Here is a 56,599-nt window from a genome sequence, read left to right on the forward strand (position 1 = left end):
TGCCGCAAGGCCTACATCGATCCCAGCGTCTTCGACGGCTGGCGGGCCGGCGCATTGACCCGCCTTGCCGGACTGCGCGGCGACCGGCAATGGGAGCAGGCCACCCTGAAGTTCCTGCGCAGTGCCCGGCGGGTACCGCGCGCGAAGGCCGCGCGCTGAGGCGCGGCCTGGCCGTCAGCCGCAGTAGATCGCAGTGATGTTGTTGGTACGGCCGGTCTCGATGGTCAGGCGCTCGCCACCGCTCTCCGCACCCGGGCTCGGATTGGCGGCGCCGCTGGCGGTGGGGCCGCTTTCCTCGCGCTGGCCGCGCAGTACCACCACCTGCAGGCTGTCGCTGTCCACGCGGGCGCGTTCAACGGTGGCGGCCGATGCGGCCAGGCCGACCGCGCCGATCACCTTGTCCACGTGGCACTGGCCGGAGATGACGCCGTCGATGGGCTGCACCTGCGCCATCGGCGTGCTGCTGCAGGCGGTGAGGGCAGTCAGTGCGGCAAGCGCGAGCAAGGGACGAAACATGGGGTCACTCCAGCAGGATTCTGGTGCCCACGATGCCGCTGGGGGCGTATGCGGCGGATGAAGCCGTACACGGCATGGCGACATGGCATTCACCGCGTGCGAAAGACGCAGCGGCCACACTGCCCTTGCCTCGCCCTTTCATTCGCACCGAGGCAGACGCAACGAAGGAGTTGACCATGGCCACGGCCAAGAAGACCCGTAAACGCACCCCATCCGCCGCGACGCCCGCCGAACCGAAGGTGCCGCGTACCCGCGCCCCGGTAGTGAAGACTGCCACCCGCAAGGCCGCCGCCACCGATCCACGCGCTGCGCGCGTGGCGGCCCGCCAACGCCGCCTGCAGGACCAGGAGAAGGCCAAGGACGCGCGCGTTGCCGCGAAGAAGAAGGCCGCGAAGAAGGCGACGAAAAAGGCCACCCAGGCCGGCAGCCGCACGCAGCCGGAAACCATGCCGGCCCAGCACATCGCCAAGCCCGGCAACGAACACGAACTCACGTTGGCGCCGCGTTTCCTTGCGCCGGACCATGTGGGAAGCGGCAAGCTGCAGGGCAAGCGCGCCATCATCACCGGCGCCGATTCGGGCATCGGCCGTGCCGTCGCCGTGTTGTTCGCACGCGAGGGCGCCGACGTGGCGGTGCTGCACTTGGATGAAGCCAAGGATGCGGACGTCACCCGCCAGCACGTGGAAGCCGAAGGCACCCGCTGCGTTGTGATCGCCGGCGACGTGCGCGATCCGAAATTCTGCAACAAGGCGGTCAAGCAGGTGGCCAAGGCCTTCGGTGGCATCGACATCCTGGTCAACAACGCGGCGTTCCAGCTGCACTGCGAGCGCCTGGAAGACCTGGAAGACGCGCACCTGCAGGAGACGCTGCAGACCAACATCGGCGGCTACATCCAGATGGCGCGCGCGGTGCTGCCGCACCTGGAAGAAGGCGACTGCATCATCAACACCGGCTCGGAAACCGGGCTGTTCGGCAGCAAGGCATTGATTGACTACTCCGCCACCAAGGGCGCCATCCACGCCTTCACCAAGGCGCTGGCCAGCCAGCTGCTGCCGCGTGGTATCCGCGTCAACGCGGTGGCGCCGGGCCCGGTGTGGACGCCGCTCAACCCGGCCGACAAGCAGGCGCCGGACGTGGCCGAGTTCGGCAAGGACAGCGACATGGGGCGCCCGGCGCAGCCGGAAGAGCTGTCGCCGGCCTATGTGTTCCTGGCCTCGCCGATCACGGCCAGCTACATCAGTGGGGTGATCCTGCCGGTGATGGGCGGGCCGCGCGGGTAGTGGACGCGTCAACGCATGCGCGCTGACGCCCCGGATGCATTGTGGTAGTGCCGGCCGCTGGCCGGCTCCCGGCGAACGACGGCACCGCCCTCGACCCGGCCCTTTATCGCGAGGAGCCGGCCAGCGGCCGGCACTACCCGCCGCCGACCGTCCGTGGGTCGTGACCGCGTTCGACCGTTCGTCGGGATGCGTCGTCCGGCACTTGACGACACCTGTAGTCACGGGCATGGTGGCGACACGTGTAGTCAACGGAGTGTGCCATGCGCGGCAAGACCATCGGGGACCAGGAACTGGCCCTGCTGCAGTACATAGCGGAACAGGACGGCGCCAGCGTCGGTGAGGTGGCGGCCAACTTTGGCGAGGCGCGCGGGTTGGCGCGTTCCACGGTGCTCACCATGATGGAACGCCTGCGCGGCAAGGCCTACCTGCAGCGCGCGCAGGTCGAGGGCGTGTACCGCTACTCGGCCACCGGCGAGCAGGAGAGCGTGGTGCAGGGCGCAGTAGCGAGCTTCGTGGAGAAGACGCTGCAGGGCTCGGTCTCGCCCTTCGTGGCCTTCATGTCGCACAAGGCCGAGGTCAGCGACAGCGAACTGGCCGAACTGGAAGCGCTGGTCGCGCAGCTGCAATCACGCAAGCGGGAGAGCTGAGCCATGGACACCCTGATGATGGAACTGCTGACCCGGCTGGCCTGGACCAGCGTGCAGAGCGCGGTGCTGGTGGCGCTGGTGTGGGGTGTGTGCCGCCTGCTGCCGCGCCTGCCGGCCGCCACGCGCTGCCGGTTGTGGTGGCTGGTGGCGCTGCAGGCGGTGCTGGGGCTGGCCTGGAGCAGCCCATTGGAACTGTCGGTGCTGCCCGCCGCGGGCATGGACACGGCGAGCCTGGTCGCGCAGCCCTGGGTACACGACGGCACGGCGCTCACCCCGATGGCAACGGGGTTGGCCACCCACGCAGCGCCGGTGATGGAACCGATGTTGTCCTGGCCGCTGGCCCTGCTCGCCCTCTGGGCATCAGGTGTGCTGCTGGTCGGGCTGCACAGCCTCCGCGCCTACCGTCAGAGCCGCGCGCTGGTTCGCCACGCCGCTCCCTGCACCGACGCAGGCCTGCAGCAGGCGCTGCAGTTGGCCGCCGAGGCGCACGGGCTCGCTCGCGCACCGCAGTTGAAGATCTCGTCGCAGATCCGTTCGCCGCAGTTGATCGGGCCCTGGAACCCGGTGCTGCTGCTGCCAGCGCGCGAGCTTCCGGCGATGGCCGCCGATGACCTGGACATGGCGCTGACCCATGAGCTGGTGCACCTTCAGCGGCGTGACCTGTGGTGGGGCCTGCTGCCCGCATTGGCGCAGCACGTGATGTTCTTCCATCCGCTGCTGCACCTGGCCGCACGCGAATATGCGCTGGCCCGCGAAGAGGCCTGCGACAGCGCGGTGGTGGCCGGCCATGGGCATTGCCGGCACGACTACGGGCGCCTGCTGGTGCAGCTCGGCGTTGCGCCGCGCCCGGCCGTCGGCGTGGCCAGTGCGTCGCCGAACTTCCGCAGTCTCAAGCGTCGCCTGGTGACCCTGCAGCAGACCGGCAGCTTCCCGCGCGTGGCGTCGCTGGCGATCACCGCGCTGTTTGTCGTGATCGGGGTGGCACCGATGCGCCTGGTGGCCGCCGTTCCGCCGCCGCCGCCGGCACCCCCGGCCGCCCCCGCCGTTCCGCCCGCCCCCGACGCGCCGCGGGCACCGGCCGCTGTCGCCGCACCGGCGTCCGTACCGGCACCGCCGGCGGTTCCAGCGCTGCGGTCGCCGGCCCCGCCGGCAGCACCCGCTGCGCCGGCGGCGCCCACGCATCCCGACGAGGCCACCAGCATGGTCACCCACGGTCGCCTGGACCTGGGCCATCAGCCTGCGCAGGCCTACGTGCTGATGGGGGACGGCGACAACTTCGTCAATGCCTCACTGGCCGACCTCAAGCAGGCAAAGCGCGATGTGCAGGGACGCGACCGCGTGTTGTGGGTAAGGCGTGGCAACGAGCGCTATGTGATCCGTGATCCGGCCCTGCTCGCATCGCTGACCACGGCACAGCGCCAGGTGGCCAGCATCGGCAACCAGCAGGGCGCGCTGGGCGACCAGCAGGGCGAACTGGGTGAGCGCATCGCCGCGCTGTCCGAGCAGGCCACGCGTGACGCGATGGAGACGATGGACGCGGCGGCCATGGCCAACAATGCCGCGCGCCGGGGCGTGGGCGATGCAGCCGTGGCAGAGCGCGCCGCGCGACGGGCAGCGGCCGATGCCGAAGCCGCCATCGATCACCGCCGCATCGCCGAGATCGCCCGCCAGCAGGCCGAGCTGGCCCGCCAGCAATCGGCCCTCGCGCAACGGCAGAGCGTGGCCACGGCCCAGATCGCGCGCGATGTCCGCACCGCCATCGACAAGGCGATGGCGGACGGCACCGCGCAACGGCTGCGGTAGCACAGGGGCCGCCCCGCCCGCGTAGAGCCACGCCCTGCGTGGCTGGCGGATGCGGAACGAAGAGCAGCCACGCGCAGGGCGTGGCTCTACGTCAATTGCAGCCGATGCGCTCGATCCGGTTCTGCGCATCCACGTTGATCGTCAGTCGGTCTTCGCGGAAATCCATGGTCACGGCCATGCCCGGCTTCACCACGCGGGCATGCTTGGCGCCACTTTCGGTGACGGCCTGCTTGACCAGTGCTTCCGTGGCCACCTTTCCGTTGAACGTGTCGAGTTTGCCTGGATCACACGTCATGGTGCCTCCATCGGTGCCGCGCGGAACGGGGTCCACCACGGCGTTGGGCGGTTCGGCGCTGCTCTTGGGCGGGCTGCTGCACGCCGCCAGCGGCAGGGCACAGCCAAGCAACAACAACAGGGGAAGGCGCATGACCAGTCTCCGTGAACAGGTGAGTGCCTCCAGCTTGCACCGTACCGGCTGCACGGCGCGTCAACGTCCCCTCAGCCGGGCGGTACGGCCTCACTGGCGAGTGCCAGCGTCTCGCGCTCGCGCCGTTCCTCGGCCACCAGCCGCTGCATCAGCAGCGAGAGCGTGACCACGTCCTGGTGGTTGTGCTCGGCCACCCGGCGCAGGTTCAGTGCGCTGCCACCGCGAAGGTAGTTCAGCCACGCCGCCGGCGCTTCCGAGCCGGGCAGGTCATCCTCACGCACGATCTGCAGCAGCTGCCGTTCGATGGTGGCGAGACGGCAGTTCTCCCACGTGCCGCGGTAACGGCGGCGGGTGGGGAACAGCAGGTCCACGTGGTCCAGCGGAGTGATCGGGCAGCGCTGTCGTGCCAGCCGGTAGCGGGTCTTCAACAGCGGCGCGTCGTAGCAGCGCCCGTTGTAGCTGGAGAACACCGTGGACGGGCGCAACCAGGTCGAGAATTCCTGCAGCATCGCGGTTTCAGCGGCCATGGTGGTCATCAGCAGCTGGCGGATGCGCAGGCCGTCGCCGCGCGCGGAATCGGTGTGCCAGTCGGCTGCGCCGATCATGAAGGCGCGGGTTCCGGTGCCGCCGGCCAGGCCGGTGGTCTCGGTATCGAAGAACAACAGGTCCTGCGGCAGCACGGCCTCGCCGTCGCGCTTGGCGAAGGCCAGCGACAGCGGCTGGGACGGGATGGCCTGCGCCAGGAACGATTCGATCAGGAACAGCCCGGGCGCGATCTCCTCGCCGGGCACGTGCCTGTCCTGCGCGTTCGCGCGCGGCCGCGCCGCCTGGCCCCCGCCACGATCGCGCAGACCGAGCAGGCGATGCAGGCCACCGGCGTCGGGCCTGCGCAGGGCGGGCGCCGTCGCGGGCGGTGCAGAAACCCCCGCCGCCCCACCGGTCGGCTTGTGGCGGATCTCCTGCTCGACCCACGCGAACACCGACGCCGGTGCCGGTGCACGTGCCCGCGCGTCGTTGGCGGCGGTGGGGAGGGCGGCGCCGGGCTGCCCGTTGCGACGTTCCGCATCTGCCGCAACGACGTTGCCGGCAGATGCACGGGTCGTTGTCTGCGTTGCCGGATCACGGGAAGGCGCCGGCGTGGCATCACCGGCCTGTCGCCGCAGCAGGCGCAGCTTGTCCAGGCTCAGGCTCAAAACGGCACCACGTCGGCATCCTGCTGCGCGCGCGCGGTGGCCTCGGGCAACGCATGCGCATCGAACAGCGCCAGCACCTTGAGCGCCAGCGCCTTGGGCGTGGTGGCGTCCTCTTCCTGGCCGGCCAGCACCGGGCCCACGCAGGCCGGGCAACCGGCCTTGCAGTCGCAGCGCTGCACCAGTTCCTGCGCGCGCTGCAGCAGCTCGGCCTGGCGCAGCCACAGCGGCTCGCTCAGGCCCACGCCGCCGGGGAAGTTGTCGTACAGGTACACGGTGGGCACGAACTGCTGCTGCAGTTCGATCGCGCTGGCGTCGAATTCGGCGCCGCGCAGCTGGCCGCGGCCGCTCTGGTCGGCCACCGCGAACCACGCGCCGTCGCCGTTGCCGACCGCCTTCTGCAGGTCGCGCGCGTCGGCCATCACCGCCACGGTGGCCACGACGTGCAGCGCGTAGGCAGCACCCAGGAAGCCGTCCAGCGCCTCCTGCTTGCTGTCGAACGCGGTCAGCAGCAGCGACTGCGGCAACTGCCACCACACCGCGGTGGTGTGCAGTTCCTGGTCGGGCAGGTTGACCGGCCCGTAGCCGATGTTTTCGTGGGTGTAATAGCGGATCTTTTTGTAGCCGGCCACGCGCCGCACCACGTGCACTTCGCCATGGTGCGAATCGCCCTGGCCGGCGATGCAGCCGTCGAAGCGGTCCAGCACCTTGAGCTTGGTGAAGTCGATGCTGTCGGTGTAGTAGTCCACGTGGGTGCGGGTGACGTAGGCCTTGCGGCCTTCCCAATCCAGCCGCTCCACCTGGTAGGGCGTGGACTGGACCATGTGGATGGCCCCTTCGTACAGCGTGAGCGCGGCGGCGGAATAGTCCACCTCGGCGATGATCTGCTGCTTGCCATCGCTGCGGTCAACCACGACGAAGTTGCCGTCGGCCACCGAACGCAGGCTCACCGCATTGGCCGGATAGCTGTCGGCGATCCATTCCCAGCGGTCGCCCTCGCGGTGCACCACCTCGGTTTCGGCCAGCGCCTCCAGGAACACCAGCGGGTCGATCGGCCCGAACGGGTCGCCGGCCAGGAACGGCAGCTCGAAGGCGGCGCAGCGGATGTGGTCGAACAGGATCAGCGGCTGGTCCGGGGCGATGCGCGCGTGCTCGGGCGAGGCATCGGCGAAGAAATCCGGGTGCCGCACCACGTACTGGTCCAGCGGTTGCGAGCTGGCCACCAGCACACCCAGCGCGGGCTGCTGGCGGCGGCCGGCGCGGCCGAAGCGCTGCCAGGTGGCGGCCACGCTGCCGGGGTAGCCGTTGAGCACCACCACGTCCAGGCTGCCGATATCCACGCCCAGCTCCAGCGCCGAGGTGCTGACGATGCCATCGATGTTGCCGGCGCGCATGGCGCGCTCGGTCTCGCGGCGTTCGGTGGGCAGGTAGCCGCCGCGATAGGCGCGGATGCGCGGGGGCTTGCGCGGGTCGTGGTCGAAGATGTCCTTGAGGTACTTGGTCAGCACTTCGACCATCAACCGGCTCTGGGCGAAGATCAGCGTCTTCAGCCCGGACTTGATCGCGATGCGCGCGATCCGGTTGCTCTGCGAACGCGCCGAGGCACGCAGGCCCAGGTCGGCGTTGACCACCGGCGGGTTCCACAGCAGCACATGCTTGGGTCCGCTGGGCGCACCGGACTCGGTGATGGCGGTGACCGGCGCTTCGATCAGCGCCTCGGCATGCGCCTGCGGGTTGCCGATGGTGGCCGAGCACAGGATGAACTGCGGCTCCACGCCGTAGAAGGCGCAGATGCGCTTGAGCCGGCGCAGCACGTTGGTGACATGGCTGCCGAACACGCCGCGATAGGTATGCACCTCGTCGATCACCACATAGCGCAGGTTCTCGAAGAACTGCGCCCACTTGGTGTGATGCGGCAGGATGGCCTGGTGCAGCATGTCGGGGTTGGAGACCACGATGTCGCCGTGCAGGCGGATCGCCTGGCGGGCGTCGCCGGGGGTATCGCCATCGAAGGTGAACGCCTTGACGCCGAGGTCGCCGGCGCGGTTGAGCTCCAGCAGTTCGGCCACCTGGTCCTGGGCCAACGCCTTGGTCGGGAACAGGTACAGCGCCTTGGCCTTGCCCTGCATGGCGGCACTGACCACGGGCAGGGTGTAGCACAGCGACTTGCCGCTGGCGGTCGGGGTGACGATGGCCACGTGCTCACCGCGCTGGCTGGCATCCCAGGCCTCGGCCTGGTGGCTGTACAGCTGCTCGATGCCACGCGCCTTGAGGGCGGCGGTCAGTGCGGCCGGCACGTCGGCCGGAATCGGCGCGTAGCGGCCTTCCCGGCCCGGCATCGTGAAGCTGCCGGTGATGCGGTCCGCGTAGCGCTGCTGCAGCCGTGCGGTCAGCAGTGCGCCATTGCGCGAGGGCAGGCCATCGGTGGTGGACAGGCGGCGCTCGGCGTCTTCGGTGCGCTTGGCGAGTTCGTAGGCCATGGTGACAACGGTCTGCAAAGGACGCCATGGAAGCACAAACCGGTCTCAGTGATTGAGACACCGACGGCTGGGTGGGTGAATGATTCAGTGCCGGCCACGGGCCAACGAAATCTGAAGGTCGCCTCCGTATCCTGCGCGCAGGGACGCTGCCGACAGGACGACACGTGGCACTACGCGCAAGGATTTCTGTGATCCGCAACAGGGCTGCGCAGCGCCGGCGGGGGACTGACCCGCTATTCTGGCCACCGACTCTTCGATCCTGACGCCATGCCCCTGCGCTCACTGTGCCTGCTCACCCTGCTGCTTCCCCTGCCTGCACTCGCCAGCGACATGGCCGATGGCGGCAGCTGCCGCAACGGGGCGTTCCCGTCGGAGCAGAGTCATTTCGCGCAGGCCAAGGTGATCGGGGCGCAGCGCCTGTATCTGCTCGATGACATGAACGGTTGCCCCGCAAAAGGCGAGCCGGCCTGCCGCCACGGCACCTATGTTGTGTCCGGCGACACCGTCATCAGCGGTCGCGACCTGGGCGGCTACCGCTGCGTGTTCTTTCCCAACAAGGTCGGCGGCAGCGCCGGCTGGGTCGACAAGACCCGGCTGCAGACGCTGCCCACGCGGACCCCCGCGCTGAAGGACTGGGCCGGGCACTGGCGCAACGGGGATGACAGCCTGGTCCTCCGCGTGCAGGGCAACACGCTGCAGGTGGAAGGCGACGCGTACTGGCCCTCGGCGAACCCGAGCCTGGAACAGCGTCCGGGCGGCCCGAACCTGGGCCAGGTGGCCGCGGGCGCAGCCCCCACCGGTGCCACCGTCGTATTCCGCGAAGACACCTGCGAAGTACGCGCACAGTGGCTCGTTGACACGTTGCTGGTGGCCGACAACGCCGAATGCGGCGGCATGAATGTGCGTTTCAACGGGGTGTATCGGTTGAAGCAACGCTAAGCTCGATCCGACACGGCGAACGCTGCGTTCACCTTTGCTTGGATGGCGCCATATCGCCGTGCGCTGCGGTTCTGTGATCCGGAGCAGGGCTGCGCCGCCCTGTCAGAAGAATGAAAAGAAGTCGAATTCAGCCACGATGTCTCAGGTTCACATAACAGTTGTATGATTCCTGCGTAATCATTATACGGGAGTCAAGAAATGGCTCAGACAGTGCAGCTGGCCACCGCCCGCGAGCTCGCCGCTGCCGGCACCGTTCGCGACACCTGGTTGGTGGGGCAGGTGGGGGGTTATGCCGTGATGTTCAAACTTGGAAGCGGCGAAAGGGCCCTGGCGACGAAAACCGGAACCATGCGACTGTTCGCCGGCCTGGATGCGGCTGTCCGCCTGCTTCGAAACGAACTTGGCATCAATCAGTATCACGTCGATGCGAGTGGCTATCTGGATGACCCCGGCAGTCGACGTCGTCGCCCCGACCGGACCGCAGCGTTGCAGCAGGCGCATCAAGATGCGGCGTATACCGAGTTCCTTCGAGAGGGAACAGAGCGCGCGCTGCAGGATAACCGGCCTGCACTTTCCAGCACCGACGCTGCCAAGCGAATGGATGCGGTCAAAGCAAAGCACCAGGCGCGCTTGGAGGCGGCATTGGGCGACAGGAGAGCCAAGCGGTGACAGTAGTGTGGAAGGAATCTGCACTGGATGATCGGGAGCGCCTGTTGGAGGCCGCACTCGAACATGCAATTGAGGCCGGAGAGCCAGCAATATACCGAGCTGCCCTTACGCAGGATGATCGCATTCAACGCGAAGGCGACGCACTCGACGGTGTTGCCACCTACAAGGAAGGACCCGTAGAAGGAACGCGGCTCTATACCTGCGCGCAAGGTCGAATCGTGCTGCTGTACGTGCGAGCCGGACACGAGGTTCAAATTCTGTGGGTAGCGCCGACGGCGTCGAACTGGACACGTTGAACAGGGTCACGATGGGCGCTGATGGACCGGCCGCCGCCGTTCGAGCCACCACAGCAGGCCGGCGATGGCGATGAAGCCCAACAGCCACGGCCAGCGGGGGCCGGGAACCTGGCCGGGCGTTGCGGCGGCACCCGCCGTCGTTTCAGCCAGCCGGCGCGCGGTGGCGGCGCGCAGCTGCTGCCGGTACAGCGGTTGCGCGGTGACCGGGTCGAACACGTAGAACGCCTGCACGGTATCGCCGTGCTGGAGCTGGTGCCAGCCGGGCTGCTGCGGCCAGTAGCCGGCGCAGTGGCTGCTGCCGCTGGCGGGATCTATCCGAAGCGGTACCGTGCGGCCTTCCGCGTCGCGGACCTGGCTGCCGCTGGGCACCTCGCACAAGGTCAGGCGCTCGCCCGACCAGGGCGTCGCGGCCTGCAGTCGAACGGCGGGCGCGCCCGGCAGCGCGCGGGCCACGCTGGCCAGCACGCCGGACCACAGTTCGGCATGGCGGTCGTCGCGGCCGGCAAGCACCAGCCGGTAACTGTCGGTGACCGGCAACAGCGCCACGCGGCCGCGGCCGACGCCGCGCCAGCCGCCGACGGCGTTGCCCTTTGCATCGTCGAACAGGGCGTCTGCACCGGGCAGCACCGCGTCGAACCGCTCCAGCGCTGGCGGCGCGGCACTGTGCGAGGCGGCATCGGCCTCGTCGATCCAGCCCGTGCTGTCGGTGGCCGGTCGCTGCGGGCCGCGCCGCGCCTGCAGCAGTGCGGCGTCTGGATCAGCCTGCAGCTGCAGCGGTGCCGCGCGGGTGCCGCCGCTCACCGGCAGGCCCCAGCCGCGCAGCGCCTGGCGGGCCGCATCGTTCAGCGGGCCGCTGCTGCGGACCAGCACACCAAGGCCCTCACGCATTGCCTGCTGCACAAGGGTGCGTTGTGCCGCACCGAGTGCGGCCAGGCTGCGTTCGTCCAGCACCAGCACATCGGTGGCGGCCAGGCGGGCGGCGCTCAGCGCAACCGGTGCATCGCCCAGCAGCACGCCGCCACCGGCGCTGGCCTGGGCCTGCACGGCCAGGCCGGTATCGGTGGCCCAGCGGCGCAGGTACTTCAGTTCCGGGCCGGGCGCGCCAGCGAGGATCAGTACGCGCGGCGGCGGGGTTGCCACGGTCTGCAGCGGCATCGTGATGCTGTCCACCACGTGCTGCTGCGCATCGAGCAGGCGCAGGGTGAATTCGCTGCGCCCGGCGGCGCGCGCGCTGCCGTGCAGGCGAACCCGGCCCTGTGCGTCGAGCGCGGCGCGGTCCACCACGACCCCGGCCGGGTCCAGCAACTCGGCGCGCGCGGCGTCGACGCCGCTGGCGCGTGCGCCGACGGCGAACAACGCACCGGGCGCGGCGGGCGGCGGCGGCTGCAGCTCGATCCAGCCGCGTGGCGCGGGCGGTGTCTGCAGTACCACCCGCAACGGCAACGCGGTATCGCGGTCGCGCGCGGACAGTCCATCACCGATCAGCAGCAACGAGGTGCTGCCCGGATGCTGGCGTAGCGCGGTGGCCAGGTCGGGGGCGCGTACGGCGTCTGCACTGGGCGTTGCTTCCGGCAGCGCGATCACGGTTGCGCCGGCGGGCACGGTGCCTGCGGATGCGGCGTTGCCGGTGAGTACGGTCAGCTGGCCGGGGTCCACGCTGCGATGTGGTGGTACGAGGGTGAAGTAGAGCAACAGGGCGGACAGGGCCTGCAACACCAGCAATGCGGTGCGTCTGGGTGAAGGCAGCCACGCAGGGCGTGGCTCTACGCGGAGGATGCGCACGCTGCCCACGACGGTGACCAGGGCCAAGGCGATCGCGATCCATACGGCCATGCTCATCGCGTGCCCTCCACTGCATCCAGGTAACGTTGCGCCATCGGGTCCGGCGCGCTGCGCCGCTCCAACTGTGGCAACGGACGCAGCAGGGCACGCCACAGCTGCGCACGCAGGGTGGTGCGGCAGGTGGCGCAGTCCGGGGCCAGGCGCAGCTCCTCGATCGCCGCCGCCAGGCTGAGCGGATCGGACAGCCGCGACTGATGGCGGCCCAGCCACTGGCTCAGCGCGCCCAGGTCCGGCGTGCTGTTGGCGTCGGCCAGCTGCTGCCAGACCGCCACGATGGCTGGATCGGGTGCGTCCACGGGGATGATGGTCGAGGTACGGCTGCCGATATCGGTACGGTCACCGCTCATGCGGCGGCTCTCGTCGATGGGCGGCAGCTCCGGTCCCACGCGGGCCAGGTAGATGCGTTCGGCCTGCTGGACCTGCTTGATGAAGGCCAGCGCCTTGTTGGCGAACGGCAGTGCACGCTCCGGCTGGCCCTGCCGCAGCTCGCCTTCCGACGACCACATCTGGTCCAGCGCCGCCTTCAGGATCGCGCGCGTCTGCGGATCCAGCAGGGTGGCTGCTTCGGCATGGTCGTGGGTGTGGCCGTATTCGGAGAGCACGTCGGTGGCGGCGCCGAACACGGGCGGGCCGTCGGCCTTGGCGGCGCCATGGTCGTGATCATCGTGGCCGGCCTGCGCACCGGTGGCTTCGTGGTCATGGTCATCCGCGTGATCCGCCGCAGGCGCGTCGCTGGTCGGCAGGCTGTCGCTGGTCGGCGGCGGCTTGGCCCCGCCTTCGCTCTCTTCGCCCAGGAACTGACCATAGCGAAGGCGCAGGATGCGCTGGTCCACGCCGATCGCATCGGAGCGCTTCACGAACTCCTCGGCCGGCAGCTGGCGGCGCAGTTTGATCAGCGCTTCGGCGTCGATGATGATCTGGCGCTGGCTGCGGAAGTACGCCGGCAGCGTCTTCTTGACCATGCCTTCCAGGTCCGCGCCCAGCACCTGTTCTTCGCTGGGCAGGCGCAGGATCAGGCTGGTGCTCTGCGCGGTCTGCGCCGTGGGCGTGCGGTTGTCGCGGACCTGCAGCTGCGCGATCACATCGTTGCCGGGCCCTGCACCCAGCGCCGCCAGGTCCAGCGTGCGGGCGAAGTGGCGCCGCGTTGCCGGGCCGGTGCCGGTCAGCGCGATGCGCTGCTCGCGGAAGGTGATGTTCTCGCCGCTGCCCTGCGCCAGGGTGAGGTGCAGCTCGGCGTTGCTGGCCACGCCGAAGTCATCGGTGGCCTCGAACTGCAGCGTCCAGTGGCGCTGGCCGGGCGTGGCCAGCACCAGTGTGCGGTCCGGCGCGATCACCCGCACGCTGGGCGGGCGGTCGGCAACGACGTCGAGGCGATGGAGCTTGGGCGCGGTCAGTGCCGGCTCGGTGACGATGCGGTACAGCGTCGGCCTGGCGGCCTTCCACTGCGCCACCCATCCGTCGCCGTCGCGGCGCAGAGCGATGCGGGTGCCGTCGTGCAGCTGCAGTGCGGCCTGTGTGGGCTGTGCGCTGAAACGCAACGACCATTCCAGCGCGCTGCCCTGCACCACCTTGGCATCCAGTGCAGTCTGCGTGCGCAGGGCCTGCCCGGTGTAGCCCGGTGCCTGGATCTGCAGCCGGGACGACTGCAGCCTGGGCGGCTGCGCCGCGCTGGCAGGAGGCGTAGCACGGTCGGGAAGCGCCGGCAGCGGTGTGCCCGGCGCGGGCCAGCCTACGGCGAGCGCGGCCACCAGCATTCCGCCACACCATGACAAGGCCAGCCAGCGCTTCGGCCATGCGGCGCGCAGATCCGGCGGCGCGGCCTGCAGCGCGGCGGTGATGCGAGCGTGCTGGCGTTGCTGCAGGGGATTCAGTGTGGCGCCATCGGCGAACAGAAGGTCGGCGCTGTCCTGCGCGATGGCATGCGTGTCCAGCTGGCGCACCAGCCAGTGCCGGTCCAGCCGCCGCGCGCGCCACGTGGCGGCACCCGCGACGGCCAGCAGGGTGGCCAGCAGCACGATGGAGCCGATATTGATGCCCGCCACGCGCGCAGCGCTGGCGGTGATGGCCAGCGCCAGCGGCACCAGCAGAAGCGCGGTGATCCACCACCGCCGGCGACGTGCGCGCTGCCATGCACGCTGAACGTGGTTCATGCGTTCGCCCCGCGTCGCGGTGCGGTGGCGATCCAGCGTTCCAGCGCGAACAGCAGCACGATCAGCACCAGCAGCCACGGCGCAAGATCACGCGGCTGTGCCAACGGGGCAGGGGCGCCGCTCAGCGGTGCGTGCGTGGCGGCAGGCGCCAACTGCGGCGGCGGTACCGGCTGCAGTTGTTCCAGCAGGCGGCGCGGGAACGACGGCTCGCGCAGGATCGGCAGCGCGTCGGGCGAGAGCGCTGCAGTGAAGCGCAGTACCTGGCCGCGACCGAGTGCGTGGCGCACGACGGCGGCGTTGCCGTTGTCGTCCTGAAGCACCGTCGACCCCGTGCCGGGGGCCAGTCGGGTCGAAACGCCCAGCACGCTGCCGCCGGCCCGCACCCAGGCCTGCCAGGCGGGCGGCAGTGGCGCATCGGCCAGCCACACGCCGACCTGCCCGTCTTCCGGCACGGCAGCGGCGGCGAGCGCCGGGGGCAGCACCTGCCCGCTCCACGCGCGCTGCAGGGCATCGAGCACGCGCAGTGCCGAGGGTGTGTGGGCCGTGCCGGCGACGCGCAGCTGTAGCGCGGGGCTGCGCGCCGGCGCAGCCGCCGGCATGGCCACGGGTCGCCATTGCACGGCACGCGACAGCCGCGGGCGCTCGCCATCGAGTCCCGGCATCGGATCGGGGACGTATACGGTCAATGCGGTGCCCTTCGGCAGCGTCTGATCCAGCTCGCGCAGCAGGCTGGCAAGGGGTTGTGCAGACGCCGGCACCGCCTCCCGCAGCGGCGGGAATCCTGCCGCCAACCAGCGTCCTTCGCTGCCCTCAGGCAGCGAAGGCGGGCTCAGTCCAGGCGCGACCACCACCCACGGCGGCGTCTGTACCGGCGCACCCTGCAGCAGCGGACGCGCCAGCAGAATGGCCAACGCAGCCAGCAGCAGCAGGCGAACCAGCAGCAGTGGCCATTCGTCGAATCGGACGCGCTGGCGCGGGCGTGCCTTCGCGCGCAGCCAGCGCAGCGCGGCGAACTCCAGCGGTGCGTAGTGATGGCGGCGCGCCAAGTGGATCAGCAACGGCACCAGCAGCGACGCCAGCGCCAGCAGCCCCAGCGGGAACAGCAGCGACAGGTTCATCGCGCACTCCCGGCGAGCATCCGCAGCGGCGCATCCAGTGGTTGGTCGGTATGGGTGACCACATGGGCAACGCCGCCGCGCTGCAGCCGTGCCTGCAGCGTGCGCTGCGCCTCGGCGAAGCGGGCCAGATAGTCGGTGCGGATCGCGCGGCCATCGCCCAGCAGTTCCTCGCCGGTTTCCGGGTCGCGGAAGCGGTGCCCGTCCTGGAACGGGAAGTCGCGCTCGTCGGCGGTCAGGATCTGCAGCTGCGTGACGTCCCGGCGCGCGGCGGCCAGACGCTCCAGCAGCACGGTGCCGGCGTCGTCAAAGCCATCGCCAAGCGCCACCAGCATGTCGCTGGCCTGCACCCGCTCCCAGACCGGGCGTAGTGCATCCGCGCCGGGCCACGCACCGCGTGCCTCCAGGCGATGCAGCAGCAGGTGCACGCGGTCGCGCTGGCGCGCACCGCTGCCGGACGGTACCCGCTGCACGCCTTCACCATTGACCGCGATCAGGCCGAAGCGGTCGCCCTGCTGCAGCGCCAGCTCCACGATGCAGGCGGCGGTGGCGCAGAGGTGATCCAGCCGCGACAGGTCGGGCCGCGCGCGATCGCGCTGGCCCGCGGACGCCGTCGCGTCGATCAGGATCCAGATCGTGACCGGGCTTTCGCGCTCGGATTCGCGCACGAAGAAGCGGTCCGATCGCGCGTACAGCTTCCAGTCGATCTGGCGCAGTTCGTCACCGGGCTCATACGCCCGGTACTGCGCAAACTCCAGACCGGCACCGCGGCTGCGGCTGGCGTGCTGGCCGATCCCCTGCGCACCTGCCGCACGCCGCGGCAACAGCCGCAGCGCCTTCAGGCGGCTGCGGACATCGGCGGGGATGGCGATAGGGGCGTGCGGGCTCACGGCAGGCTCAGGCGGGGAACGGCACGGCCTGCAGCAACGCGGCGATCACATCGTCGGCGCTCTTCTGCTCGGCCTCGGCGGCGAAGGACAGCAGCAGGCGATGGCGCATGACCGGGGCGATCAGCGCCTGCACATCCTCGCGGGTGGCGGCAAAGCGCCCCTGCAGCAGTGCCCGTGCCTTGGCCGCCAGCACCAGCGACTGCCCGGCGCGCGGGCCAGCGCCCCACTTGATCCAGTGGTTGACTGCGTCCGGCGCGCCGGTGCCGGGCCGGCTGGCGCGCACCAGCCGGGTGATCCAGCTGAGCACGTCATCGCTGACATGCACCTGGCGCACGGCGCCCTGCAGGGCCAGCACATCCTCGGCGTGCATCACTTTCGGCACGGCGCCACTGCTGCTGCCCGTGGTCTGCACCAGGATGTCGCGCTCTTCCTGTTCGGTGGGGTAGTCCACCCGCACGTGCAGCAGGAAACGGTCCAGCTGGGCTTCCGGCAGCGGGTAGGTGCCGGCCTGTTCGATGGGATTCTGCGTTGCCAGCACGAAGAACGGCGCGGGCAGGGCGTAGGTGGTGCCGGCGTAGCTGACCGTGCGCTCCTGCATCGCTTCCAGCAGCGCGGCCTGGGTCTTGGGCGGGGTGCGGTTGAGCTCGTCGGCCAGCAGCAGGTGGGTGAAGATCGGGCCCTGCTGGAAGCGGAAGTGACGGTGGCCGGTACCGTGGTCTTCCTCCAGCAACTCGGTGCCCAGGATGTCGCTGGGCATCAGGTCGGGGGTGAACTGCACCCGCCGGAACTGCAGCTCCAGCGCCTGGCCCAACGAGCGCACCAGCAGGGTCTTGCCCAGCCCTGGCGCACCTTCCAGCAGCACATGGCCACCGGCCAGCAGGCCGATCAGCAGCTGCTCCACCACGTCATGCTGGCCGACCACGGCCTGCCCCAGCGCATCGCGCAGCGGCTGCAATTTTGCCAGGAGGTGATCAATCGGGCTGTGATTCTGCATAAAACACTCGCGGGGATAGGTGTAGAGCCAGGTCCTGCCTGGCTGCACGGAAACAATGGAGAATCAATTGTTCAACGCATACATCACGATGTTGACGGCAAAACGGGTGTTGTCTTCGGCCAGGAACCGTTTGTTGCGCCAGTCGTAGTCCCATTCGCAGCCGTAATCCTTGTTGCTGTAGAGCACGCCCAACCGACCGTCGACCTCGATGCCCTTCAGGTAATCGTGCACCAGGTCGTCGCCCCAGCCATTGAGCTCGAAGCCGGTGGCCGGCGGCCCGTCCGGGAAACGGAAGAAGCTCCGGTACAGCGCGTGGTTGTTGGGCAGCTTCTTCAACGCGGCCGCGCCGAACAGCTTGGCCATCTGTGCCTCGAACGACTTGGCGAACAGGCCGTCGATATCATGGTTGCAGTCATCCACGAACACGAAACCGCCATTGCGCACGTAACGCACGAAGTTCTGCCGTTCGGCGGCATTGAATTCGACCAGCGTATGCCCGGCCAGGTAGCAGAACGGCGCTTCCAGCATGCGCGGGTCCGACAGCGCGACCACGTGTTCGGTCGGATCGACCCGCAGCGAGGTGTAATCGATCAGCGAGGTGATCACGTTGGACGGCATGCGCGCATCCACGTCCCAGTCGCCGGAATCGTACTTGAGGCGGGTGAACCAGAAGTCGTACCGCCCGGCCTGCGCACGGGCGAGCGGGGGCAGGGCCGCCCAAGCGGCCCCGCCCAGCATCAGCCGCAGGAACTGCGCGCGGTTCATCGCCGCGCGCAGCCTCCGTAGCGTCTGCCGTTGCCGCGGTCCATCAGACGGCGTCGGACAGCGAGGTGAAGGTGAAGTCGCGCAGCTTCATCGGCGGAATCATCATCACGAAGCTGGACTCGTCGCCGGCCACACGCACCGGCTTGCCCAGCTCTTCGATGTTGTTGAGCATGATCACCGGCGATTCGTTGAAACGGAAGTTCTTCACCGGGTACTTGATCTGGCCGTTCTCGATGTAGAAGGTGCCGTCGCGGGTCAGACCGGTGAGCAGCACGGTCTGCGGGTCGACCATGCGGATGTACCAGGTGCGGGTGACCAGGATGCCCTTCTGGGTACCGCGGACCAGCTCGGCGGTGCTCTTGTCGCCGCCGCTCATCAGCAGGTTGCCCGGGCTGGCGTTGGCGGTCTTGCCCTGCTTCTGCGCCCAGAACCGCGAGTAGTCCAGGTTGGCGACCTTGCCGTTCTCGATGATGGCCAGCTTGTTGCGCGGCAGGCCCTGCTGGTCCCACGGCAGCACCGGTGCCTCGGGGTGCCACGGATCGGCATACATGTTCACGCGCGGGTCGTAGACCTGCTCGCCGAGCTTGTTGCCGCCCCCCTTTTTGGACAGGAAGCTGCGGCCTTCATCGGCCGAACGCGCGTCGAAGAAGTTCATCATGAAGCTGATCAGGCCGGCGGCCGCCGCCGGTTCCAGGATCACGGTGTACTTGCCCGGCTCCAGCGCCTTGGCCTCGGACGACTCGGTGGCCTTGCGCATGGCGATGCGCACGTCCTGGTCGGCCTTGAAGTCGGCAGCGTCCTTGAGGTTGCGGCCGACCCAGCCCGACCCACGCCCGTCTTCGGTGCGCACGGTGCAGGTGTAGTCGAAGTTGGTGGTGCGCTGGTAGCCGAAGTTGCCATTGCTGTTGGCGGTGGCCTGGAAGCCCTGGCCGTCTTCGAGGAAGCCGGCGGCGATCAGGCCGTTGCCACGGCAGGGCGCGATCGAGTCGGCGGCGACCTTGGCGCGGAACGCCGGATCGATGGCGGCGGTGGAGGTGCTGAAGGTGGGGCTGGCGGTGTACGCCTGCTTGCCGATGGCCGGCAGGAACTCCGGGTTCTCCGGGGCCAGCTTGGCCAGGTCTTCGGCGCGGCGCACCACGCGTTCCAGCGCGGCATCGTCGAACTCGTTGATCGATGCGGTACCGACGCGCTTGCCGAACGCCACGGTGACGGCCAGCTCGGTGTTGTCGACGATGCCGCTGGTGGAGACGTTGTTCAGCGCGAAACGGATGTTGCCGTTGATCGAGCCGGCCAGCACCGCGGTGGTCTCATCGGCCTTGGACAGCGCGATGACCTTGTCGAGGATGGCCTTGGCCTGGGCTTCGGTGAAGATACTCATGAATTAAGGCTCCTGACCGGTCAGCCGAGGCTGCGCGCGGTGTTGATGACGTTGATGCCGTTGAAGCGCGCGGTGGACGAGCCGTGCGAGACCGCCGAGACCTGGCCCGGCTGGCCCTTGCCGTCGAAGAACGAGCCGCCCAGGCGGTAATCGCGTTCGTCGGCGACTGCACTGCAGGCGTTCCAGAACTCCGGCGTGCGGATCTGGTAGGCCACGTCCTCGAGCATGCGGGTGATCTGGCCGTTCTTGATTTCATAGAACAGCTGGCCACCAAACTGCGCGTTGTAGCGCTGCTGGTCGATCGAGAACGAACCATCGCCGATGATGTAGATGCCGTTCTCCACGTCCTTGACCAGGTCGGCCACGCTCAGCGGGGTCTTGCCCGGTGCCAGGGAGACGTTGGCCATGCGCTGGAACTGCACGCTGGACCAGGAGTCGGCGTAGCAGCAGCCGTCCGATTCGGTCTTGCCCAGGATATGGGCCTGGTCGCGGATGGTCTGGTAGTCGACCAGCTTGCCGTTGCTGATGAGGTCCCAGCGCTTGGTCTTGACGCCCTCGTCGTCGTAGGCGACGGCGCCGAGGCTGCCGGTCTGGGTCTTGTCGGCGAAGATGTTGACCAGGTCGCTGCCGTACTGGAAGTGCTGCTCGCGCTTGTCCAGGGTGGCGAAGCTGGTGCCGGCGTAATTGGCCTCGTAGCCCAGCACGCGGTCCAGTTCGAGCGGGTGGCCGACGGATTCGTGGATGGTCAGCCAGGTGTGCGACGGGTCGAGCACGAGGTCGTACTTGCCCGGCTTCACCGACGGCGCCTTGAGCTTCTCCTGCGCCTGCTTCGCCGCCGCGATGGCGTCTTCCTTCATGTCGTAGGACGAGCTGTAGTTGACCACGCCATTGGGCGTGAGCACCTTGCCTGCCGCCGCGCCGTCCAGGTATTCGTAGCCCATGCCCATCGGCGAGGACAGGCCTTCGCGGGTGCGGAACTTGCCGCTGGCCTTGTCGATGGCGGTGACCGTCATCGGTGCCCAGATGCGGTGCACGTCCTGGTCGATGTAGGAGCCGTCGGTGGACGCGAAATATTTCTGTTCGTTGACCAGGAACAGCATTGAATTGACGAAGCTGGCACCGGCGCCGATCGCGGCGGCATTGACGTCCAGCAGCAGCTCGACCTTCTCCTTGATCGGCACGTCCATCGCGTTCTTGCGGATCGGTGTCTTCCAGCTCACCTCGCCCACGCCGGGTGCGGCAGCCAGCTGCACCGGCGCGGTCTGCACGCCGGCATTGGCCTTGGCGATGGCCACCGCCTGCTGGGCGGCGCGCGCCACGTCGGTGGGGCTGAGCTGGTTGGTGGCGGCAAAGCCCCAGGCGCCGTTGACGATCACGCGGATGCCCACACCGGTGGATTCGGTGTTGACCACGTTCTGCACCTTGTCCTCGCGGGTGATCACGAACTGGCGAAGGTAACGCCCGATACGCACGTCGCAGTACGTCGCGCCGGCCTGGCGCGCGGAGGCCAGGGCCGCATCGGCCAGGCGCTTCTTCAGCGCCGGGTCGAGCGTGCTGTGCAGCTGCTCGGCGGCGATCACCTTGCCGAAGAACGACGGCACGATGAGGCCGCCAGCAGTAAGCCCGGTCAGGGCAAGGAAGTCACGTCTTTGCAAGGCAGCTCTCCACGTCGGTGTGGGGGGGGCGGAAACAGCGTTGGTTCGATTCTTGCGGGCGCAGCGGTCCAACGGTAGTGACGTTTGGCACGGTGGCCGGGCGGGTCAGCCCAGGCTGCGTGCGGTGTTGATGATGTTGATGCCATCGAAGCGGCTGGTCGCCGAGCCGTGCGACACCGCCGAGACCTGCCCCGGCTGGCCCTTGCCATCGAAGAACGAACCGCCGAAGCGGAAGTCGCGCTCGTCGCAGATCGCCGTGCAGGCGTTCCAGAACTCCGGCGTGCGGATCTGGTAGGCCGCGTCTTCAACCATCCCGGCGATCTGGCCGTTCCTGATCTGGTAGTAGAGCTGCCCGCCGAACTGCGCGTTGAAGCGCTGCTGGTCGATGGAGTACGAGCCGCGGCCATGGATGTAGATGCCGTTCTCCACGTCCTTGATCATGTCGGCCACGCTCAACGGGGTCTTGCCCGGGGCCAGTGAGACATTGGCCATGCGCTGGAACTGCACGCTGGACCAGGAGTCGGCGTAGCTGCAGCCGTGCGATTCGGTTTCGCCCAGCAGGTGCACCTCGTCGCGGGTGGCCTGGTAGTTGACCAGGATGCCGTCCTTGACCAGGTCCCAGCGCTTGGTCTTGACCCCTTCGTCGTCGTAGCCGACCGCGCCCAGGCTGCCGGGCGAGGTCTTGTCGGCGAAGAAGTTGACGCGTTCGCTGCCCCAGCGGTAGCCGGCGTCGCGCTTGTCCAGGGTGGCGAAGCTGGTGCCGGCGTAGTTGGCCTCGTAGCCCAGCACGCGGTCGAGCTCGAGCGGGTGGCCGACGTTTTCGTGGATGGTGAGGAACAGATTGGAGGGGTCCAGCACCAGGTCGTACTTGCCCGGTTTCACCGACGGCGCCTTGAGCTTCTCGCGGGCGTGGCGGGCGGCGGCGATGGCGTCCTCGACCGGGTCGTAGGAGTCGCGGTAGGCGGTAAGGCCACCCGGCAGCGCGATCTTGCCGCGCGCGTCGCCCTCGAGGAATTCGTAGCCCATGCCCATCGGCGAGGACAGCCCGGCGCGGGTGCGGAACTTGCCGGTGCTCTTGTCGATCGCGGTGGCGGTGAACGGCAGCCAGATCCGGTGGACGTCCTGGTCGATGAAGGAGCCATCGCTGGAGGCGAAGTACTTCTGCTCGTTCACCAGGAACAGCGTGGAGTTGATGAAGTCGGCGCCGGCGTTGATCGCGGCCGCGTTCAGGCTGAGCAGCAGGTCGACTTTGTCCTGGATCGGCACGGCCATGGCGTTGCGGCGGATCGGGGTCTTCCAGCTCACCTCGCCTGCGCCGGTGACCGGGGCCAGCTGCACCGGGCGGGTCTGGATGCTGGCATTGGCCTTGGCGATGGCGGCCGCCTGCGCGACCGTGGCCAGGACCGCCGCCGGGGTCTGCTGGTGGGTGGCGGCGAAGCCCCAGGCTCCGTTGACGATCACCCGGATGCCGATCCCCGACGACTCGCTGTTGGTGACATTCTGTACCCGCGCCTCGCGGGTGATCACCGACTGGTTGAGGTAGCGGCCAATGCGCACGTCGCAGTAGCTGGCCCCGGCCCGTTTGGCGGCGGCCAGTGCAGCGTCGGCCAGCGCTTTGTTGCGGACCGTGTTGACCGGCTCGAGCAGCTGCTCGGCGGCAATCAGGCGGGAGTGGGGCAGCATCAGGCCAGCCAGGCCCATACCAGACAGCGTCAGAAACTCTCGGCGTTGCACAGCTTGCGATTCCCCGGGTAGGCGCCTGCGGAGCGCGGGCGACAATGAACAGCCCTCGACTTTCGGTGGCCCCCGGCGGTGGCACAAGTGACTGCGGTCATGGTTGGATGTGCGTTGTTACGACATTTTGGAAGCGACATGACCCAACAGCGCTGGTCCGAGGCCTGTGAGCGCAACCGCGACCCGATCCTGGCGGCGCTGCGCCCGCACCTGCGCGACCGCCGGCAGGTCCTGGAGATCGGCAGCGGTACCGGCCAGCACGCCGAGTACTTCGCCGCCCAGCTGCCGCACCTGCTGTGGCAGGCCAGTGACCATCCCGACCATCTGCCCGGCATTGCCGAGCGCCTGGCTGGGGCCGCCCTGCCCAACGCGCCTGCACCGTGGCCCCTGCAGGCGGTGCTGGCACCCGTGCCCGGGCTGGCGCCGCTGCCGACCGACCGGCTGGGCTTCGATGCCGTGTTCAGTGCCAATACCCTGCACATCATGAGCTGGCGGCACGTGCAGGCGTTGTTCGCCGGACTGCCCGCGGTGATGGCCGACGATGCGCTGCTGTGCGTGTATGGGCCGTTCAATTACAACGGTAACTACAGCAGTGACAGCAACCGGCAGTTCGACGGGTGGCTGAAGGCGCGGGATCCGGACTCGGGCATCCGGGATGCCGAGGCGGTGGATGCTTTGGCGGCTGCGCAGGGGCTGGCGTTGATCGAGGACGTCGCGATGCCCGCAAACAACCGGTTGCGGGTGTGGCGGCGCGGGTAATCAGACTTCGCTGGAAAATCTGGCAAGGCATCGCGCGCAGCTGGCGGCGATCTCCTGGACCAGCGTCTCCAGAATGGGATGCGCGATATCTTCGTCTTCCAACTGCAGGCGCTGCTCCTCGGCAACGGCGGGCAGCTCCAGCGCCATGCGGGCCAGCATCTCCATGGCCATGGCCGGCGCAAGGCGCATCGCGGTAGCAGTGGCCTGCCAATCACGCAGCGTGATGTCCCACCAGCGATAGTGGCTGCCAATCTTCATGGCGAGCTTGATCTTGCGCTTCTGAAGCTGTGGGTAGGGCAGGGTGCTGGAAATGTCGTACAGCGGTGCCAGGCGGACCTGCTCGCTGTCCAGAAGCAGCGAGTAGTTCTTGGCGTGGGCATCGGTCCCGCCGATCAGGTAGTTGAAGGCCAACGCGTTGAAGAGCATTGCCACGTCCTGCTGTGGTTGGCTGCCGTGCTGCCAGAGGATATCGGCCATGTCTGCCGCGCCCGGCCCGCCCTGATTCTGGTATTTGATCTGCGGCATGACGCCCAGCGCTTGGCAGAAGTCTTCCTGATGAATGCGGGTCCATCCGTCGGCGGTACGCGCGCGGTCGTAGCGTTCGACGCAGATGGCGGACTCGCCCTCGATCTCGATCTTCTCTGAATGCGCGGCCGGCATGCCCATCGCGCGGGCCAGGCGCAGGCAGAACATCTCGTTCTCGACAAAGCCGCCGTAATCGCCGCCGGGTGGTTTGAGGATGTGCGTGGTGGGAATGCGACCGCTGGGCACGGCCCAGCCATCATCCAGTTTAAGCAGGGCAATCTTGGCCTGCGCACCGGCAAGACTGAACTGACCGATATCACCGAGCCAACGCCCACTGCCAACGTCGCGCCGGACCTGTGAAAGGCGCGAGGCGACCTGCGCGTCGCTCAGGGGCTCGATACCATCGGCTTGGCCTGCAATGACCGCCTCTACGCGGTCGGGGGCAACGAACTGGACGGCGCCAGCGCAGTCCTCGCCCACGTGTGCAAGCAGGGAAACAGGATTGCGAGCCGAAACGTGGAAGCGCGACGCCCAACCCTGCAGCGTGGTGTCGTTGTCAGGCAGCAGTCCCCATGCGACGGCCGCTACTGCGCGGGGCGCGGGGAATGCGGCGGTCAGCGGCAGGCACAGCGACAACGGGAAGGCGCCGCCAGCGTCCCGCCACTCCGGGCTGTACGCGAAGTGTGGGGTGCCGTGTGCATCCTGCCGCAACGTGCCCATGGGTACACCCTGCATCAGCACGTGCAGGCTCATTTCGTCGTCCGACGCTTACCCGCATACGGCTTGGGCGTCTCGTGGACGCTCGGCGTCTCCTCGGTGCGCTGGCTACCGGTGGCGGCGCGCGCGCGTTCCAGGATCTGGGCATACGACAACGGCGCGCGATGGGGGGCTGCCCGGGGCGATGCCCCAGGAACCTCGCGGTGGTGGTCGAGGATGTCATCCAGCCCGGCGCTGGGGATCGTGATACGGGCGGCCTCCGCCTGCTGATCCACGGCAGCCAGCTTCAGGCCAAGCACGTTCATGACCCGCAATACCAACTGCAGCTCTGCACGCGGTTTGCCTTTTTCGATATCCACAACCCATTGGCGGCTGACGCCGCATTCATCGGCCAGGCGCGCCTGGTCCCATCCCAGTGCCTTTCGGCGCTGCCGGATGATGTTGCCTACATCTTCCGCTGTCCTGAACATTGCCATGACGGGAATGTAACCGAGCGAACACACTCCCGCAAGTGTCTTCGAACGCGGACATTTCAATGACAGAGGGCGATTCCATCTGTCCATTCAATTACCATGTCTTCGATCGATTACATTTCCCGCGAAGTCACCGATCGAAGACATTCGTGGAATATCTGCGTTAGGTGACATTTCCCTGGCGTCGCGGGGCAACTTGTGGGTTGCCTTTTGCGAAGGCACCCCATGTGTTGCGTGCCGTGTTGGGCAGGGGGGTTACGCCACCTGCACGATATGCAGCGCCTTGGGGTTGCGCCACTGCGCCAACAGCACCGCTTCACGGGCCTTGGCCTTGTGCAGGTGCGCTTCCTTTACATGACCATAGCCGCGGATGTGCTCGGGGATACTGGCAATCTCCACCGCCAACGCCACGCGGTCATCGCTCAGCCCCTCCAGCAGCACCGCCACGGTCTGCTCGTAATCGGCGATCAGCTGGCGCTCGCCCCGGCGCTCTTCGGTGCGGCCGAAGACGTCGAACGTGCCACCGCGCAGGAACTTCAGCTTCGCCAGCAGGCCGAACGCCTTGAGCATCCACGGCCCGTACTCCTGCTTGATCAGCCGGCCCTGGTCGTCCTTCTTCGCGAACAGCGGCGGCGCCAGGTGGAAGCGCACTTCGAAGTCGCCCTCGAACTGCTGCTGCAGGCGGCGCTGGAAGTCGCCGCTGGTGTACAGGCGCGCCACTTCGTACTCGTCTTTGTACGCCAACAGTTTGAAGTAGTAGCGGGCCACGGTCTCGGTCAGGGCGGTGCTGCCGGCCTTGTCCCATTCCACCGCACGCACCTTCTCTACCAGCTGGCGGTAGCGGGCGGCGTAGGCGCTGTCCTGGTAGTCGGTGAGGAAGCGCACGCGGCGCTCCACCAGCTCGTCCAGCGAGCGCGACAGGCGCTCGTCGTCCAGCGGCAGGAAGGCCACGTCGCCGCTTCCGCCATGCCCCGGCAGGCCGCGCAGCTCGCGCTCGTCGCCGGTCTCGCGCGGCGCCGCGGTGGCGCCCCATTCGTTGCCTTCCCATTCGCCCGGCGGCAGGTCATGCAGCGGACCTGGCGTGCGTTCGGCATCGGTGTGGCCGTTGCGGACCAGACCGGCGGCCTGCTGCACCGCCTGCGGATCGACAGCGGCCAGTCGGCCCCAGGCAAAGGCCTGCTGGTTCATCGCCACCGCCGCGCCATTAAGCTCGACCGCGCGCATCAGCGCCTCGAACGAGATCGGCACCAGCCCCTGCTGCCAGGCGTAGCCCAGGATGAACAGGTTCGACGCGATCGCATCACCGAGCAGCGCGGTGGCGAGCTGGGTGGCATCGAGCAGCAGTGGCTCGCGGCCGCCCAGCGCCACGCGGATGCCGGCGATGATGTCGGCGGCGGGGAACTGCATGTCCGGGCGGGTGGTGAAGGTGCCCGGCATCGCTTCATAGGTATTGAGCACCACCTGCGAACGCTCGGCGCGCACCTTGGACAGCGCCCAGTAGTCGTTGACCACCACCATGTCGCAGCCCAGCACCAGGTCCGCTTCGCCGGCCGCGATGCGCACTGCATGGATGTCCTCGGGGGTCCGGGCGATGCGGATGTGGGTGGTGACCGCGCCACCCTTCTGGGCCAGGCCGGTCTGGTCGAGCACGCTGGCGCCCTTGCCCTCCAGGTGGCCGGCCATGCCCAGCAGTGCGCCGATGGTGACCACCCCGGTGCCACCGACGCCGGTGATAAGGATGTTCCAGGGCTGCTCGAGCGTGGTGCGGAAGGTCGGTGCGGGCAGGTTGTCGAGCAGGGCGCTGCGCTCGCTGCGCGACCCCTTGCGCAGCTTGCCGCCGTGCACGGTGACGAAGCTGGGGCAGAAGCCGGTGGTGCAGGAATAGTCCTTGTTGCAGTTGGACTGGTCGATGTCGCGCTTGCGCCCGAACTCGGTTTCCTTCGGCAGCACCGACACGCAGAAGCTCTTCTGCCCGCAGTCGCCGCAGCCTTCGCAGACCAGCGAATTGACCACCACGCGCTTGGGTGGATCCACCAGCTTGCCGCGCTTGCGGCGGCGGCGCTTCTCGGTGGCGCAGGTCTGTTCGTAGATAAGGATGCTGGTGCCCTTCACCTCGCGCAGCTGCTTCTGCACTGCATCGAGTTCGGCGCGGTCGTGGAATTCCACGCCGTCCGGGAACCGCTCGCGCTTGTTCCACTTGCCGATCTCGTCGCTCACCAGCACGATCGTCTGCACGCCTTCGGCGCGCATCTGGTGGGCGATCTGCGGCACGGTCAGGGTGCCGTCGACCGGCTGCCCGCCGGTCATCGCCACCGCATCGTTGTAGAGGATCTTGTAGGTAATGTTCACCCCGGCGGCGATCGCCTGGCGGATCGCCAGCGAACCGCTGTGGAAATAGGTGCCGTCGCCGAGGTTCTGGAACACGTGCTCGGTGTCGGTGAACGCCGCCTGCCCGGCCCAGGTCACGCCTTCGCCGCCCATGTGGGTGAAGGTGTCGGTGCTGCGGTCCATCCACGTGACCATGTAATGGCAGCCGATGCCGCCCAGCGCACGCGAACCGTCCGGCACGCGGGTGGAGGTGTTGTGCGGGCAGCCCGAGCAGTAATGCGGCACGCGCGGGAAGCTGGCGCGCGGCAGCGCAAGCTCGGCTTCCTTGGCGTCCATCCAGCGCAGGCGCTGTTCGATGGATTCATTGGTGAAGAAGCGCTGGATCCGGCGACCGATGACGCCGGCGATCGTGGCAGGCGTCAGTTCATTGGTGGACGGCAGGATCCACGTGCCCTGCTCGTCGTACTTGCCGACGATCGACGGACGCGGGCCGGCGCTGGCCGGCCAGTTGTAGAACTGTTCCTTCATCTGGCGCTCGATGAAGGCACGCTTCTCCTCCACCACCACGATGTCTTCCAGCCCCTGTGCGAAGCGCGCGATGCCGTCCGGCTCCAGCGGCCAGGTCATGCCGACCTTGTACACGCGGATGCCGATATCGGCGCAGGCGCGTTCGTCCAGGCCCAGGTATTCCAGCGCCTGCAGCACGTCCAGGTAGCTCTTGCCGGTGGTGACGATGCCCAGCCGCGCGCGCGGCGAATCCATCACGACGCGGTCGATGCCGTTGGCACGGGCGAAGGCCTGGGCGGCCTTGACCGCATAGCGGTGCAGGCGCATTTCCTGGTCCAGCGGCGGGTCGGGCCAGCGGATGTTGAGGCCACCGGCGGGCATCTCGAAGTCTTCCGGCAGCACGATCCGGCGCGCGAACGGATCGACCTGCACCGACGCCGAGGATTCCACGGTTTCGGCGATGGTCTTGAAGCCGATCCAGCGCCCGGTGTAGCGGCTCATGGCCCAGCCAAGCAGGCCCATGTCCAGGATGTCCTGCACACCAGCCGGATTGAGTACCGGCATCATCGCGCTGACGAATTCATCTTCGCTGCCGTGCGGCAGGGTCGAGCTGCGGCAGGCATGGTCGTCGGCGGCCAGCGCCAGCACGCCACCGTGCACCGAGGTGCCGGCGGCGTTGGCATGCTTGAACACGTCGCCGCAGCGGTCCACGCCCGGGCCCTTGCCGTACCACATGCCGTACACGCCCTGGACCCTGGCGCCCGGGAACAGGTTGGTCTGCTGGGTACCCCAGACCATGGTGGCGCCCAGGTCCTCGTTGAGGCCGGGGGTGAACTTCACCCGGGCCGCGTCCAGGTGCTGGCGGGCCCGCCACAGCTCCAGATCGAAGCCGCCCAGCGGGCTGCCGCGGTAGCCGCTGATGAAGCCGGCCGTGTCCAGCCCGGCCGCCTGGTCACGCAGCCGCTGCATCAGCGGCAGGCGCACCAGCGCCTGTACGCCGCTCAGGTAGATGCGGCCGTCGGTCCGGGTGTACTTGTGATCCAGCGTGTACCCGTCGTCCAGGCCGCCAGCGGCGGGAGCATTGGCGGACGAGGGGGAGGTGAGTTCGGCGGTACTGGTCATGGCTGGCCCGGAATGACGGCTGGCACGGCCCCACGGGTGCGGCCGGAAAGGCCGGGATTGTACCAGTCGCGCCATTTCGGCCCGGCAGCACTCGCATCCGGGGGCGTGCTGCGGTTAGGATCGGGGAGGGAGGTTGTTGTGACAACCTGGGGGAGTTTGTATGGCAGTGGCAAGAAAAAGGCTCGCCGGCCTCGTGCTGGCGGCTGGGGTGACGGTGTTCGGGGCGGCAGCGCAATCGCTGCCGGTGCTGCAGGAGTTCTACTTCGATGACGATGTCGCCGCCGTGGCGCCCGTGGTCGTGCCTGCTGACAGCGCCGATGTCGTCGATCAGTTGATGAAACAACGCGAACGCGGGCGCAAGGCACTGGAAGCAACCGTGCAGCTGGCCAGCGTGGCCTTTGCGCAGGGGCGTCCGGAACTGGGGCGCGAGCTCTACGCGGATGCCGAGAAGACCGCGCCGGCCAGCTCGGCACAGGGCCGCATGGTGCGCTGGAACTACGGCTGGGACCTGTTCCGCCAAGGCGATGCCGAGGCGGCGTTGGCGCAGTGGCACAGTGCCCAGAGCGGGATGCGTGGCAACCCGTCGTGGGTACCGCCGACCTTCGCGCTGGCGCTGTGGCAACTGGGGCGCAAGGACGAGGCGGTGAAGTGGTATGCCGCGGCCGTGCGCACCGAGCCGCAACGTTGGAGCAGCAGCGCAGGCTTCGCACAGCAGTTGCCGACCTGGCGCGACACCGAGCGCGCCAGCCTGGCCGACGTGCAGCAGGCGTGGGCGGCACAGCCCCCGGCCTGGCCGTAAGCGCGGGTACCACCGCCGGCTTCGACCAAGGTCGGAGCCGGCATCGCGGTGACTTCCGCTAGGCTGGCGCGATGGCCTTCGATGCATTCGCGCTGATCCTGACCATGCTCGGCCTGGGCATGCTGTTCGCACGGCTGCGCACGCTGCCCGACAACAGCGCCGAGGTGCTCAACCGGGTGGTGCTGCTGGTATGCCTGCCCGCGGCGGTACTGACCTACGTGCCGCGCCTGGTGCTGGATGCCAGCCTGGTCGGGCTGATGGCCACGCCGTGGTTGTTGATGCTGGTGACGGTGGCCCTGGTCAGTCTGGCCACGCGCGTGTTCGGTTTCGCCCGCGACGTGCATGCGGTGCTGCTCATCTGCGTGGCCTTGGCCAATTCCAGTTTCATCGGCTACCCCATGGTGCGCGCGCTGCTGGGCGACCACGCGTTGCCGTATGCGGTGGTGTACGACCAGTTCGGCACCTTCGTGCTGCTGTCTACGTTCGGGCTGTACGTGATTGCCCGCTACAGCGGCGACACACCGCCGACGGCGCGCCAGGTGCTGGCCCGTATCGCAGGCTTCCCGCCGCTGTGGGCGTTGCTGTTCGCGCTCACCCTGATGCCGGAGCAGCCCCCGGTCTGGATTGGCGCCGGGCTCAAGCAGCTGGCCGATGCGATGCTGCCGCTGGTGATGCTGGCCGTGGGCCTGTCGATCCGGCTGCGGCTGTCGCGCGGAGAACTCACGCCGCTGGGCATCGGCCTGCTGTTGAAGCTGGTGCTGATGCCCGCGCTGGCCCTGCCGATCGCCTGGGCCTTCGGCCTGCAGGGCGCCATGCTGCAGGTGAATGTGCTGGAATCGGCGATGCCGACCATGATCACCGCCGCAGCGCTGGCGATCTCGCACCGCCTGGCGCCACGGCTGGCTGCGGCGATGGTGGGCTACGGCATTCTGCTTTCGCTGCTGACCCTGCCGGCGTGGGTGTGGGTGTTGGAGAGCGTGGAGCGGACGGGGTAAAACCGACGGGGGTAAAACCGACGGGGTAGAGCGGACTGTTAGTCCGCTGCTTCAAACGCAGCGGACTAACAGTCCGCTCTACCGTCCGTACCCGTCGGCGCTACTCATCCGCGCTGACCGTTCGGCCGCGCGCCCAGTCGCGCAGCGCGTTGACCTGTTCGGCCATCAGCACCGACAGCGGGCGGCTGCCGCGGATCTCGGTCATCAGCAGCTCGGTGTCCAGCGTGCGCTCCTCGGCGTGTGCCGCGTACAGCCCGGCCACCACCGCCTGCTCGATCTCCGCGCCGGAGAAGCCATCGCTGGCCGCAGCCAGTGCCGGCAGCGCGAAGTCGTCGGCGTTGAGCTGGCGCCGGCCCAGATGCAGGCGGAGCAGTTCCACCCGGGTGTTGGCATCGGGCAGGTCAACGAAGAAGATTTCGTCGAAGCGGCCCTTGCGCAGCAGTTCGGCCGGCAACTCGTGGACCTGGTTGGCGGTGGCGACGATGAATACCGTGCTCTTGCGCTCGGCCAGCCAGGTCAGCAGATGGCCCAGCACGCGCCGGGATACGCCACCGTCCTCGCCGCCGCTGGCCAGGCCCTTCTCGATCTCGTCGATCCACAGCACGCACGGCGCCAGCTGTTCGGCCGAGGCCAGCGCGTCGCGCAGGTTCTTCTCGGTTTCGCCGTGGTACTTGTCGTACAGGCTGCCGAAGTCCAGGCGCAGCAACGGCACCCCGAAGCCGGCGGCGGTGGCCTTGGCCAGCATCGACTTGCCGCAGCCCTGCACGCCCAGCAGCAGCATGCCCTTGGGCGGGTCAAGCCCGGCGGGGCCCTGGCCGCCCAGGAACACCGGCCGGCGCTGGTTGACCCACCGCTTGAGCCGGTTGGCCCCGGCCACGTCGGCGAAGCGGGTGGTGTCATATTCGTAATGCAGGTGCCCGGCGCGGTTGAGCAGCTCGAACTTCAGCTTGGCCAGCTGCGGCAGGTCGTCTTCCCGGATCGCGCCGTCGGCGAAGATCAGCTGGCGGGCGATCCGGCGGGCATCGACCAGGCTCAGGCCGCGCAGGTTGTGCAGGATCTTCTTGACCGCGTCGTTGTCGACCTCCACGCGGCGACCGCCGTTCTCGCGCGCATAGGCGGCCACTTCCTCGCGCAGCATCTTGAGCAGCGCGTTGGGGTCGGGCAGGCGCGGGTTGAAGCGGGTTGCCAGCGCTTCCAGCTCGGCCGGCAGTTCCACCTTGGCACCGACCAGCACCAGTACATGGGCCTCGCAATGACGGCGCTGGATCAGGTCGCGCAGTGCGCGTTGGTGGCTGGCATAGCCCAGGTAGGGGTGGAAATCGAGCAGCAGGTAGATGCCCCGCTGGTCGGCCTGGCGGATCATCTGCAGCGCCGAGCTGGCGTCGGGCGGACCGACCGCGTCGTCTTCGCGGTCCATGTCGATACGGCGCAGGCCTTCGGTGATCGACCAGCGGTGCAGCGCCCGCCAGACATGCATCAGGGTCTGGCGGAACAACTCAACAACGCGGCCCTCATCCTGGGTTTCGATGATGATCAGTGGGGTGTTGGCGCGGATAAGCGCGCTGAGATCCTGTAACTCGCTCATACCGGCATGCAGTCCATTGGATCGCGCACGATAGCAAAGCGCCGGGGCATGCAGGAGGTTCAGCCGCGCGACTATCTCCATCACGGACGGCGGTGTACGCTCGGGACACGTTCCCCGGAAGCGAGGCTGGCATGAAGACGATCCTGGTAGCCGGTTCCAAGGGTGGGGTGGGTAAATCCACCGTCGCCACCCACCTGGCGGCGCAGGCCGCCCTGGCCGGCAAACGGACCGTGCTGGCCGACGCCGACCCGCAGGGCTCCAGCACACGCTGGGCCGAACGCCGCGCGGGACTGGAAAGCGCCGTGCTGCCCATCGACGCCACCGGCAAGAACCCCCTCAAGAAGGTGCCCGGCGATACCGAGGTGCTGGTCATCGACGCCCCCGCCGGGGCCCGGGCCGGGGACCTGCAGGCCTTCCTGAACGTCGCCGACGCCGTGGTGGTGCCGGTGCTGCCCTCGGCGCTGGACATCGAGGCCATCGTCGGCTTCCTCAACAGTCTGTCCAAAGTGCCGCGCGTCCACAGCCGCAAGCTGCCGGTCGGGCTGGTGCTCAACCGCACCAAGCCGTGGACCCAGACCTCCCGCCAGGCCTCGCAGATGCTGGAGGAATGGCCGTACCCGGTGGTCGCCCAGCTGCGCGACAGCCAGGGCTACGTCGTGATGACCGGCCTGGGCCGGAGTCTGTTCGATTACCGCTCCGCGCAGGTGCGCGAGCACCAGAGTGACTGGGAGCCACTGCTGCAGTGGTTGAATAACGCCTGATCAGAAAGAGAGCCTTATGCGAGAACTGATACTGCTGCGCCATGCCCACGCCGAACCTGCCGGTACCGGCCAGGCGGACCTGGACCGCCCCTTGTCGCCGATCGGCCTGGCCGAAGCCAAGGCGGCCGGCCGCTGGCTGAAGGAAAACAACTTTCGACCCGATTGCGTCTTGTGTTCCCCCGCGCGCCGCACCCGGGAGACCCTGGAAGCGGTGCTGGACATCACCGGCTATGTGGAGCAGAAGCTCGAAGACGCCGTCTACGAGGCCACGCCCGGCACCCTGATCGGCCTGGTGGCCGACCGCAGTGATGTCGAACGGTTGATGGTGGTCGGGCACAACCCTGGCCTGGAACGGTTGGTGCCCTTCCTCACCGAAGGTACCAGCAGCGATGGCCGCGGCATGCCACCGGGCGGCGTTGCCATCCTGACCTTCGAGGACGACGTTGCCATCGAGCCCGGCGTGGCCAAGCTGACCAAATTCTGGTGGCCGTAAGCCGTGGCAGCAGTACGCATCCTGTTGAGCTGTCTGTTGGGTCTGGCGGCGGGGGCGGCGTACGCCGAGCCCCCGGTGCCGGCCTTGCCCCCGGCCCAGACCACGCCAACGCGGGTCCTGGAGCTGGATACGGCACGCTCGCGCTTCGGCTTCGAAATCCGTACCCGGCTGGGCCAGCGCATCGAGGGCGTGTTCCCGCGCTTTGAAGGGCGCATCGACGTATTGCCCGATGGCCGTCACCAGGTCCACCTGCGCATGTTCACCGGGTACGTGGAGATTCCGGGCAAGGCCCGGTACACCGGCTGGATGCGGGGCGAGGAGTTCTTCGACGCCGGTCGCTACCCGGTGGTCGAGTTCGATTCGGTGCCGTACCTGCCGGATCTGGTCGAAAAGGGTGGCGGAATCCATGGCCGGCTGATCCTGCGCGGCGTGTCCCACCCGGAGACCCTGCAGGTGGAACCGGCGGCGTGCCCCCGGGCCGGGTATGATTGCGACGTGGTCAGCCGCGGTACCGTGCTGCGTGGCCGGTATGGAATGGACAGCTGGCAACTAGCAGTGAGTGATCGAGTGACCTTCGTCTTGCGTGCGCGTCTCAGTGAGGCGCCGAAACCGTGAATCCAATTCTGCGGGTGTTGGTGCTGGCAACGCTGTTGCTGGGCAGCGGCTGTGCGTCGCTGTCCAACGCGCAGCGCGACCGCGCGGCCGGCATTGCGGCCCAGGCCCGCTCCACCGTTGTTGACTGCGACACACCCGACCGCTGCGCGCTTGATTCGCCGCTGCGTGCGCTGGGCGGGCACGCCTTCAGCGAATCGACCGAGGCTGCCCCGCGCCACTACGCCACCATCCTGGACGAGGGCGAGGTGGCCCTGGTGGCCCGCATCAACCTGATCCGCAGCGCCACCCGCAGCATCGACCTGCAGACCTACATCTTCGACAAGGACGACAGCGCCCGGCTGGTGCTGGACGAACTGCTGGGCGCGGCGCGGCGCGGGGTCAAGGTGCGCGTGCTGATCGACCAGCTCTCGGCCATCTCGGACCTGCAGATCCTGGGCGCGCTGGCCAGCAGCCACCAGAACTTCGAGCTGCGCGTGTACAACCCCACCTTCGGCAAGGCGCGGCTGAACTACGCCGACTATGCCGGCAGCGTGCTGTGCTGCTTCCGCCGCTTCAACCAGCGCATGCACAACAAGCTGCTGGTGATCGACGACGCGCTGGGCGTGGTGGGCGGCCGCAACTACCAGGACGACTATTACGACTGGGACAGCGAATACAACTTCCGCGACCGCGACGTGGTGATCGCCGGCCCCGAGGCGCGTGGCATGGCCGCCAACTTCGACGCGTTCTGGCATGCGCCGCGCAGCGTGCCGGCGGAACGTCTCAATGATGTGGGCCGCACGCTGCTCAAGCAGGGTGCCCCGACCATGCCGCCCCTCGACTACCGCCGCCCGGACCGGGTGCAGCAGGTCATCGAGGAAGCCATCGATGCGGAGTACGTGCGCCGTACCTTCGTCGATACCGCGATGCCGGTCGCTTCGGTACGTTACGTGGCCGACCTGCCGCGCAAGCACCGCCGCGAACGGGCCAGCCAGCCTGCCAACGGCCAGCACGTGACCGAGCCGCAACTGGATGCACTGATCTCCGGCGCGCAGACCGAAGTGCTGCTGCAGACCCCGTACCTGGTGCTGTCCAAGCCGGCACGCCAACTGTTCGAGGCGCTGCGCAAGCGCGAGAAACCGCCGCGCGTGGTGGTATCCAGCAACAGCCTGGCCGCCACCGACAACCCGATCGTCTACGCACTCTCCTACAAGTACAAGCGCCGCAACCTGCGCGAGCTGGGCTTCAATATCTACGAATTCAAGCCGTTCCCGCTCGACGCGCCGGTCGATTACCGCAACCTGGTGCCGGCGCCGTTGGGCGAGGTGCCATCGGGCGACGGCAAGCGCAGCAGCCTGCTCGGTGGCAGCGCCGCCGGCAGCAACGCGCGTGGCAGCGGCAGCGGCAAGAGCAACCGACGCAGCGACGGCGTTGCCGTACCGCCTGCGCCGGCACCGGCCGGGTCGGAGACCGGCAGCGACACCGCTGCCGACCCCGACCGCCGCCAAGCCATCGGCGGCAGCGCGGTCGAACGCCGCGTGCTGCGCGCCGAAACCCGCCCCTCGTTCCTGGGCACCAAGGCGGTCAACAAGCCGCTGCCGGTGACCCGCAGCGGCGCGCGCATGGGCCTGCATGCCAAATCGCTGGTGGTGGACCGCCGCATCGGCGTGATCGGGACCCACAACTTCGACCCGCGCAGCGAGAACTACAACACCGAGGGCGCGGTGATCATCGACGACCCGGTGTTCGCCGAAGCCCTGGCACAGAGCATCCTGCGCGACATCCACCCCAAGAACTCCTGGACGGTGGCGCCACGGACCAAGCCACCGGTGCTGTCGGGCCTGAATTACAGCGTAGGCAAGGCGTCCGAAGCGCTGCCGGTGCTCGACTTCTGGCCGTGGCGCTACGCCACCGACTATGAGTTCCAGCCGGGTCCGGACTGCCCCGAACCACTCAAGCGGCAGGACGCGGGCTTCCACGCCTGCTACACCGCCGTGGGCGATTTCCCGGAGGTCAACGTGGGGCCCAAGTGGTTGCTGGTGCGCATGCTCACCGCGTTCGGCGCCGGCCTGGTGCCGATCCTGTAACCCTTTCAGTCGCACGGAGACGCTGCATGTCCCTGATATTCCGCGAACCGGTCTCGATCGAATCGCTCAACGCACTCAGCCGCAACACCCTGATCGAGCACCTCGGCATCGTCTTCACCGCGGCCGGCGATGACTGGGTGAGCGCCACCATGCCGGTCGACGCGCGTACCCGCCAGCCCTACGGCATCCTGCACGGCGGCGCCTCGGTGGTGCTGGCCGAAACCCTGGGCAGCAGTGCCGGCAACCTGTGCGTGGACACCCGCGAACAGGTCTGCGTGGGCCTGGAGATCAACGCCAACCACATCCGGGCCCAGCGCGCAGGCACCGTTACCGGCACCGCGCGCGCGGTGCACGTGGGTCGCAGTACCCAGGTCTGGGACATCCGCATCGAAGACGAGGCCGGCAAGCTGGTGTGCACCTCGCGGCTGACCCTGGCCGTGGTGCCGGCGGTACGACCGGCCTGAGCGACCCACCCGGTGGACGCTGTGTTGCGCCGACCGGGCCGGTGCAGGCGGTGACGCTGTGCCGCAGCCGGTCGCCCGCTTGACCGACCGCGGCGACTGGCCGCCGGTTGTCATCATTTTGTCCGGGATCCGCTGGCAGACCCCGCGGCGCTCGGGTATCGTTCGCGGATGACTTCCCCCACTTCGGCCTCACGTGGCGGCGTGGCGCGTGTGTGCCGTTACCTGTACCGCGTACCGCTGCTGCTGGTCCACCTGTTGCTGTTCCTGCCGATGCTGCTGATCGCCATGCTGCCGCCGTGGGGTCCCCTGCGCGTGGGCGAACGCACGTTCGAGCATGCCGCGGTGAACGCATGGTCCGCCGGGTTGATGTGGATCTTCGGCTTCCGCCTGCACCGCATCGGCACGCCGCTGCCGGGCGCGGTGCTGTTCGTGGCCAACCATGTCAGCTGGGTCGATATCTCCATGCTGCACAGCCAACGGATGATGGGCTTCGTGGCCAAGCGCGAAATCGCCGGCTGGCCGGTGGTGGGTTGGCTGGCCGCACGCGGGCAGACCATCTTCCACCAGCGTGGCAGCACCGAATCGCTCGGTGGCGTCATGCAGGAAATGGTCGTGCGCCTGCAGGAAGGCAAGGCCGTGGGCGTGTTCCCCGAGGGCCGTACGCGGGGCGGCCACGACGTGGGCCCGTTCCATGCGCGCATCTTCCAGGCGGCCGTGGAGACCCAGGTGCCGGTGCAGCCGGTCGCGCTGCGCTACGGCCGGCACGGTGACGCACAGACCGTGGTGGCGTTCGGACCGAAAGAAAGCTTCTTCGCCAACTTCCTGCGCCTGCTGGGAGAACCGGCACGCCGGGCCGAGGTGCATTTCCTCGCGCCCATCGGTACCCAGGACCTGGAAGGCCGCCGCCGCATCGCCGAGACCTCGCGCGCGCGCATCGTGGCGGCGATGGCTGCCGAGTAACGCGATGGCGCCCCTTCACGCGCCAGGGTTGCGTTCGGGTGCAGGCTCGCGCCCATGTTGACCGCTGCCGATTACCGCCCGCCGCGTTGGCTGCGCAATCCGCACCTGCAGTCGATGCTCAGTTCCAGCCGCATGCGCATGCAGCGCGGCCTGGTGCTGCTGGCCGCCACCGGCGCGCAGACCGACGAACTGATCCTCGATGGCGGCGACGGCGTGCGGCTGCAGGGCTGGCACAGCCGCATCGAAGGCCGCGAACCGGTCGGCATGGCGCTGCTGCTGCACGGCTGGGAAGGCAGTTCCGAATCCAGCTACATGCGCATGACCGCCGCGCGCATGCTCGATGCCGGCTTTGACGTGGTGCGCCTGAACTTCCGCGACCACGGCAACACCCACCACCTCAACCCCGGCATCTTCCACTCCAACCTCATCGACGAAGTGGTGCACGCCGCCGGCGATATCGCCCGGCGCTGGCCGCAGTTGCCGCTGGTCGCGGCCGGTTATTCGCTGGGCGGCAACTTCGTGCTGCGCCTGGCCCTGCGTGCCCCGGCCGCCGGGGTGCCGCTGCGCCGTGTGGCATCGGTGTGCCCCGTGCTGGACCCGGCCATCACGATGGAGAACATCGAGAACGGGCCGGCCATGTACGACTGGTACTTCCGCCGCAAGTGGGCCGGTTCGCTGCGCCGCAAGCGCGACCTGTTCCCCGAGCTGAGCGACTGGGATGACCGCGTGCTCAAGCTGGACATCCGCGCGCTGACGTCCTGGCTGGTCGAACACCACACCGACTTCGGCACCCTGCAGGCCTACTTCGACGGTTACTCGATCGCAGGTGACCGCCTCGCCGGGCTCGAAGTACCGGCCGACATCCTGATGGCCCAGGACGATCCGGTGATCCCCTACGCCACCTTCAACGGCTGGCGGCTGCCGGCGCATGCCCGGCTGGAGATCGCCCCGTGGGGCGGTCACTGCGGGTTCCTGGAGAACTGGCGCGGCGACGGCTTCTCCGAGCGCTGGGTGGCCCAGCGGCTGGGTCTGGAAGCCCTGCGCTGAGCCGGCGGCGGCGCGCCCGGCGGCGTGCTCTACAATCGGGGTTTGACCCCAAGCCGGACCGTCATGCAAGACAAGATTCTCGAAGCCCTGCGCCGCAACGCGGCCGATGAAGCCGTGCAGCTGGCGCGCGAATGGACCCAGACCGAACCGGAGCAGCCGCAGGCGCACCGTTGGCTGGCCCTGGCGCTGCAGCAGCAGGGCCAGTACCCCGAGGCCCTGGAAAGCCTGCAGCAGGCGCTCGCGCTGGCCCCGGACAACGCCGACCTGCACCTGCTGCACGCCGGCCTGTTGCTGTCGCTGCGTCAGTTCGAGGCCGCCGATTCGGCGCTGGACCGCACCGCCGAGCTGAATCCCAATGCGCTGCCGGCCTACCTCATGCAGGCGCACCTGGCGCTGGGTCGCAACGACGTGGACGAGGCCGAGCGGATCACCCGTACCGCCGCCCGCGTCGACGAAGAGCACCCGGAAGTGGTCGCACTGCTGGGCATGATCGCGCTGCGCCGTGGCGATGGTGATCGCGCGCTGGCACTGCTGTCGGCGGCCAGCCAGGCGATGCCCAACGACCCGCGCATTCTCTATGCGCTGGGGTTTGCCTACCTGGGCAAGGACATGCTGGCCTTCGCCGAGCAGGCGTTCCGTCGCGTGCTGGAACTCAACCCCGGCATCACCTCGCTGCAGGGCCTGCTGGTCCATCTGGCCTTGCGCCAAGGCAATACCGAGTCCGCCGCTGCAACGATGCGCCATGTGCTGTCAAAGCCGGACACCGACACCCCCGCGATGCGTCGTCTGGCCGGTGAGCTGGAGTTGCAGTCCGGGCAGCCGTTGCAGGCCATCGAACACCTGGTACCGGTGCTGGAACAGTGGCCGGCCGACCGCCAGACCCTGCAGTTGCTGCTGATGGCCTGGCAGCGCCTGGGGCGGGAACAGCAGGCCCGCGAGACCCTTGATGCGGCCTTGGCGGGCAACACCGGCGAGCACAACCTGTGGCTGGCCCGGCTCTCCGTGGAGCCGGTCGGCAGCGCGGACGCCGCTGCCGTTGCGGAACGCTGGATCGAGGCCATGCCCGCGCATCTGCCGGCGCTGGAGACCCGCATGCGCCTGCACGACATGAACGGTGAGGGCGACGCCGCCGAAGCCGTGGCCCGCCGCATCACCGGGATTGAGCCGGGCCGCACCAGCGGCGAAAACCGCGTTGTGGAAGCGCTGCTTGCGCGCGATCCCGCTGCAGCAGTTGCGCATGTGCAGGGCCTCGTTGCCGCTGCACCGGCCGAGATCCGCGCGGACCTGCGTGCGTGGCTGGGTTCCGTGCAGGACCGCGCTGGCCTGCATGCAGATGCGCTGGCGACCTGGGTCGACGTCCACCAGGTCCAGGCCACGCAGCGCCTGCCCTTGCCCCCGCAGGCCAAGGCTCCGCTGGATTGGCCGGAGATGGGCAGCATTCCGGAGGGCGTCTCCGCACGCCCGATGTTCGTCTGGGGGGCGCCAGGTTCGGGGGTCGAACGCGTGATCGCGGCCATCGCCGTCGGCAGTCCGGTAGTGCGCGGGGATCGCTTCGGTCCCAACCCGCCCAATGATGCCTTCCAGAGCTATCACACACTGCAGGAGCTCTCCACCGGCAAGCTCAGCTCCGAACAGCTGGTGTCGCAATGGCGCGATCTGCTGCCCTCGCGGGGCCTGTCCGATGCCAACATGATTGATTGGCTGCTGTGGTGGGACAACGCACTGCTGTGGTCGCTGCGCCCGCAGTTGCCCGAGGGACGCCTGCTGCTGGTGCTGCGCGACCCGCGCGACATGCTGCTGGAGTGGCTGGCGCATGGCTCGCCTGCTCCGTTTGCGGTGAATTCGGTCGGTGAAGCATCCGAGTGGCTGAACCGGGCGCTGTCGCAGGTCGCCACGCTGCACGAGCAGGACCTGTACCCCCATGCACTGGTGCGCATTGATGACATCGGCACCAACCCCGCAGCAATGGCGGACCACCTCGGCCGCCTGTTCGGCGTGCAGCTTGCGCCTGCCCCCTCCCTGGGGCCGGTGCGCCTGCCTGCGGGCCACTGGCGCCAGTACCGCGATGTCCTGTCCGCCGCGTTTGCACAGCTGACCCCGGTCGCCGTGCGCCTTGGCTACCCGGAAGCGTAAGGAGACCTTTTCATGAAGTTGAGCAGTACCCGCCTTACCAACGGCGAACCCATTGCCAGCACCTTCGCGGCCGGCGACGCGGACGGCTTCGCCGCCAACCGCAACCCGCCGCTGGCGTGGAGCGAGGTGCCCGACGGCACCCGTTCCTTCGCGCTCCTGTGCGTCGACCCGGACGTGCCCACCGTGCCCGAGACGGTGGGCCGCCACGACCGCAGCGTGCCCCGCGACCAGCCGCGTGCCGACTTCGTCCATTGGGCAATGGCCGACATTCCCGCCGATCTGCGCGGCATTGCCGAAGGCAGCTGCAGCGAGGGCTTCACCGTGAAGGGCAAGCCGCAGCCGGCCGGTCCGGCCGGTGCACGCCAGGGCCTGAACGACTTCACCGGCTGGTTCGCCGGCAACCCTGACATGGCCGGGCAGTACCTGGGCTATGACGGCCCGTACCCGCCGTTCAACGACGAGCGCGTGCACCGTTACTTCTTCCGCCTGTTTGCGCTGGACGTGGCCACGCTGGACCTGCCCACCCCGTTCACCGCCGCCGACGTGCACAGGGCCATGCACGGCCACGTGCTCGCCGAAGCGGCGCTGCACGGGACGTATACGCTCAACCCGGCGTTGCGCTGATCGGCGGCGCCGCCCGACCAGGGGTGCCCGCTTGCGCAGGCACCCGTTGGGTCATTCCTCCGCGCGTTCGCGGGTGGTCCGGAGCGCGCCCTTGGAGACGTATGCCCAGGAGGGCTTCGGCCCACTGATCGCGAACCGTTTCACGAGCAGTACGTTGCTCAGGCCGTCCTCGTGGCTGAAACCCTCGATCTGCCAGGGCACGCTCACGAACTCACCTTCGCTTGCCAGCATGCTGCCGTTGCTGCCGTAGTGCACTTCCCGCACCTGCAGGCACTGCGCGCCCGTGGGCGATGCACAGGGCGCGGTGCGCGATGCCACCTCCAGGTACAACGTCTCCCCAGGGCTCCCATAGCGTGTCTCCGGTGTTGGCTCCGGAAGGAATACCAGCACCTCCCCATGTGCCGTGCGCCAGGCCAGCGCTCCGTCGTCGGCCTGCGTCAGCGTTGCCGACGAAGAGTGGGTGATCAGCGCAATGGCCCGGCTCTCCTGCTCGGCTACCTCGTCCCTGCAGCCGACGGCGGTTCGCTCTCCCTGTACGACGAAGAGACGGCTGCCCTGCAGGCGGTAGCCAGCACCCATGGCGTTGCAGAGATTCAACACGCCCAGCTGGCCCTGCGTGAACCGTACCGCCAGCGGGGGGCGGCCCTCCACGAACAGCGCATCAATACGTTCGCCACGCGCATCCGTCGCCTCGGACAGATGCCAGACATACGCTTCGAGATGTGCATGAGTGGGAGCAGTGCTGGCCACTGCAGCGTTCTGGAACGCGGTCAGCAGCACGATCAGGCACAGCGGAAAAATGTACGGGCGCCTCATGCCTGTCTCCTTGGCGTGCTTGCAGTGCAACGAAGAAGGGCAGCCGCAGGCTGCCCTTCAGAGGTTACGGTTTGACCGTTTCCGACTCCACCACCATGTCCAGCACATACGCCTTCGACGAACCGTCGGCCGGCGGGTTGGCGACGTTGAAGCGCTTCACCCGCAGCACGTTACGCGTGCCGGCTTCGTGGGTATAGCCCTCGATGACGTCGTAGAAGTTTTCGAACGCCCCCGGCGTGCCCTGCTTCAGGCCCTTGTCGTCGAACTGGATCTCACGGGTCTGCAGGCACTGCTTGTCGCGGATCATCGGGTGCGGGCACGGCTTGGTCTGCGCGGCCACCTCGATGAACACCGTCTCACCCGGACCGCCGAAGCGGGTCTCGGCGGTCGCCTGCGGGTTGAACACCAGCACGTCGCCGCTGGCGGTGCGCAGGGTCAGCTGGCCTTCGCCGCCCAGTTCGGTCTTCGATGCGCCTTCCAGGCGTGAGCCCACCGCCTGGTCCAGTGCCATCAGCGCCTTGTCCGTGCAGGCCATCATGGTCGAGGCCATCGGCGAAACGGTCAGGCTGCCGTCGGCCAGGGTATAGCCGCCTCCCATCCGGTTGCAGGTGTTGCTGACCGCCAGGCGGCCGTCGATGAAGTCCAGCGTGACCGGCTTGTCGGCGCGCGCGAACAGCGCATCGATACGCTTGCCGCTGGCATCAGTGGCGCTGTCGAGCACCCATTGGTTGCCCTGCAGGCGCTGCGCATCCAGCTGCGCCACTGCCTTCTGGTCGGCAGCCGCCGTCGGCGCCGGGGCGAGGTCGTCGCGGCCGGACACGGCCGGGGCCTCCGTGGACGGGTTGCTGCACGCGGCCAGCACGGCCAGCGGCAGGATCAGCATCAGGTTGCGGGTACGTTTCATGGACATCTCCTTGGGAACCCGGGGAATAACGATGCAGCGCCCCGGGTGGGGTTGCGGCGGCGCCGGGCCGTTCAGTTGCCGGCAGGCAGGAACAGCAGCAGGCCCGCGCCGAGTGCGATCCGGTAGAACGCGAAGGCGGTGAAGCGGTGGGCCTTGATGTAGCCCAGCAGCCACTTCACTACGACGAAGCCGGTGATGACCGCGGCAACGAAGGCCACGCCCACGTCGGTCCAGTTCTCGCTGGCCAGTCTGCCGTCCTTGGCCAGTTCCAGGAACGCGTACGCACTGGCCGCGAACATGGTGGGAATGCCCACCAGGAACACGAATTCAGTCGCCGCCGCGCGCCGGCTCAGGCCGAACAGCATGGCAATGAAGATCGCCGCGGCCGAGCGCGAGGTGCCGGGGAACACGCCGGCCACCACCTGCGCCAGGCCGACCAGCACGGCCACCTTCCAGGTCACCTCGTCGCGGTCGGGCAGGCGCGCGGCGCGCGCTTCCACCAGGATCATCCAGATGCCGCCGATGATCAGCGCCCAGGCCACCGGGGTTACCGTCTCCGGCAGCTCCCAGCCGGCCAGGCGGACGGGCAGGCCGACCACTGCCGTCACCAGGAACGCGGTGCCCAGCTTGAGCACGTAATCGCGGTTGGCCCGGTCCTGCAGGCCGGTGGCCAGCGTCCACAGGCGCTGGCGGAACACCAGGGTGATGGCCAGGATCGCGCCGGCCTGGATCACGATGTTGAAGAAGTCCGACCGCGCGCCCAGCCAGTGCTGGGCGATCAGCAGGTGACCGGTACTGGAAATCGGAAGGAATTCGGTGAGGCCTTCAAGAATGCCCAACAACAGGGCAGAGAACAGATCGGACATCGGCGGGCGGTTGCTCGAAAATAAAGGGGTACAGCCGGGCCCGGCCCGGCTGCGTGCGTGACGAAGCATAAAACATCAGACGCCGCACCAAATGTGTGCATGGTGCGGCCATTGCACCGCAATGGTGCGCAGCGTTCAGCGTCCATCCGGGTGCACACCGTGTGAAATCAACCACTTGTGCGGTCCGGAAAGTTGGCACGGGGATTGCTCTATCCACACAGGCAATCACCCATCTGAGGTTTCACCGATGTCTGTGGAAAACGTTGAGAAGCTGATCAAGGACAACCAGATCGAATTCATCGACCTGCGCTTTGTCGACATGCGCGGTATCGAGCAGCACGTCACCTTCCCGGTCAGCATCGTGGAACCGTCCCTGTTTGAAGAAGGCAAGATGTTCGACGGCAGCTCGATCGCCGGCTGGAAGGGCATCAACGAGTCCGACATGGTCCTGCTGCCGGATCCGTCCAGCGCGTACGTCGACCCGTTCTACGCCGACCCGACCCTGGTCATCAGCTGCGACATCCTTGACCCGGCCACCATGCAGCCGTACGGCCGCTGCCCGCGCGGCATCGCCAAGCGCGCCGAGGCCTACCTGAAGTCCTCCGGCATTGCCGAGCAGGCCTTCTTCGGTCCGGAGCCGGAGTTCTTCATCTTCGACTCGGTCCGCTTCGCCAACGACATGGGCAACACCTTCTTCAAGATCGACTCCGAAGAAGCGGCCTGGAGCACCGGCGACAAGTTCGGCGGTGCCAACAGCGGTTACCGTCCGGCAGTGAAGGGGGGTTACTTCCCCGTTCCGCCGACCGATTCGCTGCACGACCTGCGCGCTGAAATGTGCAAGACGCTGGAACAGGTCGGCATCGAAGTCGAAGTGCAGCACCACGAAGTGGCCACCGCCGGCCAGTGCGAAATCGGCACCAAGTTCAGCACCCTGGTGCAGAAGGCCGACGAACTGCTGCGCATGAAGCACGTCATCAAGAACGTGGCCCACCGCAACGGCAAGACCGCCACCTTCATGCCCAAGCCGATCGTCGGCGACAACGGCAGCGGCATGCACGTGCACCAGTCCCTGTCCAAGGGCGGCACCAACCTGTTCTCCGGTGACGGCTACGGCGGCCTGAGCCAGCTGGCGCTGTGGTACATCGGCGGCATCTTCAAGCACGCCAAGGCGATCAACGCCTTCGCCAATTCCGGCACCAACAGCTACAAGCGCCTGGTGCCGGGCTTCGAAGCCCCGGTGATGCTGGCCTATTCGGCCCGCAACCGTTCGGCCTCGTGCCGCATTCCGTGGGTGTCCAACCCGAAGGCGCGCCGCATTGAAATGCGCTTCCCCGATCCGATCCAGTCCGGCTACCTGACCTTCACCGTGCTGATGATGGCCGGCCTGGACGGCATCAAGAACCAGATCGACCCGGGCGAACCGAGCGACAAGGATCTGTACGACCTGCCGCCGGAAGAAGAGAAGCTGATCCCGCAGGTCTGCTCCTCGCTCGACCAGGCCCTGGAAGCGCTGGACAAGGACCGCGAGTTCCTCAAGGCCGGTGGCGTGATGAGCGACGACTTCATCGATGGCTATATCGCGCTGAAGATGCAGGAAGTGACCCGCTTCCGCGCCGCCACCCACCCGCTCGAATACCAGATGTACTACGCCAACTGAGCAACAGGTGACGATGCCGAAGGACTTCCCTCCCACCTTCGTCATCGTCACCGCTTCACCAACGCGCGACGGCTGGGGAGCCGAACCGCAAGACGGTAGAACCGACCGGGTAAAACCGACGGGGTAGAGCGGGCTGTGCAGAGCCGACTGTGTAGAGCGGACTGTGTAGAGCGGACTGTTAGTCCGCTGCGTTGTAAACCAACACCAGGGGCAAGAGAGACCGGACGCGCAGCATGGGCCTTCCTCCCTCCCGCGTCACCGCTGCCGCCGCCCTTACGGGTATCGGCAACGGCGTGGTCCATGCAACGTCCGGCGCAACGACCGGCGGCCATGTGCAAGTGGCCGCCGGTTGACCTGACATCGGCCTGCCAGCGCAGGCCGGTTCCATCCACCATCGGGATATGCGCATGAAACTGATCTCCGCCATCATCCGACCGTTCAAGCTCGACGAGGTCCGCGAGGCCCTCTCCGATGCGGGCGTGTCGGGCATCACCGTGACCGAGGTCAAGGGTTTCGGTCGCCAGAAGGGTCACACCGAGTTGTACCGCGGCGCGGAGTACGTCGTGGACTTCCTGCCGAAGATCAAGATTGAAACCGTGGTCACCGACGACCGCCTGGATGCCGTGGTCGAAGCGATCCAGACCGCGGCCGGCACCGGCAAGATCGGTGACGGCAAGATCTTCGTCACCGCGGTCGAACAGGTCGTCCGCATCCGCACCGGCGAAATCGGCGCGGACGCGCTCTAACTCTCACTCGGAGCCCACAATGAAGACTTCCTTGTTCACCGGGTGGCAAGCCCGGTTCCACGCTGTGTGCCTGTTGATGCTGATCAGCGCCCTCGCCGTCGGCGCCTTCTCCGGTACGGCGCACGCGCAGGCCCAGGTCACCCCCGCACCCACCGAAAGCGTGGCCGTCGAACCGTTGCCCGCCCCAGATGCCGCACCGGCAGCCGCCGTTGAAGCCGCCGCTGCAGCCCCCAGCTTCGACCACGGTGACGTGGCCTGGATGCTCACCTCCACCCTGCTGGTGCTGTTGATGGTGGTGCCGGGCCTGGCGCTGTTCTATGGCGGCCTGGTGCGCTCCAAGAACGTGCTGTCCATTCTCAGCCAGATCCTGGTGGTGTTCTCGCTGGTGCTGATGCTGTGGGTAGCCTATGGCTACAGCGCGGTGTTCAGTGAAGGCAACGCCTTCTTCGGCTCGTTCACCGAATTCGCCTTCCTCAAGGGCTTCGCCCCCGACTCGGTCGGCAACACCCCGATCAAGGGGCTGCCGGATTACCTGTTCGTGGCCTTCCAGTCCACCTTCGCCGGCATCACCACCGCGCTGATCGTCGGTGCGTTTGCCGAGCGCATCAAGTTCAAGGCCGTGCTGCTGTTCTCGGCCCTGTGGTTCACGCTGAGCTATATCCCGATGGCGCACATCGTCTGGGGTGGCGGTTACCTGGGTGCGATGGGCGCGATCGACTTCGCCGGTGGCACCGTGGTGCACATCAATGCGGGTGTGGCCGGCCTGGTGGCGGCGTACTTCGTCGGCAAGCGCATCGGCTACGGCCAGACCGCACTCAAGCCGCACAACGTACCGTTCACCTACATCGGCGCGATGTTGCTGTGGGTGGGCTGGTTCGGCTTCAACGCCGGTTCGGCCGCCGCGGCCGACACCGTTGCCTCGCTGGCCTTCATCAACACCATCCTCGCCACCGCCGCTGCGGTGCTGGGCTGGACCCTGGTGGAAGCGGTCAGCAAGGGCAAGCCGTCCGCCCTCGGCGCAGCGTCCGGCGCGGTGGCCGGCTTGGTCGGCATCACCCCGGCATGCGGCACGGTCGGCCCGTTGGGCGCCATCGTGATCGGCCTGGTGACCGGCGTGGTCTGCGTGTGGGGCGTTACCGGCCTCAAGCGCCTGCTCAAGGTGGATGACACCGCTGATGTGTTCGGCGTGCATGGTGTCGGCGGTATCGTCGGCGCGCTGCTCACCGGCGTGTTCAGCGCGCAGTCGCTGGGCGGCACCAAGGCCGACCTCGATATCGGCCACCAGGTCTGGGTACAGCTGGTCAGCGTGGGCTTCACCATCGTCTGGTGCGCGGTCGTCACCGTCGCGATCCTGCTGGTGGTGCGCCTGGTCTTCGGCCTGCGCGTGACCGAGGAAGCCGAGCGCACCGGCCTGGATGTCACCTCGCACGGCGAATCCGCATACGAGGCCTGATGCAGCAACGCCGACCTGCAATGCGGACCTGTAGTGCCGACTGTTAGTCGGCAACGCAACTGATCGGCAAGGCATACACGGTAATGCCGACTGTTAGTCGGCAACGGATAGACGGTAGTGCCGACTGTTAGTCGGCAGCCCCACCAACAAGAAACGAGAGAGAGCGTAGTAATTGGCCGGCAACCGCAAGGTTCGCCGGCCATTTTTTTGCGTTCGCACCCCGCGCCCCGATCGGCCACAATCCCCCCATGCGCCGAATCCACCGCCCGCTCGTGCTGCTCGCCACCCTCCTGCTCGCCGCCTGCGCCAGCACCGACGTGCGCAGCCCGCTCGCCACCTGGGTGCCCTCGCCGAACCACAACGCACGCAGCCCGGTCATCATCGTTCTGCACCACACCGACCAGGACAACGTGCAGCAGAGCCTGCACACCCTGCGGACCGCCAACAGCGGCGGCAAGGTGAGCTCGCATTACCTGGTCGGCTCGGATGGCCACATCTACCAGCTCGTCGCCGACAACCGCCGCGCCTGGCATGCCGGTGGCGGCCGCTGGGGCACGATCACCGACCTCAACTCCACCTCCATCGGCATCGAGATCGACAACGACGGCAACAGCCCGTTCGCTCCCGACCAGATCGCCGCCCTGATCCGCCTGCTCGACGATCTCTGCACGCGCCTGAACATCCCACGCACCCGGATCATCGCGCACGCCGACCTCGCGCCCGCGCGCAAGCAGGACCCCAGCCGCTACTTCCCGTGGCAGCAGCTGGCCGAGGCGGGCTTCGGCGTCTGGCCGCGCGCCAGCGACGGCCCGGCCCCACCAGGCTTCGACCCGTGGCTGGCGCTCCAGACCTTCGGCTACCCGCTCAACGACCGCGGGGCGGCCGCCGGCGCCTTCCATCGCCGCTTCCGCGCCCGCGACGATCTCCCGCCAACCCTCGACGCCGAAGACGCCCGCATCCTGCACTCGCTGCTGCAACAGGCGCGCTGAACGGTCGCCACCGACGAGACATGACCTCGGGTTCACGCGACGGCTGCCGCCAATGGCCCGCAACGAACGGCCGGTGACGAACGTTTCGCAACCGGCGGCCTGCACCGACGGCTCGCACCAAATCGCTCGCACCCGACGGCTCGCACCAAACGGCTCGCACCCGACGCCTGGCACCAAATGGCTCGCACCCGACTGGGTAGAGCGGACTGTTAGTCCGCTGCTTCAGCAACCGCGACCTACAATCAACCCTCGATACCGCCCAGAAGAGCACCCATGACGGCCAAGCGCATCACCCCTGCACTCAAGCACCCCGCCTTGACCCTGCTGAGCCTGATCGTCCTCACCGCGTGCAGCGTCAGCACCCCGAAGCCAGACGCGCCCACCGCCAGCCTCACCACCTACGCCAAAGCCGACTGGAATGCCCTCCCCACCGTCAGCGACAGCGACCTGCAGGCCGGCTTCAACGCCTGGCGCAGCGCCTGCCCGCGCCTGAAGAGCGACGCCACCTGGGCGCCCACCTGCGCCGCCGCTGCCTCCCTCGCCCCCACCCCAGCGGCCATCCGCCAGTTCCTGCAGGAGCGCCTCGACGTCTACGCCCTGCGTGCCGGCGGCCACCGCGCCGACGGTCTGATCACCGGCTACTACGAGCCGGTGTACTCCGGCAGCCTCACCCGCACGGCGAAGGCCACGGTACCGGTCTACGGCGTACCCGCCGACATGGTCAGCGTGCAGCTCGATGACCTGTACCCCGAACTCAAGGGCAAGCGCCTGCGCGGCCGCGTGGAAGGGCGCGTGTTGCGCCCCTACGATGCCGCCGCAACGATCACCGCCAAGGGCGTCAACGCGCCCATCCTCGCCTGGCTCAGCCACCCCATGGACCTGCAGTTCCTGCAGATCCAGGGCTCCGGTCGCATCCGCCTCGCCGATGGCCGGCAGCTGCGCATCGCCTATGCCGACCAGAACGGCCACCCCTACCGTCCGATCGGCCGCTGGCTGGTGGAGCAGGGTGAGCTGAAGAAGGAAGACGTCACCATGGACGCCATCCGCGCCTGGGCCGATGCGCATCCGGCGCGCGTCACCGAGCTGCTGGCCAGCAACCCCAGCTATGTGTTCTTCACCAAGGGGCCGGACGGCGACGAAGGCCCGCGCGGCTCGTTGAACGTGCCACTCACCGCCGGCTACAGCGTCGCCGTGGATCGCACCGTTGTTCCGCTGGGCAGCCTGCTGTGGTTGTCCACCACGCGCCCGGATGGCACGCCGGTGGTGCGCCCGGTAGCCGCACAGGACACCGGCGGCGCGATCGCAGGCGAAGTACGCGCCGACCTGTACTGGGGCACCGGCGACGCAGCCGGCAAGCTGGCTGGCGACATGAAGCAGAAGGGCAATATCTGGTTGCTCTGGCCGAAGGGCGTCGCGTTGCCGGCGGCACCTGCCGGCGGTTGATTATCCGCTGGCAGCACGCCTGACCGCAGCAATGCCGGTACTAAGATCCTGCTTCCACGCGGCAGCCGGGGGATCGGCTGCCGTCAGCTGCCACCGGGGCGCGATGGGATGCGTCTTGGGGTCCATGCGAATACCATTGCCGCTGCCGGCGTTCCCGTGGCGGCCTACGTTGCATTCCTGCAGTTGGCGCAGCCGTCGCCGCAGGCGGCCAACATTGGCATGGGGGTCGCCTTGATCGCGGCTTGCCTGGCACTCGTCTTTCTCGTGCCTGTGACGCGCAAATAGCGGCCGTGGCGCTGCGCCGCGCCTCCTGCAGGCACCGGACGTAGAGCCACGCCGTGCGTGGCTGCGTTTCGTTCGCCGCCGCACAGCCACGCAGGGCGTGGCTCTACCTCGCTGTGGCGGGCATCGTCGAATGCCCGCCAACCCCGTGCGGTTACTTCGGCATCAGCACCGTCTCGATGACGTGGATCACGCCATTGGACTGCGTCACGTCGGCAATGGAAACGCCGGCCTTTCCACCCTTGGCATCCACGACCCACAGCTTGCCGTCATGCAGCTTGATGGTCAGCGGTTCGCCCTGAACGGTCTTCAGCGTGGTCATGCCGCCGTGGGCCTTCGCATCGGCCATCAACGTCTGCGACGTGTAGGTGCCTGGCACGACGTGGTAGGTCAGGATCTTGGTCAGATCCGCCTTGTGCTCGGGCTTGATCAGGGTATCGACGGTGCCCGCAGGCAGCTTGGCGAAGGCGGCGTTGGTGGGTGCAAAGACGGTGAAGGGCCCCTTGCCGTTGAGCGTGTCCACCAGGCCGGCAGCCTTTACGGCGGCCACCAGGGTGGTGTGGTCCTTGGAGTTGAGGGCGTTCTCGACAATGGTCTTGTTGGGGTACATGGCCGCTCCGCCGACCATGACCGTATCGGCGGCGTAGCTGAATGAGGCGCTGGAGCAGAGCACGGCGAAACTGGCGATCGCGGTGACGCGGTGAAGAATGGTGCGCATGGAATATCTCCTGGATTCTTCGGCCCTCAGGGTGAGGACATGGGAAGGTACGGGGCGTCCTGCGAATCGGATGCAGCCCACTTGGGCCTCGATATTTGCTGGCCTGTATTGGTGCAATGCCGCATGTCCAGTAGAACTACCGCGATCCGGGCAGTGGTTCTGCGCAGGTGCCAACTGCATGATCGGACTAGCATTTCCGCTGAATCTGTACGCACGGAGACGGGTCATGCAGGAAGGTCTGCTGAAGAGCTGGAATCACGGGGCGGCGCGCCAGGCGATCATCGCGTTCGTGGCGCGGGTCACCCAGGAGGGCGGGGCCGACTACGTGGCGCCGGCCGCCAGGATCGCGGTGTTCGACAACGACGGCTGCCTGTGGTGCGAGAAGCCCATGCCCATCCAGGCCGACTTCCTGTTTCGACGCATCGCCGAGCAGGCCGCCGCCGATCCCACATTGCGTGACACGCAACCGTGGAAGGCCGTGCATGAGAAGGACGAGGCCTGGCTCGGCGGCGTGATCACACGACATTACGAAGGCGATGACAGCCAACTCAAGGAGATGGCGGCGGGTCTGCTGTCTGCCTATGTGGACGATGACGTTGAAACCTTCGCCGCAAGCGCGGAACACTTCCTGCGCAACGCACAGAACCCGGTGTTGAAGCGGCCCTATCTCAAGACCGCATACGCGCCGATGCGGGAACTTCTGCAGTACCTCGAAGCGAATGGCTTCACCAACTACATCGTCTCCGGTGGAGGCCGCGACTTCATGCGCCCCATCACCGCCGAACTCTATGGCGTTCCCCCGGAGCGGGTGGTTGGCACTACCGTGGCGCTCGAGTACCGGGAAGAAGACGGCATCGGCAAGCTGTTTCACACCTCCAAGCTGGAAGTGTTCGATGACGGCCCCACCAAAGTGGTGCGGCTCTGGAGCAGGATCGGCGCGCGCCCGATCTTCGCGGCCGGCAACTCCAACGGCGATATCCAGATGCTGCAGTTCACCACCCAGGGCAAGGGCGCCTCGCTGGCACTGCTGGTCACCCATGACGACGAGACGCGGGACATTCCGTATACCTCCGGCGCCCAGACGTCCGTGGCCCTGGCCAAGGAACGGGGCTGGCCGCTGGTGAGCGTCCGCACCGATTGGGCGAAGGTGTTTGTGGATTGAGGCGCGGCGCCCGCACTGCAGCGGGGCCGGCCGCGGCGCTCAGTTCACCTGCACCATCGGCGGCGGGAACCAGCGGCCGTCCAGGATCGCCTGGTCAGGGCCATAGGTGCGGAAGGTCAGATTGTAGTTCTGCCCCTTCGGCGTGGGCAGCCAGTTGCCATCGGGCGCACCCTGCGGCTTGGCGTTGGCGAAATACAGCGTGAGCGAGCCGTCCTTGCCATGCTCCAGCGCGGACTGCTTGTTGATCAGGAAGCGGTTCTTCGGATTGGGGATCACGTGGAACTCCTTGGAGTCCACCGCGATCACCGACCAGAAATACTTCACGTGCTCGGCGGGAAGCTCGCCCTTCGGGAAGGTCAGCGTGTAGGTGTTGCCGCCATCCAGCTTCTTTCCCGTACCGTCGCTGTCGGTCTTGAAGTAGACGACTTCATCGGTGCTGTTGGCCCAGATCCCGACCATGTCGACCAGGCTGCGGTTGCGGTAGTTGCTCCCGTACTTGCCGGTGTCCTTGTCGCCGCGGTTCCAGCCGTTGCGCCGCTCGCCGGCGGTAGCGAATGACTTCTCGAAGGTGGGAATGGCCTGCTGCCGCACCACGCTGTCCACCCGCGCGCGCTCGGCCGGGTCGGCGATGGCGTTCACCACGGCCCGCACCTTGGCCTGCAGCACGTCCATGCCCGTGTTGATGTCCGGTTCGCTGTCCAGTGCCACGGTTGCCGAATCGAATGCTTCAACGCCGGGCAGGCTGTCGTTGGTGAATACCGGCGTGGTCGGCACCGGATCGATCTTCGGGGTGCCGGAGGTCTTCACCGAAATCCGGTGCTGCAGCGCAAGCGCCTGCTTCGGGTCCGCGCCCAGTTCCACCCGTGCAAGCACGCGCGAGGTGCGGCCCGGCAGATCGATGCGCACCGCGTCGGCAGGCACGTCCACCGTGGCACCCTTCAGGCACGCCCAGAAATCGCCGTGCGGGTGCTGCGGGAAGCTGCGCTCATTGATGTTGGCCACGGTTTCGCCCCACCCATTGAGGAACTGCACCGTGTAGTAGCGGTCGCCCATCGGCGGCACGCTGAAGACGGTGCAGCTGTTCTCGTCCACCGCCACCCAGACCTCACTGTAGGCCACGTCCAGGTTGGGATTGGCCCACGCCACACCGCCCACGTCGCGGTGCACGATCTGGTTCCACTGGAAGCCTTCCTTCTGGAAGTCCAGCTGCTCCTGTCTCAGCACCAGCAACCGCCCCAGCAGATAGATGTAGGCATCGCTGATGTCCTGCTCACTGGGCGCCGCAACCGTAGGGGCCGGAGCGGCCATTGCGGGGGCGGGTGCGCTGGCGGGCGCCGGTTCCGGTGTGGGGGTGCGCTTGCAGCCGGCGATTCCCAGAACCAGTACGGCGCACAGCAGACCAGCTCGTTCGCGTATTCCCATGGCACACCGTGGCAGTCTGTGAATGGCCGAAGTATTGCGCTGAACGCGGGCTGGCATGACCGAAAAAGTACTGGGGGATTCGTCAGTATTCTTGCCATAGGGGATGCCGCGTCCTGCGGCCTACTCGCGCATGAAGATCGCCGCCACAGCAGGATCGGCTGAGAACACGAACCGGTGTTGATATTGATCGCCGAGAGGTTCAACGCGGTGGACGGCGCCGTATCTGCGAGCGGCAGGGTCATTGACCAGGCGACGATTCCAAACGTCGTGGCTCGACTGCGAGGGCGATGTAACCGAGCCCATGCACAGGCGCAGGCCGCAGGTCAGATCCTCGACAACGCCTTCCTCCCTCACGACACGCACCAGCACATTTCGATGATGCCTCGCGAGCTGCTGCGCCTGCAGGCTTGTCTTCTCATCGCGCCTCATGTTTTCAAGCGCCTTCGCGAAGCGCACACCGTCTTCAAGCATTTCGATGGACCTGTCACCTGAGATGGCATCGTGTTCAATCAATGTCGACTCGGTGGCAAGGTAGGGAGACGCGACTGCGTTCACTGCGTGCGCTGAACAACCGAAACACTGCAGCACCACGGCAAGAAGGGCGAACCTGGATGGCAAGTTGAGCAATGGAAGTACCTCATGCATACGGCACGCCGGGGAGGGCAATCATCCAACCCGGCGCCGCATCATTCCCTGGTAATAGTCCTAAGTTCGTACGCGCTCTCACGTTGTGTGCTCAACATCGCAGAATGCGTGGAGATCGCGACGGCACGCTCTGCAGGCCGTCAACCGTCAACCGTCAACCGTCACCCAACGCCCATCGATTCTTTTCCATGGCCGTCCACCCACTTCTGGACCAAGCAACCACCCCCCGTTTGCACTACATTGGTGCAATGACCACCGCTCCACCGTCTCCGTCCCTTGATGTGCTTGGCACCCCGGTCGCCTGGGCCGATGCCGAAGGCCGTGTCGCCGGCTGCAACCCGGCCTTTGCGCGCTGGCTCGGCGTCAGCGTGCGGCGCCTGATGGGCCAGCCGCTGGCCTCGCTGGAAGTGCAGGGGGAAGCGCTCGCCCATTTCCTGTCGCGCGGCGAACGCGACACCCTGCGCCTGCACCGGCTGGCGCTGGCCCTGCCCGGTGAGGCCCCGCGCTTCGCCGAGGGCTGGCTCAGCCGGCATGCCGAAGATGGATGGCTGCTGGAAGCCCACCCGGTCGACGAGTTCCCCGGCCTGGACCCCACCCAGGCCCTGCCCAGCGCCCTGAGCGCGGCCTTGAAAGGCCTGGCGCACGAACTGCGCAATCCGCTGGCCGGACTCAAGGGCGCGGCGCAGCTGCTGGCCCGGCGCAGCGCGCAGCGCGATCCCGAAGAGCGCGAGCTGATCGAGCTGATCGGCTCGGAGATCGAGCGCCTGAACGGGCTGCTGGAACAACTGCTGTCCCCTGCGCCGGCCGCGCCGCATGCATCGCTGAACATCCACGCCTCGCTGGAGCGGGTGCTGCGCCTGGCCGAAAGCGAAGGCGGCTGGGCGGTGCGGCTGCAGCGCGATTACGACCCGAGCATTCCCGAGTTCCACGGCGACGCCGACCGCCTCACCCAGGCCGTGTGGAACCTGGTGCGCAATGCGATCCAGGCCGGCGCCGGTACCGTCACCCTGCGCACCCGGGTTGAGCATGGCGTGCGCATGGGCGACCTGCTGCAGCCGATGGCGCTGCGGCTGGAAATCGCCGATGACGGCCGTGGCGTGCCCGAAGAGTTGGCCGAGCACCTGTTCCTGCCGCTGGTCAGCGGCCGTGCCGAGGGCACCGGGCTGGGCCTGGCGCTGGCCCAGCAGGTGGCGCGCGAACACCGGGGCACGCTGACCTACCGCTCGCGGCCCGGCCATACCGTATTCACCGTGCTGCTGCCCATCGGGCCGGGCACGCCCGCTGCCGAGGAGACCGCACATGGCGGATGACAGCCAGGCCACCTCCCAGCGCGTCTGGGTGGTGGACGACGACCGTGCGGTGCGCTTCGTGCTGTGCACCGCGCTGCGCGATGCCGGCTACCGCGTCGAAGGGTTCGATGGCGCCGCCGCTGCGCTGGCCATGCTGGACGAACAGCCGCCACCGGACCTGCTGTTCACCGACGTGCGCATGCCGGGCGACGACGGCCTGGTGCTGCTCGACAAGCTCAAGGCCGCGCATCCGCAACTGCCGGTGATCGTGATGTCGGCCTATACCGATGTGGCGAGCACCGCTGGCGCGTTCCGCGGCGGTGCGCAGGAATTCCTGTCCAAGCCGTTCGATCTGGACGATGCCGTGGCGCTCGCGCAGCGCGTGCTGCCGGCACCGGATACCGCGGTGGCCGAGCGCAGCAGCGCCGTGGTGGAGCCCACGCCGGACCAGCGCCCGCAGCTGG

The 56,599-nt window shown here is 67.9% G+C and carries 50 protein-coding genes (2 of these 50 only partly in view); 27 read left to right on the top strand and 23 right to left on the bottom strand.

Translation table 11 applies throughout. From position 1 onward, the window contains the following. A protein-coding gene (locus AC3ITN_RS00430) for a DNA topoisomerase IB (protein WP_489391677.1) crosses the window boundary here: on the top strand, window positions 1-159 show its 3' end. Its footprint begins 903 nt before the window's first position; only the last 159 of its 1,062 coding nucleotides appear in the window; the start codon falls outside the window, past its left edge; its stop codon occupies window positions 157-159. A gap of 15 nt (window positions 160-174) precedes the next feature. On the opposite strand, the gene AC3ITN_RS00435 is transcribed toward AC3ITN_RS00430, so the two are convergent. Further along, window positions 175-516, bottom strand: coding sequence for a hypothetical protein (locus AC3ITN_RS00435; protein ID WP_489391678.1), 342 nt, complete (start codon window positions 514-516; stop codon window positions 175-177). A 176-nt stretch (window positions 517-692) separates the two neighbouring features. Between AC3ITN_RS00435 and AC3ITN_RS00440 the strand changes: the two genes are divergently transcribed. The 3 genes from AC3ITN_RS00440 to AC3ITN_RS00450 all read left to right on the top strand — a co-directional run bounded on the left by AC3ITN_RS00440 (window position 693) and on the right by AC3ITN_RS00450 (window position 4,246). After that, window positions 693-1,796, top strand: coding sequence for an SDR family oxidoreductase (locus tag AC3ITN_RS00440; protein WP_489391679.1), 1,104 nt, complete (start codon window positions 693-695; stop codon window positions 1,794-1,796). 260 nt (window positions 1,797-2,056) lie between these two features. Continuing rightward, on the top strand, window positions 2,057-2,443 hold the full coding sequence (locus AC3ITN_RS00445; RefSeq protein WP_489391680.1) for a BlaI/MecI/CopY family transcriptional regulator: 387 nt from the start codon (window positions 2,057-2,059) through the stop codon (window positions 2,441-2,443). Window positions 2,444-2,446: 3 nt separating this feature from the next. After that, complete coding sequence (locus AC3ITN_RS00450) at window positions 2,447-4,246, top strand: M56 family metallopeptidase (RefSeq protein WP_489391681.1); 1,800 nt, start codon at window positions 2,447-2,449, stop codon at window positions 4,244-4,246. A 91-nt stretch (window positions 4,247-4,337) separates the two neighbouring features. Here AC3ITN_RS00450 and AC3ITN_RS00455 read toward each other — a convergent pair whose 3' ends face one another. The 3 genes from AC3ITN_RS00455 to AC3ITN_RS00465 all read right to left on the bottom strand — a co-directional run bounded on the left by AC3ITN_RS00455 (window position 4,338) and on the right by AC3ITN_RS00465 (window position 8,343). Beyond that, a complete protein-coding gene (locus AC3ITN_RS00455; protein WP_489391682.1) occupies window positions 4,338-4,673 on the bottom strand; it encodes an I78 family peptidase inhibitor in 336 nt (111 codons plus the stop codon). Window positions 4,674-4,744: 71 nt separating this feature from the next. Continuing rightward, window positions 4,745-5,866 carry a ribonuclease H-like domain-containing protein gene (locus AC3ITN_RS00460; protein ID WP_489391683.1) on the bottom strand — a complete coding sequence of 374 codons (1,122 nt, stop codon included), beginning with the start codon at window positions 5,864-5,866 and terminating at the stop codon, window positions 4,745-4,747. Continuing rightward, window positions 5,863-8,343, bottom strand: a complete 2,481-nt coding sequence (locus AC3ITN_RS00465) for a DEAD/DEAH box helicase (RefSeq protein WP_489391684.1) — start codon at window positions 8,341-8,343, stop codon at window positions 5,863-5,865. Before AC3ITN_RS00465 ends, AC3ITN_RS00460 begins: the two co-directional genes overlap by 4 nt. Before the next feature lie 267 nt (window positions 8,344-8,610). Between AC3ITN_RS00465 and AC3ITN_RS00470 the strand changes: the two genes are divergently transcribed. The 3 genes from AC3ITN_RS00470 to AC3ITN_RS00480 all read left to right on the top strand — a co-directional run bounded on the left by AC3ITN_RS00470 (window position 8,611) and on the right by AC3ITN_RS00480 (window position 10,247). Further along, complete coding sequence (locus AC3ITN_RS00470) at window positions 8,611-9,282, top strand: hypothetical protein (RefSeq protein ID WP_489391685.1); 672 nt, start codon at window positions 8,611-8,613, stop codon at window positions 9,280-9,282. Between the two features lie 198 nt (window positions 9,283-9,480). After that, window positions 9,481-9,951 carry a hypothetical protein gene (locus tag AC3ITN_RS00475; RefSeq protein WP_489391686.1) on the top strand — a complete coding sequence of 157 codons (471 nt, stop codon included), beginning with the start codon at window positions 9,481-9,483 and terminating at the stop codon, window positions 9,949-9,951. Beyond that, a complete protein-coding gene (locus AC3ITN_RS00480) occupies window positions 9,948-10,247 on the top strand; it encodes a plasmid stabilization protein (protein WP_489391687.1) in 300 nt (99 codons plus the stop codon). Before AC3ITN_RS00475 ends, AC3ITN_RS00480 begins: the two co-directional genes overlap by 4 nt. A 6-nt stretch (window positions 10,248-10,253) precedes the next feature. Here the strand turns inward: AC3ITN_RS00480 and AC3ITN_RS00485 are convergent, their stop codons facing one another. The 9 genes from AC3ITN_RS00485 to AC3ITN_RS00525 all read right to left on the bottom strand — a co-directional run bounded on the left by AC3ITN_RS00485 (window position 10,254) and on the right by AC3ITN_RS00525 (window position 22,770). Then, window positions 10,254-12,086 carry a hypothetical protein gene (locus tag AC3ITN_RS00485; RefSeq protein ID WP_489391688.1) on the bottom strand — a complete coding sequence of 611 codons (1,833 nt, stop codon included), beginning with the start codon at window positions 12,084-12,086 and terminating at the stop codon, window positions 10,254-10,256. Beyond that, window positions 12,083-14,239 (bottom strand): hypothetical protein, encoded by a 2,157-nt coding sequence (locus AC3ITN_RS00490; RefSeq protein WP_489391689.1) that lies wholly within the window; start codon window positions 14,237-14,239, stop codon window positions 12,083-12,085. Before AC3ITN_RS00490 ends, AC3ITN_RS00485 begins: the two co-directional genes overlap by 4 nt. After that, window positions 14,236-15,357 (bottom strand): BatA domain-containing protein, encoded by a 1,122-nt coding sequence (locus AC3ITN_RS00495; RefSeq protein WP_489391690.1) that lies wholly within the window; start codon window positions 15,355-15,357, stop codon window positions 14,236-14,238. Before AC3ITN_RS00495 ends, AC3ITN_RS00490 begins: the two co-directional genes overlap by 4 nt. After that, on the bottom strand, window positions 15,354-16,244 hold the full coding sequence (locus AC3ITN_RS00500) for a DUF58 domain-containing protein (RefSeq protein ID WP_489391691.1): 891 nt from the start codon (window positions 16,242-16,244) through the stop codon (window positions 15,354-15,356). Before AC3ITN_RS00500 ends, AC3ITN_RS00495 begins: the two co-directional genes overlap by 4 nt. 7 nt (window positions 16,245-16,251) lie before the next feature. After that, window positions 16,252-17,238: an AAA family ATPase gene (locus AC3ITN_RS00505; protein WP_489391692.1), complete on the bottom strand. Its 987-nt coding sequence runs from the start codon at window positions 17,236-17,238 to the stop codon at window positions 16,252-16,254. Between the two features lie 63 nt (window positions 17,239-17,301). Continuing rightward, entirely contained in the window at window positions 17,302-18,003 is a 702-nt protein-coding gene (locus tag AC3ITN_RS00510) for a DUF4159 domain-containing protein (protein WP_489391693.1), read from the bottom strand. A 43-nt stretch (window positions 18,004-18,046) separates the two neighbouring features. Then, the gene (locus tag AC3ITN_RS00515) at window positions 18,047-19,381 is read right to left on the bottom strand and encodes a TldD/PmbA family protein (RefSeq protein ID WP_313342371.1); all 1,335 of its coding nucleotides are present in this window, start codon (window positions 19,379-19,381) and stop codon (window positions 18,047-18,049) included. A 20-nt stretch (window positions 19,382-19,401) separates the two neighbouring features. After that, the gene (locus AC3ITN_RS00520; protein ID WP_313342368.1) at window positions 19,402-21,036 is read right to left on the bottom strand and encodes a TldD/PmbA family protein; all 1,635 of its coding nucleotides are present in this window, start codon (window positions 21,034-21,036) and stop codon (window positions 19,402-19,404) included. Window positions 21,037-21,141: 105 nt separating this feature from the next. Continuing rightward, a complete protein-coding gene (locus AC3ITN_RS00525; protein WP_489391694.1) occupies window positions 21,142-22,770 on the bottom strand; it encodes a TldD/PmbA family protein in 1,629 nt (542 codons plus the stop codon). Window positions 22,771-22,908: 138 nt separating this feature from the next. Between AC3ITN_RS00525 and AC3ITN_RS00530 the strand changes: the two genes are divergently transcribed. Then, a complete protein-coding gene (locus AC3ITN_RS00530; protein WP_489391695.1) occupies window positions 22,909-23,529 on the top strand; it encodes a DUF938 domain-containing protein in 621 nt (206 codons plus the stop codon). On the opposite strand, the gene AC3ITN_RS00535 is transcribed toward AC3ITN_RS00530, so the two are convergent. From AC3ITN_RS00535 to AC3ITN_RS00545, 3 genes are all read right to left on the bottom strand, one after another. After that, complete coding sequence (locus AC3ITN_RS00535; protein ID WP_489391696.1) at window positions 23,530-24,807, bottom strand: type II toxin-antitoxin system HipA family toxin; 1,278 nt, start codon at window positions 24,805-24,807, stop codon at window positions 23,530-23,532. Further along, window positions 24,804-25,247 (bottom strand): helix-turn-helix transcriptional regulator, encoded by a 444-nt coding sequence (locus tag AC3ITN_RS00540; RefSeq protein WP_313342357.1) that lies wholly within the window; start codon window positions 25,245-25,247, stop codon window positions 24,804-24,806. The genes AC3ITN_RS00535 and AC3ITN_RS00540 overlap by 4 nt, the downstream gene beginning before the upstream one ends. Before the next feature lie 252 nt (window positions 25,248-25,499). Further along, window positions 25,500-29,201: an indolepyruvate ferredoxin oxidoreductase family protein gene (locus tag AC3ITN_RS00545; RefSeq protein ID WP_489391697.1), complete on the bottom strand. Its 3,702-nt coding sequence runs from the start codon at window positions 29,199-29,201 to the stop codon at window positions 25,500-25,502. A gap of 160 nt (window positions 29,202-29,361) precedes the next feature. Between AC3ITN_RS00545 and AC3ITN_RS00550 the strand changes: the two genes are divergently transcribed. Both AC3ITN_RS00550 and AC3ITN_RS00555 read left to right on the top strand, forming a co-directional pair. After that, window positions 29,362-30,000: a tetratricopeptide repeat protein gene (locus tag AC3ITN_RS00550; RefSeq protein WP_489391698.1), complete on the top strand. Its 639-nt coding sequence runs from the start codon at window positions 29,362-29,364 to the stop codon at window positions 29,998-30,000. A gap of 71 nt (window positions 30,001-30,071) precedes the next feature. Further along, entirely contained in the window at window positions 30,072-30,995 is a 924-nt protein-coding gene (locus AC3ITN_RS00555) for an AEC family transporter (RefSeq protein WP_489391699.1), read from the top strand. A 100-nt stretch (window positions 30,996-31,095) separates the two neighbouring features. On the opposite strand, the gene AC3ITN_RS00560 is transcribed toward AC3ITN_RS00555, so the two are convergent. Further along, a complete protein-coding gene (locus AC3ITN_RS00560) occupies window positions 31,096-32,580 on the bottom strand; it encodes an AAA family ATPase (protein ID WP_313342348.1) in 1,485 nt (494 codons plus the stop codon). Between the two features lie 131 nt (window positions 32,581-32,711). Here AC3ITN_RS00560 and AC3ITN_RS00565 point away from each other — a divergent pair, with 131 nt between their 5' ends. From AC3ITN_RS00565 to AC3ITN_RS00605, 9 genes are all read left to right on the top strand, one after another. Further along, the gene (locus tag AC3ITN_RS00565) at window positions 32,712-33,341 is read left to right on the top strand and encodes a nucleotide-binding protein (RefSeq protein ID WP_489391700.1); all 630 of its coding nucleotides are present in this window, start codon (window positions 32,712-32,714) and stop codon (window positions 33,339-33,341) included. Between the two features lie 16 nt (window positions 33,342-33,357). Further along, window positions 33,358-33,834 carry a SixA phosphatase family protein gene (locus tag AC3ITN_RS00570; protein ID WP_489391701.1) on the top strand — a complete coding sequence of 159 codons (477 nt, stop codon included), beginning with the start codon at window positions 33,358-33,360 and terminating at the stop codon, window positions 33,832-33,834. 75 nt (window positions 33,835-33,909) lie between these two features. Beyond that, window positions 33,910-34,449 carry a YceI family protein gene (locus AC3ITN_RS00575; RefSeq protein WP_313342468.1) on the top strand — a complete coding sequence of 180 codons (540 nt, stop codon included), beginning with the start codon at window positions 33,910-33,912 and terminating at the stop codon, window positions 34,447-34,449. Further along, window positions 34,446-36,515, top strand: a complete 2,070-nt coding sequence (locus AC3ITN_RS00580; RefSeq protein WP_489391702.1) for a phospholipase D family protein — start codon at window positions 34,446-34,448, stop codon at window positions 36,513-36,515. Before AC3ITN_RS00575 ends, AC3ITN_RS00580 begins: the two co-directional genes overlap by 4 nt. A 32-nt stretch (window positions 36,516-36,547) precedes the next feature. Further along, window positions 36,548-36,979, top strand: coding sequence for a hotdog fold thioesterase (locus AC3ITN_RS00585; protein WP_313342466.1), 432 nt, complete (start codon window positions 36,548-36,550; stop codon window positions 36,977-36,979). 168 nt (window positions 36,980-37,147) lie between these two features. After that, window positions 37,148-37,939, top strand: a complete 792-nt coding sequence (locus AC3ITN_RS00590) for a lysophospholipid acyltransferase family protein (RefSeq protein ID WP_313342338.1) — start codon at window positions 37,148-37,150, stop codon at window positions 37,937-37,939. 54 nt (window positions 37,940-37,993) lie between these two features. Then, complete coding sequence (locus tag AC3ITN_RS00595) at window positions 37,994-38,986, top strand: YheT family hydrolase (RefSeq protein WP_313342335.1); 993 nt, start codon at window positions 37,994-37,996, stop codon at window positions 38,984-38,986. 63 nt (window positions 38,987-39,049) lie between these two features. Next, complete coding sequence (locus AC3ITN_RS00600) at window positions 39,050-41,119, top strand: tetratricopeptide repeat protein (RefSeq protein ID WP_489391703.1); 2,070 nt, start codon at window positions 39,050-39,052, stop codon at window positions 41,117-41,119. 12 nt (window positions 41,120-41,131) lie between these two features. Further along, window positions 41,132-41,743 carry a YbhB/YbcL family Raf kinase inhibitor-like protein gene (locus AC3ITN_RS00605; protein ID WP_489391704.1) on the top strand — a complete coding sequence of 204 codons (612 nt, stop codon included), beginning with the start codon at window positions 41,132-41,134 and terminating at the stop codon, window positions 41,741-41,743. Between the two features lie 51 nt (window positions 41,744-41,794). Here the strand turns inward: AC3ITN_RS00605 and AC3ITN_RS00610 are convergent, their stop codons facing one another. The 3 genes from AC3ITN_RS00610 to AC3ITN_RS00620 form a co-directional block, all read right to left on the bottom strand. After that, a complete protein-coding gene (locus tag AC3ITN_RS00610; RefSeq protein ID WP_489391705.1) occupies window positions 41,795-42,559 on the bottom strand; it encodes an META domain-containing protein in 765 nt (254 codons plus the stop codon). A gap of 64 nt (window positions 42,560-42,623) precedes the next feature. Further along, window positions 42,624-43,469 carry an META domain-containing protein gene (locus AC3ITN_RS00615; RefSeq protein ID WP_489391706.1) on the bottom strand — a complete coding sequence of 282 codons (846 nt, stop codon included), beginning with the start codon at window positions 43,467-43,469 and terminating at the stop codon, window positions 42,624-42,626. A 65-nt stretch (window positions 43,470-43,534) separates the two neighbouring features. After that, a complete protein-coding gene (locus AC3ITN_RS00620) occupies window positions 43,535-44,329 on the bottom strand; it encodes an undecaprenyl-diphosphate phosphatase (RefSeq protein ID WP_489391707.1) in 795 nt (264 codons plus the stop codon). Window positions 44,330-44,576: 247 nt separating this feature from the next. Between AC3ITN_RS00620 and glnA the strand changes: the two genes are divergently transcribed. The 5 genes from glnA to mltA all read left to right on the top strand — a co-directional run bounded on the left by glnA (window position 44,577) and on the right by mltA (window position 50,617). Continuing rightward, on the top strand, window positions 44,577-45,986 hold the full coding sequence (gene glnA / locus AC3ITN_RS00625) for a type I glutamate--ammonia ligase (protein ID WP_313342318.1): 1,410 nt from the start codon (window positions 44,577-44,579) through the stop codon (window positions 45,984-45,986). A 407-nt stretch (window positions 45,987-46,393) separates the two neighbouring features. Next, the gene (locus AC3ITN_RS00630) at window positions 46,394-46,732 is read left to right on the top strand and encodes a P-II family nitrogen regulator (RefSeq protein WP_088434834.1); all 339 of its coding nucleotides are present in this window, start codon (window positions 46,394-46,396) and stop codon (window positions 46,730-46,732) included. 19 nt (window positions 46,733-46,751) lie between these two features. Then, on the top strand, window positions 46,752-48,185 hold the full coding sequence (locus tag AC3ITN_RS00635; protein WP_313342314.1) for an ammonium transporter: 1,434 nt from the start codon (window positions 46,752-46,754) through the stop codon (window positions 48,183-48,185). A gap of 248 nt (window positions 48,186-48,433) precedes the next feature. Continuing rightward, on the top strand, window positions 48,434-49,174 hold the full coding sequence (locus AC3ITN_RS00640) for an N-acetylmuramoyl-L-alanine amidase (protein WP_489391708.1): 741 nt from the start codon (window positions 48,434-48,436) through the stop codon (window positions 49,172-49,174). 273 nt (window positions 49,175-49,447) lie between these two features. Further along, entirely contained in the window at window positions 49,448-50,617 is a 1,170-nt protein-coding gene (gene mltA / locus AC3ITN_RS00645; RefSeq protein ID WP_489391709.1) for a murein transglycosylase A, read from the top strand. 436 nt (window positions 50,618-51,053) lie between these two features. On the opposite strand, the gene AC3ITN_RS00650 is transcribed toward mltA, so the two are convergent. Next, window positions 51,054-51,617: a fasciclin domain-containing protein gene (locus AC3ITN_RS00650; protein ID WP_489391710.1), complete on the bottom strand. Its 564-nt coding sequence runs from the start codon at window positions 51,615-51,617 to the stop codon at window positions 51,054-51,056. 226 nt (window positions 51,618-51,843) lie between these two features. On the opposite strand from AC3ITN_RS00650, the gene AC3ITN_RS00655 reads away from it, so the two are divergent. Then, the gene (locus AC3ITN_RS00655; RefSeq protein WP_489391711.1) at window positions 51,844-52,779 is read left to right on the top strand and encodes an HAD family hydrolase; all 936 of its coding nucleotides are present in this window, start codon (window positions 51,844-51,846) and stop codon (window positions 52,777-52,779) included. 39 nt (window positions 52,780-52,818) lie between these two features. Here the strand turns inward: AC3ITN_RS00655 and AC3ITN_RS00660 are convergent, their stop codons facing one another. Both AC3ITN_RS00660 and AC3ITN_RS00665 read right to left on the bottom strand, forming a co-directional pair. Beyond that, window positions 52,819-54,087: a DUF1214 domain-containing protein gene (locus tag AC3ITN_RS00660; RefSeq protein WP_489391712.1), complete on the bottom strand. Its 1,269-nt coding sequence runs from the start codon at window positions 54,085-54,087 to the stop codon at window positions 52,819-52,821. A gap of 234 nt (window positions 54,088-54,321) precedes the next feature. Beyond that, window positions 54,322-54,846 carry a hypothetical protein gene (locus AC3ITN_RS00665; protein WP_489391713.1) on the bottom strand — a complete coding sequence of 175 codons (525 nt, stop codon included), beginning with the start codon at window positions 54,844-54,846 and terminating at the stop codon, window positions 54,322-54,324. Between the two features lie 248 nt (window positions 54,847-55,094). On the opposite strand from AC3ITN_RS00665, the gene AC3ITN_RS00670 reads away from it, so the two are divergent. After that, window positions 55,095-56,156, top strand: a complete 1,062-nt coding sequence (locus tag AC3ITN_RS00670; protein ID WP_489391714.1) for a two-component system sensor histidine kinase NtrB — start codon at window positions 55,095-55,097, stop codon at window positions 56,154-56,156. After that, window positions 56,146-56,599: the beginning of a nitrogen regulation protein NR(I) gene (ntrC, locus tag AC3ITN_RS00675; protein ID WP_313342290.1), read on the top strand. It continues 995 nt past the right edge of the window; only the first 454 of its 1,449 coding nucleotides appear in the window; the start codon lies at window positions 56,146-56,148; its stop codon lies off the right edge, out of view. Before AC3ITN_RS00670 ends, ntrC begins: the two co-directional genes overlap by 11 nt.

Source organism: Stenotrophomonas sp. KH_036_B, from assembly GCF_057839485.1.

Excerpts from the sequence above, each read along its gene's own strand:
- AC3ITN_RS00435 (WP_489391678.1), bottom strand. The coding sequence starts at position 516 with ATGTTTCGTCCCTTGCTCGCGCTTGCCGCACTGACTGCCCTCACCGCC.
- AC3ITN_RS00440 (WP_489391679.1), top strand. The coding sequence starts at position 693 with ATGGCCACGGCCAAGAAGACCCGTAAACGCACCCCATCCGCCGCGACG.
- AC3ITN_RS00445 (WP_489391680.1), top strand. The coding sequence starts at position 2,057 with ATGCGCGGCAAGACCATCGGGGACCAGGAACTGGCCCTGCTGCAGTAC.
- AC3ITN_RS00450 (WP_489391681.1), top strand. The coding sequence starts at position 2,447 with ATGGACACCCTGATGATGGAACTGCTGACCCGGCTGGCCTGGACCAGC.
- AC3ITN_RS00455 (WP_489391682.1), bottom strand. The coding sequence starts at position 4,673 with ATGCGCCTTCCCCTGTTGTTGTTGCTTGGCTGTGCCCTGCCGCTGGCG.
- AC3ITN_RS00465 (WP_489391684.1), bottom strand. The coding sequence starts at position 8,343 with ATGGCCTACGAACTCGCCAAGCGCACCGAAGACGCCGAGCGCCGCCTG.
- AC3ITN_RS00470 (WP_489391685.1), top strand. The coding sequence starts at position 8,611 with ATGCCCCTGCGCTCACTGTGCCTGCTCACCCTGCTGCTTCCCCTGCCT.
- AC3ITN_RS00475 (WP_489391686.1), top strand. The coding sequence starts at position 9,481 with ATGGCTCAGACAGTGCAGCTGGCCACCGCCCGCGAGCTCGCCGCTGCC.
- AC3ITN_RS00485 (WP_489391688.1), bottom strand. The coding sequence starts at position 12,086 with ATGAGCATGGCCGTATGGATCGCGATCGCCTTGGCCCTGGTCACCGTC.
- AC3ITN_RS00490 (WP_489391689.1), bottom strand. The coding sequence starts at position 14,239 with ATGAACCACGTTCAGCGTGCATGGCAGCGCGCACGTCGCCGGCGGTGG.
- AC3ITN_RS00495 (WP_489391690.1), bottom strand. The coding sequence starts at position 15,357 with ATGAACCTGTCGCTGCTGTTCCCGCTGGGGCTGCTGGCGCTGGCGTCG.
- AC3ITN_RS00505 (WP_489391692.1), bottom strand. The coding sequence starts at position 17,238 with ATGCAGAATCACAGCCCGATTGATCACCTCCTGGCAAAATTGCAGCCG.
- AC3ITN_RS00510 (WP_489391693.1), bottom strand. The coding sequence starts at position 18,003 with ATGAACCGCGCGCAGTTCCTGCGGCTGATGCTGGGCGGGGCCGCTTGG.
- AC3ITN_RS00515 (WP_313342371.1), bottom strand. The coding sequence starts at position 19,381 with ATGAGTATCTTCACCGAAGCCCAGGCCAAGGCCATCCTCGACAAGGTC.
- AC3ITN_RS00530 (WP_489391695.1), top strand. The coding sequence starts at position 22,909 with ATGACCCAACAGCGCTGGTCCGAGGCCTGTGAGCGCAACCGCGACCCG.
- AC3ITN_RS00535 (WP_489391696.1), bottom strand. The coding sequence starts at position 24,807 with ATGAGCCTGCACGTGCTGATGCAGGGTGTACCCATGGGCACGTTGCGG.
- AC3ITN_RS00540 (WP_313342357.1), bottom strand. The coding sequence starts at position 25,247 with ATGGCAATGTTCAGGACAGCGGAAGATGTAGGCAACATCATCCGGCAG.
- AC3ITN_RS00545 (WP_489391697.1), bottom strand. The coding sequence starts at position 29,201 with ATGACCAGTACCGCCGAACTCACCTCCCCCTCGTCCGCCAATGCTCCC.
- AC3ITN_RS00550 (WP_489391698.1), top strand. The coding sequence starts at position 29,362 with ATGGCAGTGGCAAGAAAAAGGCTCGCCGGCCTCGTGCTGGCGGCTGGG.
- AC3ITN_RS00555 (WP_489391699.1), top strand. The coding sequence starts at position 30,072 with ATGGCCTTCGATGCATTCGCGCTGATCCTGACCATGCTCGGCCTGGGC.
- AC3ITN_RS00560 (WP_313342348.1), bottom strand. The coding sequence starts at position 32,580 with ATGAGCGAGTTACAGGATCTCAGCGCGCTTATCCGCGCCAACACCCCA.
- AC3ITN_RS00565 (WP_489391700.1), top strand. The coding sequence starts at position 32,712 with ATGAAGACGATCCTGGTAGCCGGTTCCAAGGGTGGGGTGGGTAAATCC.
- AC3ITN_RS00570 (WP_489391701.1), top strand. The coding sequence starts at position 33,358 with ATGCGAGAACTGATACTGCTGCGCCATGCCCACGCCGAACCTGCCGGT.
- AC3ITN_RS00590 (WP_313342338.1), top strand. The coding sequence starts at position 37,148 with ATGACTTCCCCCACTTCGGCCTCACGTGGCGGCGTGGCGCGTGTGTGC.
- AC3ITN_RS00595 (WP_313342335.1), top strand. The coding sequence starts at position 37,994 with ATGTTGACCGCTGCCGATTACCGCCCGCCGCGTTGGCTGCGCAATCCG.
- AC3ITN_RS00600 (WP_489391703.1), top strand. The coding sequence starts at position 39,050 with ATGCAAGACAAGATTCTCGAAGCCCTGCGCCGCAACGCGGCCGATGAA.
- AC3ITN_RS00605 (WP_489391704.1), top strand. The coding sequence starts at position 41,132 with ATGAAGTTGAGCAGTACCCGCCTTACCAACGGCGAACCCATTGCCAGC.
- AC3ITN_RS00610 (WP_489391705.1), bottom strand. The coding sequence starts at position 42,559 with ATGAGGCGCCCGTACATTTTTCCGCTGTGCCTGATCGTGCTGCTGACC.
- AC3ITN_RS00615 (WP_489391706.1), bottom strand. The coding sequence starts at position 43,469 with ATGTCCATGAAACGTACCCGCAACCTGATGCTGATCCTGCCGCTGGCC.
- AC3ITN_RS00620 (WP_489391707.1), bottom strand. The coding sequence starts at position 44,329 with ATGTCCGATCTGTTCTCTGCCCTGTTGTTGGGCATTCTTGAAGGCCTC.
- glnA (WP_313342318.1), top strand. The coding sequence starts at position 44,577 with ATGTCTGTGGAAAACGTTGAGAAGCTGATCAAGGACAACCAGATCGAA.
- AC3ITN_RS00630 (WP_088434834.1), top strand. The coding sequence starts at position 46,394 with ATGAAACTGATCTCCGCCATCATCCGACCGTTCAAGCTCGACGAGGTC.
- AC3ITN_RS00635 (WP_313342314.1), top strand. The coding sequence starts at position 46,752 with ATGAAGACTTCCTTGTTCACCGGGTGGCAAGCCCGGTTCCACGCTGTG.
- AC3ITN_RS00640 (WP_489391708.1), top strand. The coding sequence starts at position 48,434 with ATGCGCCGAATCCACCGCCCGCTCGTGCTGCTCGCCACCCTCCTGCTC.
- mltA (WP_489391709.1), top strand. The coding sequence starts at position 49,448 with ATGACGGCCAAGCGCATCACCCCTGCACTCAAGCACCCCGCCTTGACC.
- AC3ITN_RS00650 (WP_489391710.1), bottom strand. The coding sequence starts at position 51,617 with ATGCGCACCATTCTTCACCGCGTCACCGCGATCGCCAGTTTCGCCGTG.
- AC3ITN_RS00655 (WP_489391711.1), top strand. The coding sequence starts at position 51,844 with ATGCAGGAAGGTCTGCTGAAGAGCTGGAATCACGGGGCGGCGCGCCAG.
- AC3ITN_RS00660 (WP_489391712.1), bottom strand. The coding sequence starts at position 54,087 with ATGGCCGCTCCGGCCCCTACGGTTGCGGCGCCCAGTGAGCAGGACATC.
- AC3ITN_RS00665 (WP_489391713.1), bottom strand. The coding sequence starts at position 54,846 with ATGCATGAGGTACTTCCATTGCTCAACTTGCCATCCAGGTTCGCCCTT.
- AC3ITN_RS00670 (WP_489391714.1), top strand. The coding sequence starts at position 55,095 with ATGACCACCGCTCCACCGTCTCCGTCCCTTGATGTGCTTGGCACCCCG.